The sequence below is a fragment of the Pseudomonas sp. PB101 genome, from assembly GCF_009764265.1.
Classification (GTDB): domain Bacteria; phylum Pseudomonadota; class Gammaproteobacteria; order Pseudomonadales; family Pseudomonadaceae; genus Aquipseudomonas.
In genome coordinates this window covers 1-57,262 of record NZ_RWIR01000070.1, presented here as the reverse complement: position 1 = coordinate 57,262, position 57,262 = coordinate 1, and the positions used below count along the sequence as shown (strand labels likewise).

The window sequence follows — 57,262 nt, the reverse complement described above, 5'->3', positions numbered from 1 at the left end:
CGGTGGGTGCGTTGGGTGGCAACTCCTGGGACCACGGGTGAGCGATCTCCAGTGCGCCGACCTTGTATTCGTGGGCATTGGCAAAGCAGGCAGGCAGCAACAAGGCGGCCAGAACGATGAGTTTGTTCAACATGGCAGTTCTCCGGAACGATTTAAACGCAGGTCAATTGCGAGAAAAAATCACACCAGAGGGGACGCGCGGGGGTTGAGACTCGGCCATTGCTGGCGCGGTGAGGGGCTTTCAAGCGAGGTTGCAGGCAGGCTTCGGTTGGACTCGAAGTGCGCGAAATACAGCTGTGGCGCATGCCCAGGCAACGCCACCAATGGCGCAGAACCCGAGCAGCACCAGCAATGCTGCATGTTGGAATGATCGTCGTTTTGCGGGGCTTTCTGTTCAAGGTCGCCGATGGAAATTGCCACCATCCTGGTGCCGCCGGAGCTGCAGAAGCTGCCCCACAACAACTGTTCGGCGGGTGACTTCGCCGTCTGCGCCATCGCTCCGGACATCGGCATGGCGAGCATGTTGAACAGCACTGCGAAGCAGGCTATCCAGGCAATTGCGAGCCGTTGTCGGGACATGGGGCAAAATCCGTTTGGGTGGGCGATCAGGCGCGGGCTATTTAGCCTGATCAGGGCCGATAAGTAAAAAGGCGGCGTGCGGTTTGGTGTCGCAGCACCTGAATCAACAGGTCCAACATGGGTTGAGCAATTTCTGGCTCGCCGTTATGAAAGAGTGTAGCGACTTCGATTCGGAATGCTTGGGCAAATGTCGGATCACTTTGGATACGTGCACAGATGGTGTGGTTGACGTCGCTGAACGTCGCCAGACAGGACGCCTTCGCGGGCAAGCCCGCTCCCACAAGTTTCTCCGTCTGAATCTGATTTGGTGGCCGACCAGGATCACTGTGGGAGCGGGCTTGCCCGCGAAGGCGTCCTTGGGGTGTTCGCAAAAGTCAGGTTTATAACCGCTCTGCAATTGCGCGTAGCACTTCGGCCACTGCCGGAAACTCCCGATCTACCTCAGGCAACATCGGCCGTTTCAACACCAGCACCGGCACCCTGCGCTCACGCGCCACTTCCAGCTTCGGCTCGGTCGCCGTGCTGCCGCTGTTTTTACTGATCAGCACATCGATGTTTCGCCGTTCGAACAGCTCACGTTCATCGTCAATCAGGAAAGGTCCCCGTGCGCCGATCACTTCGCAGCGCTCGTTGCCCGGATACACGTCCAGCGCGCGCAGGGTCCAGAATTGTTCCTCAGGAATTTCATCGAGATGTTGCAGGGGCTCGCGACCGAGGGTGAACAGCGGCTGGCGGAAAGGCTTCAGGGCTTCGATCAGTTCGCCCCAATCGGCAACTTCCCGCCAGTCATCCCCCGCCTGGGCTTGCCAGGCCGGACGCCGTAGCGCCCAGCAGGGAACGCCGCTCGAGTGCGCGGCCATCGCGGCGTTCTGGCTGATCTGGGCGGCGTAGGGGTGAGTGGCGTCGAGCAGCAGATCGATCCCTTCATCGCGAATGAATTGCGCCAGGCCCTCGGCACCGCCGTAGCCGCCGACGCGAACCTGGCATTGCAGATCCGTCGGAACCCGACCGACACCGGCCAGGCTGTAGATATGCTGCGGTCCCAGTGTGCGGGCGATGGCCAGAGCTTCGGTCACGCCGCCGAGCAACAGGATGCGTTTCATTGAAAGGCTCCCGCATGGCCAACGATCCCGCCCTGGCGATCGATGGCAAAGACTTCCACCTGGACCTGCGCCGGCACCACGCTGCGGGCAAAGTCCAGGGCGTGCTGGCAGACCGCGTCACCCAGGGCGACCCCGGCGGCGGCGGCCATGGCCAGTGCCTGCTGGCTGGTGTTGGCCTCGCGGATGTTTTGCTGCAACGCCGCATCGGCGCCGACCTGCGCTGCCCATGACGCCAGTTGCGGCAGGTCGATGCTCGAATGACGGCTGTGCAGATCCATATGCCCGGCCGCCAGTTTGCTGATCTTGCCGAAACCGCCGCACAGGCTGAGTTTATCCACAGGGACTTTGCGCAGGTGTTTGAGCACGGCGCCGACGAAGTCACCCATTTCGATCAAAGCGATTTCCGGCAGGTTGTAGACCCGGCGCATGGTGTCTTCGCTGGCATTGCCGGTGCAGGCGGCGATGTGCAGGTAACCGTTGGTTTTTGCCACGTCGATGCCCTGGTGGATCGAGGCGATGTAGGCCGCGCAGGAAAACGGCCGGACGATGCCGCTGGTGCCGAGGATCGACAGGCCACCCAGAATGCCCAGGCGCGGGTTCATGGTTTTGAGTGCCAGCGCCTCGCCGTTCTCGACATTGACCGTGACCTCGAAACCGCCGCTGTAGCCGAGTTCGTCGGCCAACCGGGCCAGGTGTTCGCCGATCATTTTGCGCGGCACCGGGTTGATCGCCGGTTCGCCGACAGCCAGCACCAGCCCGGGCCGGGTCACGGTGCCGACGCCGCGACCGGCATGAAAGCGAACCCCGGGTTCGGTGCTCAAGCGCACCTGGGAGTAGAGCAGGGCGCCATGGGTCACGTCCGGATCGTCACCGGCGTCCTTGAGGGTTCCCGCTTCGGCACCGTCCCCGCTGAGGCGGCAGAACTCCAGGCGCATCTGCACCTGCTTGCCTTTGGGCAGGACGATTTCCACGGCATCGGCCGCTGTGCCATCCAGCAGCAGGCGCGCGGCAGCGAGGCTGGTGGCCGTGGCGCAACTGCCGGTGGTCAGGCCACTGCGCAGGGGGGCGGGTTGTTCGGCGGTTTCGTCACGCATCGAAGGGTTTCGTCACGTCCAGCAAGGTAATCGGCAAGGCCTGGCGCCAGGTGTCGAAGTCGCCCAACGGTTGTGCTTGCGCGATATGAATGCGCGTCAGCTCTCCGCCATGTTGCTCGCGCCAGGCCATCAGGGTCATTTCACTTTGCAGGGTGACGGCGTTGGCGATCAGCCGGCCACCGGGTTTGAGTGCGGCCCAGCAGGTATCGAGGACGCCTTCGCGGGTGACGCCGCCGCCAATGAAAATCGCATCCGGTCGCTCCAGCCCGGCCAAGGCCTGTGGCGCGTTGCCGCGAACCAGTTGCAGGCCGGGAACGCCGAGGGCATCGCGGTTGTGTTCGATCAACGCTTGTCGGCCCACATCTGCCTCGATGGCCAACGCGCGGCAAGCGGGGTGGGCGCGCATCCATTCGATGCCGATCGAGCCACTGCCGGCGCCGACATCCCACAGCAATTCGCCGGGGACAGGCGCCAGGCGCGCAAGGGTGATGGCGCGCACGTCGCGTTTGGTCAATTGGCCGTCGTGCTTGAAGGCCGAGTCGGGCAGCCCGGCCAATCGCGACAGGCGAGGTGTATCGCGTTCAGCCACGCACTCGATGGCGATCAGGTTCAAGTCGGCGATCGGTGGATCGCCCCAGTCGCTGGCGATACCTTCGACACGCCGCTCGGCTGCGCCGCCCAGATGTTCCAGCACGGTGAGGCGGCTAGGGCCGAAGCCACGTTCGTGCAACAGTGCAGCGATGGCGGCAGGACTGCGACCGTCGTTGCTCAATATCAGCAAGCGTACGCCGCTGGACAGGTGGGCATTGAGTGCGGCGACAGGCCGGGCCACCACCGAAAGGGTGGCCACATCCTGCAAAGGCCACCCCATACGGGCTGCGGCCAGTGAGCAGGAGGACGGCGCGGGGAGCGTCAGCATTTCGCTGACCGGGAGCTGCCTGGCGAGGCTGGCGCCGACGCCGTAGAACATCGGATCGCCACTGGCCAGGACGCAAACGGGTTCGCCACGGTTCGAAAGCAGCGACTCAAGGCAGAAGGGGCTCGGCCACGGCTGGCGCTCGCCGCGAATGCACGGCGGGAGCAAATCCAGATGCCGCTGGCCGCCGAAGATTTTCGAGGCGCGCAACAGCGCATGCCGGGCGTTTTTGCCCAGGCCCTTGAAACCGTCTTCGCCGATGCCTACTACCGTCAGCCAGGGTGTCATGCCATTCCTCAATCACGCGTTCAACGTTGTTGGGCGGCATGATAGCGCGGGTTCCTTGAGCTGACTGCCTTGTCTTCCCGACCGGAGTCTTTTCATGCAGCGAAGTAAAGCAGGCATAATACCGCGCACTTTCGCCGTGAACTGCCTCGCCACCTGAACGGGTCCGCCTTGAACGAACGTACACTGTCCGCTGCCTTACGCCCCTCGGCCTGTCCGGGGTTGCTGCGTATTGTCCCGGCGCTGGATGGCGGCATCTGCCGGATCAAGTTGGACGGCGGTTCGATCAGCAGCGGCCAGGCCGAGGTCATAGCGTCTGCGGCCGAGCGATATGCCAGCGGAGCGATCGAGGCGACCAACCGGGCCAATCTGCAGATCCGTGGCATTGGTGATGAGCAAGCGGCGCTGATCGATAGCCTGCTGGCCGCCGATCTGGGGCCGCGTACGGCGGCTGGCGACGATGTGCGCAACCTGATGCTCAGCCCCGGCGCCGGGATCGATCGACGCATGCTGTTTGACACTCGCCCGCTGGCCGGGCAGATCCTCGCGACACTGCAAAGCCAGGAAGCTTTCCACGATCTCAGTGCCAAATTCGCCGTGCAGCTCGATGGCGCTGAAGACCTGGCGATGCTCGACCATCCCCATGACCTGTGGCTCTCTGCGTTTGCGCAAAACGGCGAGCAGCGGCTGGCGTTCGGTCTGGCGGGGTGCCCGACGGACAGACCTGCCGCTTCGATAGCTCTCGCTGACGGGCACGCGCTGGTGGTGGCGGTCCTGGAATTGTTCCTTGAACTGGCGCGTCCCGAGCAAACGCGAATGCGTCATTTGCTGGCCGAATACTCGGTCGAGGACGTGCTGCTTCGACTGGCTGAACGTGTATCGCTGCAAGCGGTCGTCGATTGGCAGCGGATTCCGGGTGGCAGTGATTTGCACATCGGCGCACATCCCCAGGCCGAGCCCGGTGTCGTCTATGTAGGGGCCGTCCCGCCATTGGGGCGGCTCGATCCGACGATGCTGCGCGGTGTGGCACACCTGGCACGCGAGTTCGGTGATTCGAGCTTGCGCTTCACACCCTGGCAAAGTCTGCTGGTGCCCAATGTCCGCGCGGAAAATGCCGCCGAGGTCATTCGGCAATTGCAGTCTCTTGGCTTGCAGTGCGAAGCCGATCAGCCCTTGTCCCGGTTGATCGCCTGCACCGGCTCAAACGGCTGCGGTAAAGGCCTGGCCGAAACCAAGGGCGATGCCCTGAAACTGGCCGCGCTGCTGCACCGCCATGGACCGGCGCTGAACATACACCTGAGCGGTTGCCCGCGTTCCTGCGCCGCCGCACATATCGCACCTGTCACGTTGCTGGCCGTCGCCCCCGGCCACTACGATCTCTATTTTCGCGATGCAGCGCAGCCGGGTTTCGGCGCGCTGCACGCACACAACCTTACTATTGAAGCGGTCGCGACCTTGCTCGACGCCCGCTCACGGAGCCCCCTTGATGCTTGATTACATCCGCGACGGTCAGGAGATCTATCGCAACTCCTTCGCGATCATTCGCGCCGAGGCCAACCTCGAGCGCATTCCGGCCGATCTGGAGAAACTCGCCGTTCGCGTGATTCACGCCTGCGGCATGGTCGAGGCCATCGACGGGTTGCAGTTTTCCGAGGGGGCAGGCAAGGCCGGGCGTGATGCGCTGGCGGCCGGTGCACCGATCTTGTGCGATGCGCGGATGGTCTCCGAAGGCGTGACCCGCGCGCGCCTGCCGGCGAACAATGCAGTGATCTGCACCTTGCGCGACGAGAGCGTTCCGCAGCTTGCCCGTGAATTGGGCAATACCCGCTCAGCCGCTGCGCTGGAGCTGTGGCGGCCGCATCTGGAAGGCAGCGTGGTGGTGATCGGCAACGCACCGACGGCGCTGTTCTATCTGCTTGAAATGCTCGACGCCGGCGCGCCGAAACCGGCGTTGATCCTCGGTTTTCCAGTAGGTTTCGTCGGCGCCGCCGAATCCAAGGCGGCGCTGGCGGCCGACAGCCGTGGTGTCCCTTTTGTCATCATGCAAGGCCGTCTGGGCGGTAGCGCCATGGCCGCGGCCGCCGTCAATGCCCTCGCCACGGAGATCGAATGATGCAGCAACCTGGACGATTGATCGGCCTCGGTGTCGGCCCCGGTGATCCGGAACTGATTACCGTCAAGGCGCTGCGGTTGCTGCGCGAGTCGCCTGTCGTTGCGTACTTCGTCGCCAAGGGCAAGAAGGGCAACGCCTTCGGCATCATCGAAGCCCATCTGCAAGACGCACAGAATCTGTTGCCACTGGTGTACCCGGTGACCACCGAAGCCTTGCCGGCGCCGTTGTCCTATGAGCAAGTGATCAGCGACTTCTACGATGACGCGGCCACCGAACTGGCCGCGCATCTCGATGCGGGCCGTGACGTGGCGGTGATCTGCGAGGGTGACCCGTTCTTCTACGGCTCCTACATGTACCTGCACGACCGGCTCGCCGAGCGTTATCAGGCCGAAGTCGTGCCGGGCGTTTGCTCGATGCTCGGCGGCGCCTCGGTGCTCGGTGCGCCGCTGGTGTATCGCAATCAGAGCCTGTCGGTGTTGTCCGGCGTGTTGCCGCACGATGAACTCAAGCGGCGTCTGGCCGATGCCGATGCAGCGGTGATCATGAAGCTGGGACGCAACTTTCCCAAGGTTCGCCAGGTGCTGGAAGAACTCGGCCTGGCCGAGCGTGCGCTGTACGTCGAGCGCGCGACCATGGCCAATCAGAAGATCGTGCCGCTGGATCAGGTCGAGCCGATGTCCTCGCCGTATTTCTCGTTGATCATCGTTCCCGGTGAAAGGTGGCAAGGCTGATGACCCGTCCAGTTCCGGCGATTGTCATTCTCGGCAATGGCAGCCTCGCGATCGCGCGCAGCATTCAGCAGGTGTACCCCGAAGCCCTGATCCACGGGCTGGCCGCACGAGTCGATGGTGCGGATCGGGTCTATCACGAATTTGGTGCGACCCTGCGCGAACTCTATCAGCAGGGCACCCCGATCATTGCCCTGTGCGCGGCCGGGATCGTGATCCGTACGTTGGCGCCCTTGTTGCTGGAAAAGGGCGCCGAACCACCGGTATTGGCGGTGGCCGAAGACGGCAGCGCCGTGGTTCCACTGCTGGGCGGTCTCGGCGGGGTGAATGTGATGGCGCGGGAGATTGCCGCTGCGCTTGAAGTCGCTGCGGCGATCACCACCAGCGGCGAGTTGCGTTTCGGCACGTGCCTGCTCAATCCGCCCAGCGGCTATGCCCTTGGTGATCTGGAACTGGGCAAACGCTTCGTTTCCGATTTGCTCGCCGGGGAAACGGTGCGCATTGAGGGGGAGGCTCCGTGGCTGGCGCAGGCGCAGTTGCCCGAAGATGCGCAGGCCCGGCTAGCGGTGCATGTCAGTCATGCCGAACGGGCACCCGCAGCCAATGAACTGTTGATCTACCCGCGCAATGTGGTGGTCGCTGTGGATGCTGGCTTGGTGAACGTCGCCGGGGCAATCCGCGAGGCGTTGCATCAGGCAAAAATCGCCGTGCAGTCGTTGGCCTGCCTGTTGGCCGCCGACAGCGAAATGGCCAGTTCGGCGTTGCGCGAGGCGGCGCTCGAACTGGGTGTGGCGCTGCGTTTTGTTGGCGCTGAGAAGGCGCTTGGCGAACGTTTACGTACTGCAATCGGCCAGCCCGTTTCCATGCTTGATAGCGACACCGTTGCCATTGCGGTGGCAGGGCAGCCGTTGGACCCGTTGCAGATCGGCCGCCCGCGTGGACGGCTGGCGGTGATCGGCCTCGGGCCAGGTGCTGCTGAACTGATGGTGCCGGCAGTGAAGGCTGAACTGGCCCGCGCCAACGATGTATTGGGCTACGAAACCTACGTGCGCATGGCCGGGCCATTTCGCGCCGACCAGGTGCTGCATTGCACCGACAACCGTGAAGAGATGCAGCGCGCCCGCCACGCTTTCGAACTGGCGGCCCAAGGGCGTTCGGTGGTGGTGGTTTCTTCGGGCGATCCGGGAGTTTTCGCCATGGCTGCGGCGGTGCTGGAAGCGCTGCACGAATCCACTGACGCCAATTGGCACAACGTCGATCTCGAGATTTTGCCGGGGGTTTCCGCCTCGCTGGCGACGGCTGCCCAGGCCGGCGCACCGCTGGGGCATGACTTCTGTGTGCTGTCGCTCTCGGATAACCTCAAGCCTTGGTCGATTATCGAGAAGCGCCTGGACCTGGCCGCTCAAGCCGATCTGGCCCTTGCTTTCTACAACCCGATCTCGCGCGCCCGGCCATGGCAATTGGGCCAGGCTCTGGACACAGTCGCCCGGCACCGTGTGCCTGAGACTCCCGTGGTGCTGGGGCGGGATATCGGGCGTCCGGGGCAGACGCTACGGGTCACCACCCTTGGTCAGTTGACCCCGGATCAGGTCGACATGCGCACCATGGTGTTGATCGGTTCATCCCTGACTTGCGTATTTCCGCGGGTCGGCGGCGGTGATTGGGTTTACACGCCGCGTTGGTACCCCAGCAAGCCAGCGACCTGAGTGAAAGCGGCTTTATTCTAAGGTCGCTGATGTTCAATGCAACAACTAACGATGGGGCCTGCGATTGACGAAAGTTGTCGCGGGCCCTTTTGTTTTTTTCAGGGGTCGTGAAATAAGTTCTCAGTGTTTTTACTTTGACTGGTTCAATCCTGCGCTTTAGTTTCCATGTGGTCGCATGAGGCGACTTGTTAATTAAAGGGAGATTTAAATGACCGATATAGATGTTCGCTCGGTGGCTCAAATCGCATTTGATGATGCCATGCAGGATAGTTATTTCGAAGGCGTTGCCGCAGAACTGAAAAACGTCGCGCCACGGACGCGGACCAAGCGTTCCATCTCGACACTGAGCGCAGAGTCGAGTGATTCGTCGGAACAAGGTGTAGGGGCTTCGGTAGTAGGGCCTTCGCTCGTGGTGTTCGACCAGGCGCTTTCGGAGGATGACATGCAGGATGCGCTGGACTGCCAGCAGTTTGCCGAAGCAGTGGTCCGGCGCCTGCCCAAGGAAACCAGCAACGAACAGCGTTACCATAAATACAACGAGGCATTGTTGGCGGTGGGCTGGGTGACGGAAAGCTTCACCTACAAGAAATACGTCAGCAAACAGCTCACCATTACGATGAATGAGGCTGTGTTGCAGGTACTGGAGACCGTCATTTCCGGTGGCACGGGCAGTGTCTTGAGCCTTGTCGCGTCGGGTTTCAGCAAGCTTAAGGGCGATAAGGACGCACTGAAGATTGTCGATGCCGGCAGCAAGAAAAACGAAGTCGTCAGCTTCAAGGCTGTGCCTTGCATTGCGACGCCAGGCGGCATGTCCATGTTGATGGGAGGTCTTGACTTGGTGGACAAGGAATACAACGGCAACTTTCTATTCGTGACTTACAAGACCCAAGGCTTGCAGATTTTTCAGGGTGCCGGTGTGCGCAAGTTTAATCGACGTGCATTCGAACGAAAGAAAACCATGATATATGCCTATAACGATGAGTTTGCTGATGGTCTTTTCAAACAATTGACAGGTCAATAAGGCGGGCAGGCTTTGATCAATGTAGTCGATCAAGGTACTGACTGTATGGGTTGAATATGTCTACGTCTGTTAATGCTGTCGTAGTGGGTGGTTGCCTTGTGTCCTTTACCCCGCAGGTAAGTTCGCAAGACCAGGAGGATATACAAGCCTGCCTGTTGTACGCGGAACTGGCAGCCAATGAAAAATACCCGGACCGGTTGTCGAGGAAGGTCTGGTTCGATTATTTTCAAGGGCGACTGCTCAAGGCGGGATTCACGCTCAAGACCCTCGTTCCCTCCGATCCGATCCTGGTCGCAAGTGTCCGTCAATTGCTCAGTGAAAGTTATACTATTATGGGCAAATTGGGCGTGGAGCGCTTGGGCCAGCTCTTCCAGGACACCTTCAAGGCATTGCGGCTGGATGAGTTTGCCTGGGACTTCTTTCGCGGGAATGTTGCCAAAGGCGGCTCGGGTATCCTCAAGTGCGCGCCTTGCGAGCGGCTCACCTCGGGCGAAGTGGTCGTCTGCCTGCTTGGCTTGCGCTACAGCGCGACCGTGATTGAAAACGACTTTTTCCTGTGGAGCGAGTTCGATCGAGAACTGGCGATCATTCCCGGTGGCGGAGTGTTCGTGTTCAACCGAGGGGAGTTTGAAAACTACCGTAAACGGGTCCACGAGAAAATCGACGCTTATTCGAGCAAGGTGTTCATGCGCAAACTCCAGTCATGACTGAAAGGTCTGGTACGCAATAAAAGACAAGGCCCCGTGATTGATGCACGGGGCCTTGTTTTTCGGGTTTGGACAAGCGGCCGCTTCAAGGCACCAGATAGCCCTTCACCCCGGTGAAGATGATCTGCGCCGCCAGCGCACACACGAACAACCCCATCAAGCGGCTGACGATCTGTAGCCCCTGGTCGCCAAGAAGGCGCTCGATGCGACCGGATAAAAACAGCACCACGCCCACGGTGAAACTGGCCAGGGCAATGCTGACAATGGCCGTGAGCTTGTCGTCCCAATGCGGCTGGCTCACACCCATCACCAGCAGGGCGCCGATGGTGCCGGGGCCGACGGTCAGCGGAATGGTCAGCGGGACGATGGTCACATCTTGCTGCACATTGTCGGTCTGTACCGCCGACTTGCCTTGTGCCATCCCCAGTGCCGAGATGAACAGGACGCTGCCTGCACCGATGCGGAACGCGTCCACGGTAATGCCGAAAACACTGAAAATCACCCGGCCGAACAAATACAACAGCACGCTGGAGACCAGTGTGGCGACCGCTACTTTCCAGGCCAGCCGACGCTGTTCCTTGCGCGAGTAACCACGGGTCAGGCTGATGAAGCACGACAACACGAAGAATGGGCTGTAGAGCACCAGCATCTTCAGGTAAACGCTGAACAACACATGGAGCATGGTGCCGGGCTCACTGGCGAGGGAAGTCGAGGGGGAGTCTATCAGGGGTTGCGCAGTCTGTCGGCTCAGGACGTTTGGGTCGTTGCGCGATTCTGCTGGTCACGCTGGGCGACCCAGTGTTCGATCAATTCACGCAGCTGCGACAATTCGACCGGCTTGGCCATGTGGCCGTCCATGCCGGCCTGGCGTGCACGCTCCTTGTGTTCGGCCAGGATATGGGCGGTCAATGCCACCACCGGTGTACGGACCCGCTGATTGCCGACTTCCCAGGCACGCAATTGCTGGGTGGCCGAGAAGCCGTCGAGGATCGGCATTTCACAGTCCATCAGCACCAGGTCGTAACGTTGGGCCTTCATTGCCTGCAGGGCTTCTTCGCCGTTGCAGGCGGTATCCGGTTGCAGGTTGAGCTTGCTCAGCATGCCGCGGATCACCTTGGTGGAGATGCTGTTGTCTTCGGCCACCAGAATGCGGAAGTCGCTGGGGACCTTGACCGGCAGTGCCGGGCCGTTTGGCAGTGGGTGCGTGACGACTTGGCCTTTGTTGCGTTGGGTCAGTTCGTCGGCCAGGGTGGTCTTGAGGGTGTAGCCGGCCACCGGTTTGGCGAGAATGCGCTTGATCCCGGAGTTGCGCGCGATGATCTTGCTCGGCGCATTGCTGATGCCGGTGAGCATGATCAGCAGGATGTCATGGTTCAGGCTCGGGTCTTCCTTGATCTTGGCCGCCAGTTGCATGCCGGTCATGCCGGGCATGTTCTGGTCCAGCAGGACCACGTCGAAGTAGTCGCGCAAATGCGCCTTGGTGCGCAGCAGTGCCAGCGCTTCCTTGCCCGAAGGCGCAGCGCTGACGTTCAGGCCCCAGGCGCTGCATTGCTGCACCAGCACCTTGCGACAAGTGTCGTTGTCGTCCACCACCAACACCCGCGCACCTTGCAGCGGGCCGTCGAGGTCGGAGGTCGGGTGTTCGAGGCGATCCGGGTCCAGCGGCAGGGTCAGCCACAGGGTGCTGCCCTGGTTGCTGCCACTCTTGATTCCGAATTCCCCTTGCATCAAGCGAATCAACTGCCGGGCAATCACCAGCCCCAGGTTGCCGCCCAGGTGGGTGGCCGAAAGGAAATGCCGGCTGTGCAGTTCGGCGTGCATCAGGGCGTCGCGTTCTTCGGCGTCCATCGGCTCGCCGCTGTCCTGCACGGCGATGCGCAGGCGTGGTTTGCTGTTGCGCTCGTCGAGCGCCACGACGATCAGGATTTCGCCTTCATCGGTTTTTTTCAGGGCGTTTTCAAGCAGGCTCAACAGGGTCTGGCGCAGGCGCGTCGGGTCACCGCTGATCACCCGCGGCACTTGCGGCTGGATGAAACTGATCAACTCGACGTTTTGCTGCTCGGCCTTGGCGCGGAAGATGCTCAGGCAGTCTTCGATCAGCGCATTGAGGTCGAACTGCACATCGTCCAGTTCGATCTGTCCGGACTCGAGTTTGGAAATGTCGAGAATTTCGTTGATCAGGGTCAGCAGCTCGTTGCCGGCGCTGTGGATCGTCTGCACATAGTCGCGTTGCTTGACCGAAAGTGGTGTGCCCAGCAGCAGCTCGGTCATGCCGAGGACGCCGTTCATGGGGGTGCGGATCTCATGGCTGATCTTCGCCAGGAACTCGGCCTTGGCGTTGATCTCGGCGTTGCTGGCCGCCAAGTCACGGCTGATGCTGAAACGGTCTTCGGTGATGCGGCGCTGACGCTCGCTCAACGCAATGCTCATCAACAGGCCGCTGATGCAGATGAACAACAGCAAAGTGGTGATCAGGCCATGGGGTTCGATCAGGGTCAGCCCCAACAGTGCGGGCAGGATGACCAGGGTCCCGAGGTTGAACACCACCATGGCCGCCACGAAGAGACGAGCCGGGCGATAACCCTTTTGCCAGTGATAGGCGCTGATGAACAGCATGGTCAGGCCGGCCAGGGCTACCAGGCCATAGGTAATGAAGTTCAGCGGCAAGGTATTGACGAACAGCAGCATCAATCCGCAGGCCGTGATGAGCAGGACCTCGCCGAGCAGCAACCGGTTCAGCGGGTGCGGCCCGAGCGGGGAGAAGAAGCGATAGGCAAGCATCAGGCCGCAGGGCGCGGTCAGCAGCAGTGCCAGGTAAGCCCCCGGTGTTTGCAGTGCGTGCCAGTCCGGGAGCCAGGGGCCGGCGAGGTTCAGCAACAGCAGCAGGCTGAGCATCAGCAGCCCCTCGCACGCCGCCAGCCAGAGGGCGCTGTGCGAACGGGTGTAGGCGTAGCGGATGAGGTTGTGCAGGATCAGCATGGCGATGCAACCGAACAACAGGCCATAGATCAGCGTCTGATTGTGGTTGGCCGCTGCGATGACCGCCGATTGCAGGGTGATGTAGGGCCGTAACTGGTGGTCGGAGGCCAGCCGCAGGTATACGTCCAGGGGGCCGTCGCTTTGCGGCAGGGCCAGCATGAAGTCGCTGCTGGGCAATGGCCGCTCGGATTGCGGCTGTTCGTTGCCGGTGCTGGATTGATCGATCAGCCTGTCGCCGTCCAGCACATACATGTTGAACTGGCGCAGGTCCGGCGCGAACACCCGCAGCACCTGCTCATGTTTGCCCGGTGCAAGCTTGAATCGCAACCATAACGCGCCCTCGGGTTCGGCCGCGGTAATGCGGTCGAGTTCGATGGGGCTGAATTGATTGGTGTAGCGGGCGGAACGGATGTCGCTCAGTTGCAGGTCGCCTTGTTCGTCGAGCAATACCGCCCAGCCACTGCCTTGCGCGGCTTGGGCCGGTAGCATGCAGAGCAGGGTCAGCAATGTGACGGTTAAGCTTATGGCAATCCTGAGCCAGCGCACGGCGAAATCCCTTCGTTAGGTTGATGCCAGAATATAACGATGCGCGGCGCCGGAATAGCCAGGCAATGAACGGCGTTCATTGCCTGGCGCGGTGTCTGCCTTATTCCTGATTTTCGCCACGCTCGCGGGCAATGGCGCGGTAGCCAATGTCCTTGCGATAGAAGCAGCCTTCCCAGTCAATCGCTGCCGCCAGCTTGTAGGCCTGCTGCTGTGCAGCGTCGACACTGGCACCCATGGCTGTGGCGCACAATACGCGACCACCGGCGGTCACTACCTGACCATCCTTGAGCGCAGTGCCAGCGTGGAAAACCTTGCCTTCCAGTGTAGCCGCTGCATCCAGCCCATTGATGGCTGCGCCTTTGGCGTAATCACCAGGATAGCCGCCCGCGGCCAGCACGATGCCGACGCTCGGACGTGGATCCCATTGCGCTTCCACTTTATCCAGTGCCTGCGCCAGGGCAGCTTCGACCAGCAAAACCAGGCTCGACTGCAGGCGCAGCATCACCGGTTGGGTCTCAGGGTCGCCGAAACGGCAGTTGAATTCGATGACTTTTGGGTTACCAGCCTTGTCGATCATCAGGCCGGCATACAGGAAGCCAGTGTAGACGTTGCCTTCCTCGGCCATGCCGCGCACGGTCGGCCAGATCACCAGGTCCATGACGCGCTTGTGCACGTCGGCGGTGACCACTGGTGCCGGGGAGTAAGCACCCATGCCGCCGGTGTTTGGACCGCTGTCGCCGTCGCCGACGCGTTTGTGGTCCTGGCTGGTGGCCATCGGCAGCACGTTCTTGCCGTCGACCATGACGATGAAGCTGGCTTCTTCGCCGTCCAGGAACTCTTCGATGACCACGCGCGAACCTGCATCGCCAAAGGCATTGCCCGCCAGCATGTCGCGCACGGCGTCTTCGGCTTCGGTCAGGGTCATGGCGACGATCACGCCTTTACCCGCGGCCAGGCCGTCGGCCTTGATCACGATCGGCGCGCCTTTTTCTCGCAGGTAAGCGAGGGCCGGCTCGATTTCGGTGAAGTTCTGGTAGTCGGCAGTCGGGATCTTGTGGCGAGCCAGGAAGTCCTTGGTGAACGCTTTCGAACCTTCCAGCTGCGCAGCGCCAGCGGTCGGACCGAAGCAATCCAGACCGCGGCTGCGGAACAGATCCACGACACCGGCGACCAGCGGCACTTCAGGGCCGACGATGGTCAGGGAAACGTTTTTCTCGGCAAAGTCTGCCAGTTGCTCAAGGGCCAGTACGTCGATGGCGACGTTCTCGCACTTGGCTTCGATGGCGGTGCCGGCGTTGCCCGGAGCCACGAATACCTTCTGCACACGCGGATCCTGAGCCACTTTCCAGGCCAGGGCGTGTTCACGGCCACCGCTGCCAATGATCAAAACATTCATTTCAAAAACCTCGGATGACGCTAATTCGGGGATGCATCCTGCTGGATGCTGACCGTAGGAGCCGGCTTGCTGGCGTTCGGGTCATCGCCGTTTACCTGGCAGGCCGCTATCGCCGGCAAGCCGGCTCCTACAGTGGACGTGTTATCAGTGACGGAAGTGGCGCATGCCGGTGAAGACCATGGCGATGCCGGCTTCGTCGGCAGCAGCAATCACTTCGTTGTCACGCATCGAGCCGCCTGGCTGGATCACCGCAGTGATACCGGCCTTGGCCGCGTTGTCGATGCCGTCGCGGAACGGGAAGAACGCGTCGGATGCCATGACAGCACCTTGAACCTGCAGGCCAGCATGTTCTGCCTTGATCGCAGCAATACGCGCGGAGTTCACGCGGCTCATCTGGCCGGCGCCGACACCGATGGTCTGGCGGTTCTTGGCGTAGACGATGGCGTTGGACTTGACGTACTTGGCGACTTTCCAGGCGAAGATCAGGTCGTGGATTTCCTGTTCGGTCGGAGCGCGTTTGGTCACGACTTTCAGGTCGTCGGCGCCGATCATGCCGATGTCGCGGCTCTGTACCAGCAGGCCACCGTTGACGCGCTTGTAGTCCCAGGCAGCGGCGCGGTCGGCCGACCACTCGCCGCAGGCCAGCAGGCGTACGTTGGCTTTGGCGGCGACGATGGCGCGGGCTTCTTCGCTGACGCTTGGGGCAATGATCACTTCGACGAACTGACGCTCGACGATGGCCTTGGCGGTCTCGGCGTCCAGCTCGCGGTTGAAGGCGATGATGCCGCCGAAAGCGGATTCGGTGTCGGTGGCGTAGGCCAGGTCGTAGGCCTTGCGGATGCCGCCTTCGGCATCAGGGCTGACAGCCACGCCGCACGGGTTGGCGTGCTTGACGATCACGCAGGCCGGCTTGACGAAGCTCTTCACGCATTCCAGCGCGGCGTCGGTGTCGGCCACGTTGTTGTACGACAGTTCCTTGCCTTGCAGTTGGGTCGCGGTGGCGATGCCGACCTCGCTTGGCTTGGCTTCCACGTAGAACGCCGCGCTCTGGTGCGGGTTCTCGCCGTAGCGCATTTCCTGGGCCTTGATGAACTGGCTGTTGAAGGTGCGCGGGAATTCGCTGCGGCCTTCTGTGCTCAGTGTCTCGGCAGCCTGGTTCACGGTGCCCATGTAGTTGGCGATCATGCCGTCATAAGCAGCGGTGTGTTCGAAGGCCTTGAGCATCAGGTCGAAGCGCTGGGCGTAGGTCAGGCCGCCGGCCTTGAGGTTTTCCAGGACGTTGGCGTAATCGCTGGCGTTAACCACGATGGCCACGTCCTTGTGGTTCTTGGCAGCCGAACGGACCATGGTCGGGCCGCCGATGTCGATGTTCTCGATGGCGGTCGGCAGGTCGCAGCCTGGCTTGTTGATGGTGGCTTCGAACGGGTACAGGTTGACCGCTACCAGGTCGATCGGCTTGATACCGTGCTCGTTCATGATGGCGTCGTCGATACCGCGACGACCGAGGATCCCGCCGTGGATTTTCGGGTGCAGGGTCTTCACCCGGCCGTCCATCATTTCCGCGAAACCGGTGTAATCCGCGACTTCCACTGCGGCAACGCCGTTGTCCTGCAGCAGCTTGAACGTCCCGCCGGTGGAGAGGATCTCGACGCCCAGGGCTTCAAGCTCCTTGGCGAATTCGAGGATCCCGGTCTTGTCGGAAACGCTGATCAAGGCGCGGCGGATCGGCAGGCGGGTAGTCTGGTCGGTCATCTCAATTTCCATCAAAAGCAAAGGAAGTCAGCAAAAAAGGCGACCGGTTTTACGCGGGCGCCTTTCTGGTTTGAATGAATGCTTACAGCAAATCGTACTGCTTGAGTTTCTTGCGCAGCGTGCCCCGGTTCAGTCCGAGCATCTCGCTGGCCTTGGTCTGGTTGCCCTTGACGTAGTTCATCACGCACTCGAGCAGGGGAGCCTCGACTTCGGAGAGCACCAGGTTGTACACATCCGTGACGGCAGCGCCCTCAAGGTGGGCGAAATAATTGTGCAGCGCCTTCTCGACACTCCCGCGAAGGGTCTGGCCCTCTTCGCTCGGTGTATTGAGGTGCTGTTTCAAATTCACGTTGTCGCTCACGGGTGTTGTTCCACTCACTAAAGTCTCGGTCATCATCGTCATGCGGCCACCCACTCTCCGTCCCCTGTCAGGCTCTTGTAACGCTCGGCGAAAAACGCGCGAACGTTGGCGCATTGTGTATCCGTACCATCCAAACGATTGAAGTGGGCGCGAAACTCCCTGGCGCCCGGCAGGGTTGCGAGATACCAGCCCACATGCTTTCGAGCAATGCGCACACCCATGACATCGCCATAGAAGGCGTGCAGGGCAGCCAGATGCTCTAGCAGAATGCGTTCCACCTCGATCAGTTCCAGCGCCGGGAGTTTCTCGCCGGTACGCAGGAAATGGTCGATCTCGCGAAAAATCCATGGCCGCCCCTGGGCAGCCCGGCCAATCAACAAACCATCGGCACCGGTCGCGTCGAGCACGTACCGGGCCTTTTCCGGCGAATCGATATCGCCATTGGCAAAGACCGGAATCGACACCGCCTGCTTGATCGCGGCAATGGTGTCGTACTCGGCTTCACCGGTGTACAGGTCGGCACGGGTGCGGCCATGCACCGCCAGCGCCGTAATGCCTGCCTGCTCGGCGATCTTCGCCACCGTCAGGCCGTTCTTGTTGTCCCGGTCCCAACCGGTCCGGATCTTCAGGGTAACCGGCACATCGACCGCAGCCACGACGGCCTGCAGGATCTCGGTTACCAGGGGTTCATCCTTCAACAGTGCGGAACCGGCAGCCTTGTTGCAGACTTTTTTCGCCGGACAGCCCATGTTGATATCGATGATCTGCGCGCCCATTTCAACGTTGGCACGGGCAGCATCCGCCAGCATCTGCGCGTCCCCGCCGGCGATCTGTACCGAGCGCGGCTCGGGATCACCTTCGTGGATCATGCGCATGCGCGACTTGCGGGTGTTCCACAAACTCATGTCGCTGGTGACCATTTCCGAGACGACCAGTCCGGCGCCCAAGCGCTTGCACAGCTGACGAAAGGGCTGGTCGGTGACGCCCGCCATGGGGGCGAGAATCAAGCTGTTATGTAATGTGTATGGACCGATGCGTACCGCCGACATAGGACTTCCCTGTTGTGGGGCCGGATCATGAGAGTTCGAAAAAGGGTTGGCATGATACCCGCTCTCGATGACTGGATAAAGGCTGAATTGAACAAAATCTGAACAGTTATTCTGTTATACCCCGTGGTTTGGTTTGCCACGGGGAGTCAGGAAGCCGACGTCAATCGGTGAGCGATGGGGCGTTTCACTCCGGAGAGTGAAAGCTCAGACTGTAGTTCACGGCCTTGGCGCCGGGGTCGAGAATGTCGAGGGCGATGTGGATCGGCGTTTGGGGAGGCATTTCCGCCATGCCTTCGAGATCCCCGTTGAGGTACTCGCCGGGTTTGAAGCGACGACTGGCGATCAGGTGGCCATTGAGGTCGGCGAAGCGCAGTTCCAGCAGCGGGAAGGGCTGGGAGAAGGGCGCACGGTTGTAGATGATCGCATCGACCACCAGCGCGCCATTGAACTCGGGATGGCTGCGCACCACCAGGTTGCTGCTCTTGATTTTCGCGATGTCGACTTTGGACGGCACGGTGCAGCCGATTTGCGGGCACAGCTGCTGGAACCACGGGCGATATTGATCCTGTCGCGCCAGTTCGTCGAAATGATAGGCAATGTATTGGCCGGCGAGGGCGCCCGCGGCAATCAGCACCAGCAGCAACCACAACAGGCGCCGGCCCCAGGGCGAACGGCGTTTTTGCCAGTCCAGTTGCAGCGGGTCGTCGGTCAGGTCTTGCAGTACTTCGGCGCGCACACCCGGCTCACTGCGCTCGCGGCGTTTACGCAGCGGCTCGATCGAGGGCAGGTTGTCGTCGATTTCGTTCTCGTCGGCGGCTGACAGACGTTCGCGGTGCAGCGGCGCATCGAGAGGGTCGTGCAGGCGCAACTGGGGTGGCTGCGGCTCTTCGTCGAGGTCAACCGGTTCCAGAGACAGCGAAGGTTCGGTGCGCGAGGTTGTGCCCGGTTCGATCGTCGGCTCTGGCGTTTCAGGGTCGTCGAGCGGTTCGCCGGCTTGCGCACGATCGGCTGCCGACTCACTGAACAGGCTGTCGGGCCACTGTTCCTCGTCATCCTGGCCGGCGCTGTCGCGACGGGCACTCAGCGAGTCGTCGCGATGGCGGCCGAGTTCGGTGGTCGGCTGGATTTCCCGCTGCTCGAGCCGGGCGAGTTCTTCGTCGAGGTCGAGAGTGTCCAGGTCCAGTTCGGTCGCGCTCCATTGCTTTTGGCTGATGGCGCGCGGTTCTGCGGGTTCCGGTGTTTCGGCGATGACCGCAGCGATCGGCGCAACGGGCTCTTTGCCGGCCTGTTCAAGCAACTGCTTGGCGGCATTGAACACCTGCAGGCAGGAGCCGCAACGAACTACCCCGCGAGCCACGCTCAATTGGGCATGGCTGACGCGGAAGCTGGTTTGGCAATGCGGGCACTGGGTGACGAAGCTATCGGTCATGCGGCGATCCGGATTATGCAGATGCTCATTCTAGCGCCGACGGCCAGTGATGCGCACCCAGCCATCGCGATTGGCGATCGGGTCCAGATCGAAGTCCTTGGCGTAGGCGGCAGCGACGTCATCACCCTGTTCGGCGAGGATGCCCGACAGCGCCAGGCGACCGCCCGACTTGACCAGGCCGGACAACTGCGGCGCCAGCGAGACCAGCGGGCCGGCGAGAATGTTGGCCACCAGCACGTCGGCCTGCACTTGCGGCAAGTCTTCGGGCAGGTACAGCGGGAACAGGTGTTCGGCAATGTTGTTGCGCCCGGCGTTGTCGCGGGAGGCTTCCAGCGCCTGCACGTCGATGTCGGTGCCCACGGCTTCCTTGGCGCCGAGCAACAGTGCGGCAATCGCCAGGATCCCCGAGCCGCAGCCGAAGTCCAGCACGTTGCAGCCCTTCAGGTCCTGACCGTCGAGCCATTCCAGGCACAGTGCGGTGGTCGGGTGGGTGCCTGTGCCGAATGCCAGGCCCGGGTCCAGCAGCAGGTTCACCGCGTCAGGTTGCGGTGCGGCGTGCCAGCTCGGCACGATCCACAGGCGCTGGCCGAATTGCATGGGCTGGAAACCGTCCATCCAGCTGCGTTCCCAGTCCTGGTCTTCGATCACTTCGCTGTGGTGTTCAGGCAGCGGGCTGCCGGTCAGCAGTTCCAGGTGGGCCAGTACCGGGCCGGGCTCGGTGCCCCCCTCGAACAGGGCCAGCAGGTGCGTGTGCGACCACAGCGGGGTGGTGTTGAGTTCCGGCTCGAAGATCGGCTGATCTTCGGCGTCCATGAAGGTCACCGACACGGCGCCCACTTCAAGGAAAGCGTCTTCATAGGTTTCGGCTTGTTCCGGGCTGATGGCGAGACGTACTTGCAGCCAAGGCATGGCAGGCACCTTTGAAAAATGTTGATAGCAGCCTAGCGGGCTGCGAGAAGCGCGCAAGTTTACGCGAGAGCGGGGGTTTTGTGGGAGTGGGATGAGCTTGGGGCTGGTGCTTGTCTTGAGCCGTTCGCAATCCTGTGGGAGCGAGCCTGCTCGCGAAGACGGTGTGTCAGTCGACATCTAGGTTGAATGTAGTGGCCTCTTCGCGAGCAAGCTCGCTCCCACAGGGGGATTTTTGAAACCTTCAGAAACAACAAAGCCGCCCGAAGGCGGCCTTGTTGATCGGGTCGAAGCTTAGTGCTTCTCGCCAGCCAGCTTGTGCTCGAGGTAGTGAATGTTCACGCCCCCTTTGCAGAAGCCTTCATCGCGGGTCAGGTCGCGGTGCAGCGGGATGTTGGTCTTGATCCCGTCGACAACGATCTCGTCCAGCGCATTGCGCATGCGCGCCATGGCTTCGTCACGGGTTGCCCCGTAAGTGATCAGCTTGCCGATCAACGAGTCGTAGTTCGGCGGAACGGCATAACCACTGTACAGGTGCGAATCGACGCGAACGCCGTTGCCGCCTGGGGCGTGGAAATGCTTGACCGTGCCCGGGCTCGGCATGAAGGTTTTCGGGTCTTCGGCGTTGATCCGGCATTCCAGCGCGTGACCGCGGATGACCACGTCATCCTGGGTGAACGACAGCTTGTTGCCGGCGGCGATGCTGAGCATCTCCTTGACGATGTCGATACCGGTGACCATTTCCGAAACCGGGTGCTCTACCTGGACACGAGTGTTCATCTCGATGAAGTAGAAACGACCGTTTTCGTACAGGAACTCGAAAGTGCCCGCGCCACGGTAACCGATGTCGATGCACGCCTTGACGCAACGAGCCAGAACTTCCTCGCGGGCCTGTTCGTCGATGCCCGGTGCGGGCGCTTCTTCGAGAACCTTCTGGTGACGGCGTTGCAGCGAGCAGTCGCGGTCGCCCAGATGGATAGCCTGGCCCTGGCCATCGGAAAGTACCTGGACTTCCACGTGACGTGGGTTGGTCAGGAATTTTTCCAGATAGACCATCGGGTTGCCGAACGCCGCGCCAGCTTCGGTGCGGGTCAGTTTGGCGAAGGAGATCAGGTCTTCTTCTTTATGCACAACGCGCATGCCGCGACCACCGCCGCCGCCAGCGGCCTTGATGATCACCGGGTAACCGACTTCGCGACCAATGCGCAGAGCGGTTTCTTCGTCTTCCGGCAGCGGGCCGTCAGAGCCCGGAACGGTCGGTACGCCGGCGGCGATCATGGCGTGCTTGGCCGATACCTTGTCGCCCATCAGGCGAATGGTGTCGGCTTTCGGGCCAATGAACGCGAAGCCGGAGTTCTCGACCTGTTCGGCGAAGTCGGCGTTTTCCGCAAGGAAGCCGTAGCCAGGGTGAATGGCGGTGGCGCCAGTCACTTCGGCCGCGGCAATGATTGCCGGAATGTGCAGGTAGGAGTGGGCGGCCGATGCCGGACCGATGCAGACGGATTCGTCTGCCAGGCCCAGGTGCATCAGTTCCTTGTCAGCCTTGGAGTAAACGGCGACGGTCTTGATGCCCATTTCTTTGCAGGCGCGCAGGATCCGCAGGGCGATCTCACCGCGGTTGGCGATCAGAACTTTTTCCAACTTCGCAGTCATCAAAGGCTCTCCGCGGTTCAAACGATGGTGAACAGCGGTTGGTCGTACTCAACCGGCTGGCCGTCTTCGACGAGGATGGATTCGATCACACCGCTGGTTTCAGCTTCGATGTGGTTCATCATCTTCATGGCTTCAACGATGCACAGGGTGTCGCCTTTCTTCACGGTCTGGCCGACTTCAACGAAGGACGGCGAGGTTGGCGAAGACTTGCGATAGAACGTACCAACCATCGGCGAACGGGCAACGGTGCCGTTCAGTGCCGGAGCGGCCGCGGCAACAGGTGCGGCAGCGGCAGCCGGAGCGGCGGCAGGCGCGGCAACCGGAGCAGGCATCGGAGCCGGCGCGTAGTACTGCTGAGCCGGGGTCTTGCTATGACGGCTGATGCGTACGGACTCTTCGCCTTCCTTGATCTCGAGCTCGTCGATGCCGGACTCTTCCAGCAATTCGATCAGTTTCTTAACTTTACGGATATCCATGAATCATCAACTCCCAAGGGTCGGTCAGGGGCGGTTAACTTGTTGTTCAAGCTGTTCCAGGGCGGCCTCCAGGGCCAGTCGATAACCGCTGGCGCCAAGGCCGCAGATCACTCCCACCGCTACGTCGGAGAAGTAAGAGTGATGGCGGAAAGGTTCGCGTTTGTGCACGTTAGACAAATGCACTTCGATGAATGGGATGCTCACCGCCAGCAGCGCGTCACGTAATGCGACACTTGTATGTGTAAAAGCTGCTGGATTGATCAGAATGAAATCGACGCCTTCGCCGCGCGCGGCGTGGATGCGGTCGATCAATTCGTACTCGGCGTTGCTCTGCAGGTACAGCAAATGGTGACCGGCTTCACGGGCGCGGCGTTCCAGGTCCTGGTTGATCTGCGCCAGCGTCGTGGCGCCATAGGTGCCCGGTTCACGGGTGCCGAGCAAGTTCAGGTTGGGGCCATGCAGAACGAGTAGCGTCGCCATCGGCGGTTCCTTTGTTATCTGTGTGCAGTTGTCAGAACCCGGCGACTATGCCGCAAAGCCTTTGTGACTGTCCAGTTCTCTGCAATAGCCAGCACGATGACCGATGTTTGCGCAAAATATATGACTGCTTGATTAAATGTGGTCATTCGCCCGGGTAACACGTTCGGCGAAGTCTTTGGCGTTGATCTCGCCAATCACCCGCACATCGGCGCGTTCGACGCCGTCCTTGCCGAAAAACATCAAGGCCGGTGGACCGAACAACTGATAACGGTCGAGCAAGGTGCGTTGCTCGGCATTATTGGCGGTGATGTCGACGCGGATCAGCCGGTAGCCCTTCAGGCGTTCGACGACGATCGGGTCCTTCAGCACCTCATGCTCGATGACTTTGCAGCTGATGCACCAGTCGGCGTACCAGTCGAGCAGCAGCGGAGTGCCGGACGACCGGGCCTCGGCGAGTACGCGGTCGAGATCGGCGGAAGTGCTGACGGTTTGCCAGGCACCGATGCCTTGTACAGGCTGGTTGCTTTCGACGACGCGCGGCTGGCCAATGGGATTGAACGGATCGGTCTGGCCGCTGAACGCGCCGTACCAGCAGGCCAGGGCGTAAAACACCAGGAATATTCCGAGCAACTGCCCGAGGCGCTTGCGCGGCGGCTTGTAGACGAACTCCAGCGCACCCATGAACAAGCCTGCGCCACCGGCCAGCAGCCCGATCAACAGCAAGGTGACCTGGCCGGGCAAGACACGGCTGAGCAGGGCGATCGCCAGTCCGAGCAACAACACACCAATCGCGTTTTTCACGTAGACCAGCCATGGACCGCTTTTCGGCAGCCAGGCAGCACCGCCGGTGGCCACCAGCAACAGCGGCGCACCCATGCCGAGGCCGAGCATGAACAGCTTCAGACCGCCGCCCAGCGCATCGCCACTGGCGCTGATGTACAGCAACGCACCGGCCAACGGCGCCGAAACACAGGGTGAAACCAGCAAACTGGAGACCACGCCGAGCACCGCGGCGCCCCACAGCGAACCGCCTTCGGTGCGACCGGCGATGCGGTCCAGGCGACTGCTGATGGCATGTGGCAGTTTCAGTTCGAAGACGCCGAACATCGCCAGCGCGAACAGCGCAAAAAACATCGCGAAAGGCACCAGCACCCAGGCCGACTGCAATCGCGCCTGCAGATTGAGCTGGGCACCGAACAGGCCCATCAACGCGCCGAGCAGGGCAAAACACGCGGCCATCGGCAGCACATAGGCCAGTGACAGATTGAAGCCGCGCCAGCCACCGACCTGGCCGCGCAGCACTACACCGGACAGGATCGGCAGCATGGGCAGCACGCAGGGCGTGAAGGTCAGGCCCAGGCCGGCGAGGAAAAACAACGCCAGTTCGCGCCAGCTCCATGAGTAAGCCGTTGTCGCGGCACCACTGCCGTCGATGCTCAAACGCTCGGTTTCCGGCGGATAACACAGGCCTTTGTCGGCGCATCCCTGATAGGTCACGGCCAGGGTGAAGGCGCGTTGGTCGGTGCGCGGCAACTCGACGTCGAGAATGCCGTGATAGACCTCGACGTCGCCGAAGTATTCATCGTGCTTTTTCTGGCCATCGGGCAGTTTTGCCGCGCCGAGAACGACTTCGGCCGGATCGGCGCGGAACTGAAAACGGTGACGGTAGAGGTAATAACCTTCGGTGGCGACGAAACGCAGTTTGATCGATTGCGGTGTGCTCTCTACCAGGCTCAACTGGAAGGCTTCACGCACGGGCAGGAAGTCGGCGCTGTTGTTGATCGAGCCCAGGGTCGAACTGGGGCGATCCTCCAGCAAGCCAGTGGCGCTGGCCGGCAGGGCGAACACTAGAAACAGCAGGCAGAGCAAACGGCGCATGACGATCTCGCGTATCGGAATTGGGGGGATGATAGCGGACAGTCGTTCGGTGTGCAGAGCCAAGGATGTGTGGTGAGTGCACTGACGCCATCGCGGGCAAGCCCGCTCCCACAGTGATCTTCAGTGAGCACGAACATTGTGTACTACCGAGAACCCTGTGGGAGCGGGCTTGCCCGCGATAGCTATCTGTCAGACGCGAAAAGCCTGAACGGCTGTATGCAATCGACCACCCAGCACCAGAAGATTTTCTCCCTGCTCACGGCCTTCGCCAATGCGCAGCAGGTTATCCCCGCCCAACTGGTGAATCCGCTCACTGTGGTCACGAATCTCGCTGACAGCGCCGCTCTGCTGGGCCGTGACATCGGCGATGCGCACGGCCGTGTCGGAAATGGTCTGGATCGCCCCGACGATTTTATCCAGCGCACCATCGGCGGCCTGGGCCTGGTTGGCCGTGGCTTCGGCGTGTTCGACCTGGGCGCGCATGCCTTCCACCGATTGCCGCGCGGCGGTTTGCAGCCCCGCGATCAGTGTCTGGATTTCTGCCGTGGCCCCGGCGGTCCGCTGCGCCAGTGAGCGCACCTCTTCGGCCACCACGGCAAAGCCGCGGCCCATCTCCCCGGCCCGGGCCGCTTCGATGGCTGCGTTCAGGGCCAGCAGGTTGGTCTGGTCGGCAATCGAGCGGATCACCGTCAACACGCCACCGATGGTCGCCGACTCTTCGGCCAGGTGTTCGATCATTTGTGCGTTGCCTTGCACTTCATCCACCAGCGCATGCAGGCCGGTGAGGCTCAGGCCGATGACTTTCTGCCCATGCTCCACGGCCAGGCCCGCGTGGCGGCTGGCGTCGGCGGCCTGGCTGGCATCCCCGGCGACTTGTTGAATGGTCGCTTCCAGTTCGCTGAGGGAATCGCGGATCAGTGCCGTGTCGCCGGCCTGATGCTCGGCTCCGCTGTGCAAGTCGTTGCTCAGGTCGGCCAAGGTGCGGCTACTGCCGGCCACTTGTTCGGCGTTGCGGCGAATGGTCCCCACCAGGTCCACCAGATAGGCGCGCAAGCGATTGAGCGAGGCTTCAATGTCATGCAGTTCGCGGTTGGTGTTGCCCAGTTGAATGTCGCGGCTGAAGTCGCCTTCGGCCCAGGTCGACAGGGCCGGGGCGAGGTTGGTCAGGGTCCGGGCGAGTTTGCGCTGCAAGGTGTCGATCAGCAGGGCGATCAACAGAATCAAGCCGATCATCACGCCTTGCATCAGCCGCACTTCACCCTGGATCTGCCCGTGCTGGGCGCGCACCACCGGTTCCAGCCCGGCAATGGCTTGCTGAACCTCGGCGATTTTCAAGTGCGTCGCGCTACTGAGGTCGGCACGCTTCTGGATTTGATCGCGGGTACGCGAGAGCTCGGCCGGGTAGCGGCTGAGCAGGCTGTTGAGCTCGCGCTTGAGACCGATGCCGGCATCTTCTGCGACGGTTTTTTCCTTGTTCTCAAGGCCCATCATCGAGGCGAAATCGTCGGTATTCGACTCGCTGCTGGTGGTCACGCCCAGCAATGGCAGGGCGTCCAGTTTTTCAGCCTGGGTGCGGATGTTGGCTACTTCACGTTCGACATCGGCGGCCAGTTCACTGCGGCCGCTGCTGACCAGTTTGTCCCGCGCCAGGGACAATCTACCCAAGTGTTGCGAGGCGCTGAGCAGCGGCGTCAGGTAGGCCGCATTGCCTCCGGCGTACTGGCTGAGCTGATCGAGACTGGCCCCCAGTTCGCGCTCGGCCTGCAGCAGCAGGGCCTGCGGATCGCCTGCCAGTTTGCCGGCCGCCAGCAGGTCGGCCTTGCTGAATTCTTCAAGGGTCGACAGGCTGGGGCGCACTGTCTCGGCCAGGGCGGGTGGCAATTCGTCGAGTTGTTTTTGCAGGCTGGCGATACCTTGGGCGGCACTGCTCAGGCGCAGGGCATCGCCGCTGCCAAGGTAATCCTCGACGCTGCGGGCGACCTCATTCTGAAACTGCTGCGACAGGCCCAGGTAGCGCTCCATTAATAGATACGGACGCTCAAGGGCTTTTTGCGACCACCACAGCGTAGCGCCGAGGGCCACGCACACGGCCACCAGAAGGAGGGTATTGAGATTGGTCAGCAGCTTCAGGCGCATTTACGGACTACCAACGGCAGAAATGGTAAGTGCCTGAAGTTATTGCGTTTCTGTTACAGGGTTATGACTGTATCGGTCGATTCCGATAAAAAAGTGGCACTTTGCTTTGACGCACGAGCGGCCTGTACGCGATTGCGTCCACCATGTTTGGCGCGATACAGCGCCTCATCGGCCTGACTGGCCATCAACAGGCTGTCGGACTCATCACACAGCTCGACCACCCCGGCACTGAAGGTGCACCACAAATCCTGGGGTTGAGCGGGGTAGTGAATTTCGGCAAAGCGCTGCCTGATTTCATCGAGCACGTTGTGCGCTGCTTCGAGGTCGGTGTCCGGCATGACAATGGCAAACTCTTCGCCACCGTAGCGCCCGATGAAGTCGGTTTTGCGCAGGCGTTGCTTGAGAAACAGCGCCAGGCTCTTGATCACCCGGTCGCCCATGGGGTGGCCGTGGCTGTCGTTGACCCGCTTGAAATGGTCGATGTCGAGCATGGCAAAGCTCAGCGGCTTGTCCTCGCGGCGGGCGCGGAACGAGCAGTCTTCGAGCAATTGCAGGATGTGCGTGTGGTTGTACAGGCCCGTGAGGCTGTCGCGGACCATCCGCGCCTTGAGGTTGCGCGCTCTGGCTGCGCGGTTGCGCACGGTGGTGATCAGGTGCCGGGGCTTGATCGGCTTGGTCAGGAAGTCGTCGCCGCCCTCGCTCATGGCGTCGAGCTGTTTGTCCAGGTCGTCTTCGGCCGACAGGTAGATGATCGGCACGCTGACGTAGCGGTCGTTGTGGCGGATCACCTTGGCCAGTTCCGTACCGGTGCAGGCCGGCATGTACATGTCGAGGATGATCAGGTCCGGCTGGAAATCCGCCAGTTCGGCCATGGCCTGGATCGGCTCGATGAGCGTGCGGGTGACGATCCCGGCGCTGTTGAGCAGGCGTTCGGTGTGCAGGGCCTGGGCCCGAGAGTCGTCGATGATCAGCACTTTATAAGGCTCGTACTGGGCGACGCAGGTCAGGACCTCGATTTTCTCCAGCAGGCTCGACGCTTCGAGGGTGCCGGTGAGGAACTCCTGGCCACCGGCGCGCACGGCGGCCAGGCGGGTCGGGGTATCGGTTTCGTGCAGGCTGAAGAACAACAGCGGCAGCTGATGATCGAGGCCTTCCTGGGCTTCGGCGGCCAGTTTCAGGCCGACGCCGGCGCCACTGAAATCCACGTCCATGACAATCGCCGCCGGCAAGCGCTCGATCATCGAGGAGCGAAACGCGTCTACGCTGTCCAGGGACTGGGCGCTGAGGCCGAAGAACTCCAGTTGCTTGGCCAGGCGCTCGGCACGGTCGTGATCCTGCAGCATTACATAGATGGGCTTGCGCAACGGCGGCAGGAAGGTCTGATCGAGTTGGTCGCCATGCCGCAAACCGGTGCGCGACAGGCGCTGCATCAGGCGATTGAGGTCGGTGATCAGACCGCTGCTCAGGCGTCCGCGGTTGGCGTCCACCGCCTCCAGGGACAGGCCGATGTGGCGCGCCAGTTGCGTGTGTTCCGGTTGCTCGAAGCGCTCGGCGAAACGCAGCAGGCGCAGATTGGCCTCGCTCAGTTCCGAAAGGTCGGCGGTGGACCACTCGCTGCGTTGCAGGCGCTGCCATATCTCAAGAATCTGACGAGCCTGATGAATTACCCGCTGGGCAAAGTGGTGCTTGAGGCGCTCGCGGCTGGGGTCTTCTGGCTCGGTCATATCCTGACTACTAGTTAGGGTGCACACTGAGGTCGACTGGTGGCTCTATGCTAGCACCACTTTTCGGTAACATGAGTGCTGTACGTCAATAATCTGTAATGCGAGCTCATTCAGTTTGTGACCGGTCGGTCTTGTTCTGGCCTTGAAAGTCGCGGTGTGCGGGGGCGAAGTGCTTTAATCAAGGCACTTGACCGACTTGGGTTGGCAGTTGGAGCGTGGCTGACATCGCAGGGCTGGCCAGTGTTGATCAGTCCGGCTTTCCGGGTCTCGGGGGCTAAGGGATTCCCTTAGACGCCAGCCCGGTAATTTTCCACATTGGTGCAATGGCGGGTGCCGGGCCAAGGCACGTTGTTGTATGGTTGTTGTCGAACCGTTGAACCCAAAAGCTTGAAAGGAAATCGCCATGCTGGACTGGAAGAACCGCACAGGCAGTGCGCCTGAACGTGCCGCTGAACCCAAGTCGGAGACCCGCAGTTATTTGGGCGGCCTGCTGTTCAGCCGGGCGCTGGCCACTCTGCTGGGCATCTACCTGTTGGTGGCGAGTGTCCTGGGCTGGTACTGGAGCCAGGAGCCGGCGCTGTTCCCGGTCCAGCAAACCGCACAACTGGCGGCCGAGAAAGAAGGCAGGCAGATGGTCGTCGGCTACACCACGGTGGAAACCCTCAAGACTGTCGCCGGCACTTTGCTGACCAAGCCGGGCGGCTATATTTCCAACGACCGGTTCCCGCCAGGCCTGTGGATGGACAACATGCCGAGCTGGGAATACGGCGTGCTGGTGCAGGTCCGCGACCTGAGCCGGGCATTGCGTAAAGACTTCGCCCGTTCGCAGTCGCAGTCCGCCGAAGACGCCGACCTGGCCAAGGCCGAGCCGCGTTTCAACTTCGACAACAAAAGCTGGGTGCTGCCATCCAGCGAGTCCGAGTACCAGGAAGGCATCAATTCCCTGAGCCGCTATCAGGCGCGCCTGTCCGATCCGAACCAGAAAAGCGCGCTGTTCTATGCCCGCGCCGACAACCTGAACAACTGGCTGGGGGATGTCGGCACCCGTCTGGGTTCGCTGTCGCAACGGCTGTCGGCCAGTGTGGGCCGGGTCAAGCTCAACACTGCGCTGAAGACCGAGGTGGTGACGCCGGGTGTGGCACCGCAGGTTGATGAGGAAATCGTCGAGACCCCGTGGATGCAGATCGACAACGTGTTCTACGAAGCTCGTGGCCAGGCCTGGGCCTTGTCGCATTTGCTGCGCGCCATCGAAGTCGACTTCGCCGACGTGCTGGCCAAGAAGAACGCCACGGTCAGCGTGCGCCAGATCATTCGTGAACTGGAAGCGTCGCAGGAGCCGGTGTGGAGCCCGATGATCCTCAACGGCAGCGGCTTCGGCGTGCTGGCCAACCACTCGCTGGTCATGGCCAACTACATTTCCCGGGCCAACGCGGCGGTGATCGATTTGCGTCAACTGCTCAATCAGGGCTGAGTCATGGTCGATAACACCAGGGAAGCCGCGCACCGCGCAGCTTCCGATGCCGAACAGATCGCCTGGGTCGACGAGCACGACAACCTGCTCGGTGCCCTGGTCCGTTCCGACTTGCGCGAGCGCGGGCTGATCGGGCGCGGCACCTACATCATGTTGTTCAATTCCGCTGGCGAGTTGTGCGTGCATCGCCGCACCCTGAGCAAGGCAATCTATCCCGGCTACTGGGACGTGGCGGCGGGCGGCATGGTGCTCGCCACTGAAACCTATGCCGAATCGGCAGCCCGGGAGCTGGAGGAAGAGCTGGGTGTGAGCGGCGTGGAACTGACCGCCCATGACCACTTTTTCTTCGAGGACACCGGCAATCGCCTGTGGTGCTCGGCGTTCTCGGCGGTGTGGGACGGCCCGTTGATCCTGCAACCGGAAGAGGTGCTTGAAGCGCGCTTTATCCCCATCGATCAGGTCATGCTGGAAATCGGGCAAAAGCCTTATTGCCCGGACTCGCTGGCGGCGTTGAAGCGCTATCTGAAGGCTCAACAAGGCAACGTCGCAAAACAGCTATAAATTGGCGCTGATTGGCTCTTAGCAATCAGCGTTTTTGCCGTTACACTGCGCGACCTTTTCAAACTGAACCGGTATTGCTTCATCTGTAGGAGCGAGCTTGCTCGCGATGGACGTCAACGATAACGCGGGCATCCAGAATGAACGCGTCGCCTTTGAGCTCATCGCGAGCAAGCTCGCTCCTACAGTGAAGTGAATGTTGTACCGTTTCAGTAGCGCTGCCCCTGCCTGAGTGGGGCTTCGCGGTCGATAGCCTTGTCAAGTGCTGCGACCAGTCTTTGTCCTCCGAAGAGGATTGCCGGTGGCCAAAAAAGCCGCATCCTTCGCCGCCCTGGGCGGCCTGGTATTTTCCACCGACGCAGGTCGTCATTGCCCGGAATGCAGTAAACCGGTGGACGCCTGCATCTGCAAACAGACCGTTATCCCGGCTGGCGACGGCATCGCGCGCGTGCGTCGTGAAAGCAAGGGCCGTGGCGGCAAGACGGTGACCACCATCACCGGCGTGCCATTGGCTGAAGACGCGCTCAGGGAACTGGCCACGACGTTGAAAAAACGTTGCGGTACCGGTGGGGCGCTGAAAGACGGTGTCATCGAGATCCAGGGCGATCATGTCGAGCTACTCTTGGCAGAACTGATCAAGTCCGGTTTCAAAGCGAAGAAGTCCGGCGGCTAGCAGCCTCTGTGAAAACCACCCTCGGCTTGATCCGGTCCTGATGGCATTCAGGCCTGGCGTCGCCCACATGGTTTTCACAGAGCCTGTTCATGACCGGTTTCTAAACTCGTTGCGGTCGACGGGGTCTATTGCCTCGTTGACGAACCGTCATTTTCATTCTTTAGACTGCGCCGGCCTGAACCCAGGCGACGCACTATGACTTCTTTATAGGGGACTTCGATGTCCGTACGACGCACACGCAAAGACGATGGCAGCCAATGGACAGTTGCGGACAGCCGCAGTGTTTACGGGATTCGCCATTGGGGGGCCGGGTATTTCGCGATCAATGATGCCGGTCGCGTCGAAGTTCGTCCGAACGGTCCGAGCAGTTCGCCTATCGACCTGTTCGAGCAAGTCGACCAGCTGCGCAAAAGCGGCCTGTCCTTGCCGTTGCTGGTCCGCTTCCCGGACATTCTGCAAGACCGCGTGCGTCAGCTGACCGGCGCGTTCGACGCCAACATCGAGCGTCTGGAATACCAGAGCAAGTACACCGCGCTGTACCCGATCAAGGTGAACCAGCAGGAAGCGGTGATCGAGAACATCATCGCCACCCAGAACGTCTCCATCGGTCTGGAAGCCGGCTCCAAGCCAGAGCTGCTGGCGGTGCTGGCACTGGCGCCGAAGGGCGGCACCATCGTCTGCAACGGTTACAAGGACCGCGAGTTCATCCGCCTGGCGTTGATGGGCCAGAAGCTCGGCCACAACGTGTTTATCGTGATCGAGAAAGAATCCGAAGTCGGCCTGGTGATCGAAGAAGCCAACTCGCTGAAGGTCAAGCCCCAGGTCGGCCTGCGCGTGCGCCTGTCGTCCCTGGCGTCGAGCAAGTGGGCAGACACCGGCGGCGAGAAATCCAAGTTCGGCCTGTCGGCGGCGCAACTGCTGTCGGTGGTCGAGCGTTTCCGCGCGGCCGGCCTGGACCAGGGCATTCGCCTGCTGCACTTCCATATGGGCTCGCAGATCGCCAACCTGGCGGACTACCAGCACGGGTTCAAGGAAGCGATCCGTTACTACGGCGAGTTGCGCAACCTCGGCCTGCCGGTGGACCACATCGACGTCGGCGGCGGCCTGGGCGTGGACTACGACGGTACGCACTCGCGTAACGCCAGTTCGATCAACTACGACATGGACGACTACGCCGGCGTCGTGGTCGGGATGCTCAAGGAATTCTGCGATGCGCAGAGTCTGCCGCACCCGAACATCTTCTCCGAAAGCGGCCGCTCCCTGACCGCGCACCACGCCATGCTGGTGATCCAGGTGACCGACGTCGAGAAACACAACGACGACGTGCCACAGATCGAAAACAAGGAAGCGCTGCCGGAAACCGTGCAGTGGCTGGTAGACCTGTTGGGCCCGACCGACATCGAGATGGTCACCGAAACCTACTGGCGCGCCACGCACTACATGAGCGACGTGGCAGCGCAGTACGCCGACGGCAAGATGACCCTGGCCGAGAAAGCCCTGGCCGAGCAATGCTACTTCGCCGTGTGCCGTCGTCTGCACAACTCGCTGAAGGCGCGCCAGCGTTCCCACCGTCAGGTGCTGGACGAACTCAACGACAAGCTGGCGGACAAATACATCTGCAACTTCTCGGTGTTCCAGAGCCTGCCGGACACCTGGGCCATCGACCAGGTTCTGCCGATCATCCCGCTGCATCGCCTCGACGAAGAGCCGCTGCGTCGTGCGGTGCTGCAAGACCTGACCTGTGACTCCGACGGCAAGATCAACCAGTACGTCGACGAGCAGAGCATCGAAACCAGTTTGCCGGTGCACGCGCTGAACGAAGGTGAAGACTACTTGCTGGGTGTGTTCCTGGTCGGCGCCTATCAGGAAATCCTTGGCGACATGCACAACCTGTTCGGTGACACCGACTCGGTGAACATCTACCAGAACGCCGACGGCAGCGTGTACCACGCCGGTATCGAAACCCACGACACCATCGAAGACATGCTGCGCTACGTGCACTTGTCGCCGGAGGAACTGATGACTCACTACCGCGACAAGTGCGCCAGTGCCCGCATCAGCGCAACCGAGCGCACGCAGTTCCTCGATGCCTTGCGCCTGGGGCTGACCCGTTCGTCTTACCTGTCTTCCTGAGGTAAGCGTCACGCTCATCAGGTTGTCTGAAAATTTACCGTTTGCCGCGGAATTTTCAGATGACCTGGTGCGGCGATTCTCCTACTCCAAGCGAAATTTCCCGCGTTCTCGACTAACCACAGTATTTGGTCTTCTTTTCGCGTAGGTCATTTCCTAATTTGTCTTTCGGCACTCTACTCGGTCATGTCTCTCGGCGAGAATCCCCGGCCGCCCCTCCTGTAGAGAAACGCCGATGTTCAATCCAGTCAGCGAACCGTCATTTCGTCTGGATGTTGCAGGTTTGCCCGACTCCTTCGAGGTCCTGGCCTTTACCGGTAGAGAAGCCATCAGCGAGCCCTTCGTGTTCGATCTGGAACTGCTGATCGATGACCCGGTGCTTGACCTTGCCAGCTTGTTGTACCGCCCGGCCTCATTGCATTTCGGGCCAGCCGCAAGCTCGGTGCATGGACAATTGCAGGAACTCGTCCAGCGTGATCATGCCTCGGGACCCCGACTCTGCCAGGTGCGCCTGGGGCCAAGACTGGCGTGCCTGGACCAGCGCTTCAGCCAGCGAATCTTCAGCGCCCGTTCAGTGCCGCAAATTATCGACCAGGTGCTCAAGGAGCACGGCATTGTCGGCAAGGATCGACGCCTGGAGCTGAGCGGTGACTACCCGCCCCAGGATTTCTGCACGCAATATCGAGAGTCAGACCTGCAATTTCTCCAGCGACTGTGCGCCCAGGAACGCCTTCACTACTACTTCGAACACCGGGCCCGCGGGCACTGTGTGGTGTTTGGGGATGATCAGCAGCGCTTTCCAGCCGGCGAACCGGCAGTTTTCCGCAGCGAGGGCGGTCGGCCGGCGGTACGGCAGTTCGAACGACAGCGCAGTGCTGTGACAGCGGCGCAGTGTGCCGATTGCCGGACAGACCTTGGGTCATTGCGCAGCGGCCGGCTGATGCCGTTGTCCGGGCATCCGGTGAGCGATTGCAATCGCCTCTGGCTGTTGACCCGCGTTGAGCATTGGGGCAGCCAGGATACGTACCACAATCAGGCCCGTGCCCTGCAATGGCCGGCAACTTTCGAGCCGCCCCGTGCGACGGTCAAGCCACAGATGCACAGCCTGCAACGGGCGTGGGTGGTCGAAGTCGCGGAACCAGGCCCCGACCCGACACGACCGGTACCCGTGCAGTTCGACTGGCTTTATCAGGGCGAAGGGGCGGCACCCAGCCACTGTTGGTTGCCATTGGCCGGGCCGTTGCAGGCCGAGACGTTCTCGCCATTGCTTGCAGGAACCGAGCTGGTCGTGAGTTTTGTCGAAGGCGACCCCGACCGGCCGCAGATAACCGGGGTGCTGCATGCGCCAGCAACGATCGAGGTGACGGATACCGATGCACCCACGGATTTGTGCAGCCATGATGAAGGCCTCGAGCAATGGTTGCGCTCGGCAGAGCCATTGCTGATGTTGTGCCTGTTGCCCGGCGGCGGCAGCTTCAACCATTGCGCACAGGCGTTGTGCACCTGTCGTCTGGCGACGCAGCTCGGCCAGAGCGCTGGAGCATGATCGTCACACGCACGCCCGAGGCACCCCCGCAGTGGCTGTTGCTGGATGTGCCGGGCACGCCGCAGGCGGGTGTCGCATTTCGGCAGATGTTTACCCAGGCCCGTTGCACCGGATTGTTCGAGGGTACGGAGTGGCATGCGCTGCATGAGCAGGGACCGCTCCTGGTCGACCTGCGCACTTGCCCGGCACTGCTCGATTTATGCCGCGTCGACGGACAACGCTGGCCCGGATTGCTGATGGTCGGCGAGGTCGGCGTTGCGTCGTTGCTGGCGCATTTGCGGCGCATGCTCACGGTCACGCTGGGTCTGCACCGGGCCCTTTTGAGCTACTACAACCCGATCACGGCGAGCTATTTTTTCGATGCTTGCGATGCCGCTGAACTGAGTCGCTGGCTGGGGCCTATCCATCAGTTGCGCTGGTTCGGCGGCAGTTGGGCGGATCGCGCAACGGGAAGCGAGGGCTGGCAACGCTTGTCCAACCCTCGGCTGGCGGTCAGGCCGCTGGCGGTCGAGGAGAGCCTCAGCGCCGGGCAACGGGAAAAACTGCAAACCTGTCTGCTCGAACAGCATGCCTGGCGCTGGAACCGATCCACCGGTGCCGATTTCTCCCGCCTGTGGGCCCATGTGCAGGAAGGACTGGCGTTGGGGTTCAGCGAACGGCCGGTGCTAGATGGCTGGATATGGTTGCGCTTGCAGTACCCCGATGCCGTGCCCATGCAGCCATTGCCGGGCAGGACTCAACAGGAACGCCTCGAGAATTTGCGTCACCTGTGGCAAAACAACCGACCCTGGTCATGAGGTCGATCCGATCAGTGAGTGCTGCCGGCAAACCAGCCATCGTTACGGCGCAGGCGCCAGGCGATCACGCCGAGGGTCAGACTGCGTAGCAGCATGAACAACAGAAAGGTTGTCCACAGGCCATGGTTGCCCAGGCCTTGCAATGCCCAGCCGAAAGGCAGCACCAGCGCCACGGTCAGCAGCATGCCGTTGCGCATTTCCCTGGCGCGGGTGGCGCCGATGAACAGGCCGTCGAGCAGGTAACTCCAGACGGCAATCAGCGGCAGTACGGCGAGGTAGGGCAGGTAGATGAACGCGGTGTCGCGCACACTTTGAATGTCGGTCTGCATCTCGATGAACAGATGCCCGGCGAACAGGAACAGCACGGCAAAGCCCAGGCTCGCCAGCAACGACCAGCCACCCGCCACCACCAATGAACGGCGCAGCGCATCGCGGTCGCGGGCGCCGAGGGCATGCCCGCACAGCGCTTCGACGGCGTGGGCCAGGCCATCGAGGGCGTGGGCGGTCAGCAGCAAACCATTGAGCAACAGGGCATTGGCCGCGACCGTGGCATCGCCCAGCCGTGCGCCTTGCACCGTGATCAGGAAAAACACCGATTGCAGCGCCAGGCTGCGGATGAAAATGTCGCGGTTGACCGCCAGCAATGGTCGCCAACTCTGCCACAGCGCCAATGCCGCCCAGGCGATATGCCCGGGGTAGGCGCGCAGGGCTTTGCGGGTCATCAGCAAACCGATCAGCGCACCGGTCCATTCGGCAATCACCGAGGCCCGGGCAGCCCCCGCCACGCCCCATTCCAGGCCGAGGACGAACCACAGGTTGAGGGCAATGTTGACCAGGTTGGTGCTCAGCAGAATCGCCAGCGGCGCCCGGGCATTCTGGGTGCCGAGGAACCAGCCGACCAGTGCATAACTGGCCAGCGCGGCGGGCAGGCCAAACAGGCGGATATGGAAGAACTCGCGGGTCAACTGACCGAGCTCCGCCGAGGGTTGCATGAAGTGCAGCGCCACCCCGCTCAACGGCACGCCCACCGCCCCCAACACCACGGCCAGGCCGAAGGCGAGCAACAGGCCTTGCAACAGAACCTGCCGCAAGGCCGCGCCATCCCCGCGCCCGGCCGCCTGGGCGGCGAACCCGGTGGAGCCCATGCGCAGAAAGCCCATGGCCCAGGCAAGGAAGGTATACAGGCTGGCCCCGACCGCAACGGCGCCGAGTTGATGGGCGTGGGGCAGGTGGCCGATGACGGTGCTGTCGACCAGTGCCACCAGTGGTACGGAAATGTTCGAAAGAATCATCGGCGCGGCGAGTGCCCAGACCCGGCGATGGGTAGGGCGGTCGCGCCAGTCGGCGGTCAGGTTGGACATGCGGGCTCCTTGGGGGAGCGGGCATTGTAGCGGCACATTGCGGATATGCCGCGCTCCAATGTAGGAGCCGGCAAGCCGGCTCCCACAGGAATTGCTGGTGTCAGTGAATGATCCAGCTGAGCAACCAAAGCCCCAGCATCAACCAGATGATCCCCATGATGAACGATGCATTGAGAAAGGCGCGGATCGCCGACCACAGCAGGATCAGCCCGAGGATCAGGGTCACGATGCTGACGACCGAGGTGTCCATGCCCAGTGCCCTGGACAGGCCCTCGACAAAATTGCTGCTGGCGTTGCTCAACAGACTGAACAGCCCACCGAGGCCGTCAACGATGAAGCGGATGACCGAGCCGAGTACCTGGCCGAGCCATTCGAAAAAACCTTCTACCTGCATGAAGTGGGTGTCCTGATTTAAGAGAATCGAGTCTTGGGCTGTCGATCATGCTGCCGAGTTCCCACAAGCATAGAGCCTTGCACTGTACCTGTGGGAGCCTGCTTTCGCTGCCCCTTGCCTTCATCTGTGATCCCCCCGAAGCTATACGCCTTCAGGAGAGCCCGATGAACCTTGTTGAACTGACCGAACGCCTGCACGCCATCCGTGACCGCAATGACTGGCGGCAATTTCACAGCCCGAAAAACCTGGCCATGGCCGCGAGCGTGGAAATGTCCGAGCTGGTGGAGATTTTCCAGTGGCTGAGCGAAGACCAGTCGCGCCAGCTACCGGCCGACAAACTCGCCCACGCCGGACAGGAAGTCGGTGACATCGTCCTTTATCTGTTGCTGTTGTGCAGTGAACTGGGCCTGGACATGGACGCCGTGGTGCGCAGCAAACTGGCGGACAGCGAACGGAGGTTCAGCTGATGAGCGACCGTCATTTCGATCAACTGGCGACCCGTTTCGCCGAAAAAATCTACGGCGGTGCCAAAGGCGCGATCCGTCTCGCAGTGTTGCAGGCCGATCTGGCCGAAACCTTGCCCGACCGTCCGTTGCGCGTGCTGGACATCGGTGCCGGCCTTGGCCATATGTCGCTGTGGCTGGCCCAGCGTGGCCATCAGGTGACCCTCGCCGAGCCGGCCGAACCGATGCTCGAAGGCGCCCGCCAGCGCTTTGCCGAAGCCGGGCAGAGCGCCACGTTCATTCAGGCACCGTGGCAGGAACTGCTCGGGCAGCTCAACGAACCCTACGATCTGGTGCTGTGTCACGCCGTGCTGGAATGGCTGGCCGAACCCCACGCTATCCTGCCGGTGCTGCATCAACTGACCAGGGTGGACGGCTGGTTGTCCCTGGCGTTCTACAACCGCGACGCGCTGATTTATCGCAACTTGCTCAAGGGCCATTTCCGCAAGATGCGCAAGAACGACATGGCCGGCGAAAAACAGAGCCTGACCCCGCAACAGCCGCTTGATCCGCGCGAACTGGCGGCGCAACTTGAGGGTCTGTGGCGGGTCGAAACCCAGAGTGGCGTGCGGGTTTTTCACGACTACATGCCGGTGGAATTCCAGGCCCGCGCCGAACTGGTGGACCTGCTGGAAATGGAGCTGGCCCATCGTCGTCACCCGAGCTTTGCCGGGCTTGGGCGTTACCTGCACTGGATCTGTCGGCCTGTCTGAGCGGAGCACGAAATGAAAAACCATTCGGGTGTACTGCTGTTCTGCCTGGGCCTGGCGGCTTGTCAGGGCAGCAACCCTTATGTCGCCACGTCCAACCCGCTGCCACCGGCGCCACCGCAGGCCGCCAACACCTTTGACCGCAGCGCCTACCCGGCAGCGCCCCGTGACTACGCTCAGTACCGCAGTTGGGCCTGGCTCAACGGCCATCTGCCACCGGGCACCGCCTGGGCGGACTCGGCGCAGGTCGCCGAGGCGGTCAGCAATGCGCTGGACCAGCGCGGCTTGCGGCCGTTGCACGACAATCGCCCGGCGGACCTGTTTGTCAGCGCCGACCTGCGCCTGGAAACCCGCTTGCGCCAGGTCCAGGACGACTATTACGGCGGCGGTTATGGCGGCTACAACGGCTACGGCCCTGGATATGGCGGCTACGCCACCGTGCCGATCATCCGTACCTATCAGGAACAGGTCGTGGTCGTGCAGGTGGACATGTTTGACGCCAAGAGCGGTCAGCCGATATGGAGCTCCAGCGCTGAAACCGGCAACCGTGGCAGCGAAAGCGAACGGGCCGATGCGATACGGGAGGCTGTGGAAAAGGCAATGTCGGCGTATCCTCCTGGTTAGCTTCTTGTAGATAAGAAGCATTCCACAGGATCATGCCTTCAACCGGAGAATCATCATGTTCCGCCGTTTCGTTTTACTGGCAGTGGCCGTGTTGCTCAGTGCCTGCGCCGCCAACCAGGTCAATCATGACTTCGACGCCAGCCGCGATTTTGCGGCCTATCGCAGCTGGGCCTGGAAAGAACCCGCCCTGCAATACCGCCCCGATGATCCACGGATCAAGAGCGACCTGACCGAACAGCGCATCCGTCAGGCGGTTGCCGATCAACTGGATCAGCGCGGCCTGCGTCCGGCCGCCGCAGGCACCAAGGGTGATTTGAATGTGCAGACCTACCTGATTGTCGAAGAGCGCCAACAACAGGTGACCACCAACTACGGCGGCGGCTGGGGCTACCCGTGGTACGGCTATTACGGCGCCCCGATGTACAACGAAACCCGCAATGTCAGCTACAAAGTGGCGACCATCCAGATTGACCTGCTCGATGGCAAGGACGGCAAACTGGTGTGGCGCGGCAGTGATGAACAGATACTCAGCCGCACACCGAACCCGTCGGATCGTCGCGATGCCATCCTGGAAACGGTCACGCGGATATTGGCCAACTATCCACCGCGCGCGTCCTAGAATCAGCCAACCCCTCAACCCCTGCGCCCCCGCAGGGGTTTTTTTGAGGCTTTCACTGGCTTGGAGGTCACTTTATTTCCGCGTGGGTATGGTCCCTGTAGGAGCCGGCTTGCTGGCGAGGGTCGTTAACGATAACGCGTGCGTCCTGATAGAACGCGGCGCACTTGAGTCCATCGCCAGCAAGCCGGCTCCTACAGTTCCTGCGTGATTGCGTGAGGAACCTTTTTTGGTACCGACACTGGCAAGTTGCCAGCAGCCTCTGCCACCCTTGACTACACTGCTTCTCACCAATGGAGGTAGCACCCGGCAGTGTGCCGGCAAAGGAGTGCGCCATGTCTCCCCGCCTGCAGTTTCGCGGCCCGGCCCGGCAACGGGGGGCGATCGGTTTGATGGCCGCGTTGACCCTGACAATGGCCCTGGGGTTCATGTTGCTGGTGGTCGACACCGGCAGGTTGTACCTGGAGCAACGCAAGCTGCAGCGCATCGCCGATGTGGCGGCACTGGAAGCGGTCAGTCGCAACGGCGATTGCCTGGTGCCGGCGACCACCGCGCCGACTTATGCCCAGGCCAGCGCCACTCGCAACGGCTATAACGCCGCCGACAGCATGACCCTGAACACCACCTGCGGCACTTTGCAGACGGGGGCCAATAACCTTCGGGCCTTCGCTGTCGATGCCAGCAAAAAAGACGCGGTTCGGGTGATCGTCACCCACACGGTACCGACCAGCATTGCGGCGGGTATTTATGCGCTGATGGGGCCTGGGCCCGTGGCCCTGACTACTCAGTTGACCGCCACGGCGGTCAGCGCCCCGGCGACTCTGCCGCCGCTGGCGATGTTGACTATCGGCAGCACGGCGCTGGTGGTCGACGCCAACAAATCAGCGGCCTTGAACCTGCTGCTGGGGCAGATGCTGGGCGGCAGCCTGAACCTGAGTGTCGCGGGCTGGCAGGGGCTGGTCGACACCCAGATCAGCCTGCTGGGTTACCTGAACCAATTGGCCCTCGACGTGAATGTCAGCGCAGGCAATTACACTCAATTGTTGAACACCAACATCAGCCTCAACCAATTGCTGAACACGGCCATCACCGTACTTCAGGCAGCGGGCCCGACGACCAGTGTGGCGGTCAGCGGGCTGACGGGTTTGAAGGCGGCCGCGGGCAGTACGTCGATTGTCCTGGGGCAATTGCTGCAACTGCAGACCGGGACGGTTTCATCGGCACTCAATACCAATTTGCAGGTGTTCCAGTTGGTCGAAGCCTTTATCCAGTTGGCCAACAGCCAGAACGCCGCCATCGCCAACATCCCGTTGAACATTCCGGGGCTGGCCAGTGGCGGGGTCAAGGTCAAAGTCATCCAGCCACCGCAGTTGTCTGCCATTGGCAACCCGGCGCTGGTGACTGGCCAGCTCAATGATCCCAACCGGATCTACGTGCGCACGGCGCAGGTGCGCACGGTGCTGTCACTCGAGTTGCCGGTGCTGTCCGGCATCACAGGCCTGGTCAACGAGGTCGCCAGCCCTACACTGCTGGGCGGTCTTGCGGACACCTTGAACAACTTGTTGCACCTCAATATTGCCGGCACGCTCGGCTCTCTGCTTTGCACGTTGACCGGATCCTGCGACAAGACCGACCTGAAGATCCTGCCGACGCCGACGATAGACATCGTGCTGGAGGTCGCCGCCGCCGATAGCCATGTGACCGGCTACACCTGCGCCAGCGCCGCCACCAAGACCCTCACCACCCAGACCAACACGTCGTTGGTCAAACTGAAGGTCGGTAGCATCGATACCGCCAACGCGTTTTCATCGTCAGCCGATGTCAGCGTGAAGCCCTTGGCGTTGATTGACATCGGCAAGGTCAGTTGTGTGTTCTGGAACTGCAACGTGAGCCCTCGCGTACCGTTTTATGGCGGCGGGCTCGGGGTGAAAATCGATACCTCGGTGGCCAGCACCCAAAGCAACCATGTCTATAACCAGCCACCGGAAATCAAACAGCCGCCGCTGTACTACAGCCTCGGTACGCAAGGCATCGTCAACAGTCTGAAGGCCACGCTGAGCGGAGTGCAGGTGCAGGCCTACAAACCCACCGGGTCGAGTCTGCTGGGTGATTTGCTGGTGGTTGCGGCCGGTACCCTCAACGGCATCAACAGTACATTGGGGGCCGCGATACAGACGTTGCTCAGCCCCGTGCTCGACCCCATTCTCGACGGGTTGCTGTCCAGTCTCGGGATTACCCTGAACAAGGTCGATGTCGGCGCCAACCTCAGTTGCAAACCGCCCGGACGCCCGTCGCTGGTGATCTAGTCCGCCAGCACGATCGGCAGTTCGATGCAGAAGCGCGCACCCTCGGTGGAGTTCCTCACGCTCAGTTTGCCGCCCATGTTTTCGACGATGCCGTAACTCACCGAGAGCCCCAGGCCGGTGCCGACGCCCACCGCCTTGGTGGTGAAGAACGGCTCGAATATGCGCTCCAGCAAACGCCGGTCGATACCGCCGCCGTTGTCCTCGACCCACAGGCGTACCGAGTGCGCATCCTGTTCGGCGTACAGCGAAATCCACGGTTTGAACCCGGGCTGGGTCTCGCGCTTGCCCAGCAGTGCGTCCCGGGCGTTGACCATCAGGTTGATCAGCACCTGTTCAAGCTGATCGACGTAGCCGCGCACCTGCACGTCAAAACCGGTCTCGCTGATGCGCAGGTCGATGCCCTTGCCGCGCAGGCCCTCGGACAACAGCGACAGCGTGCCTTCGATGGCCTGGGCCGGATTGAACGGTTGCTGCTCGATTTCCGAGCGGCGGCCGAACACCCGCATGTGGTCCACCACCCGCGCGGCGCGCTGCACTTGCGTGTCGATGCGGGTGAGCTTGTCGATCAGGTAATCGACCTGTACGTCGCCGTTGGCGAGGCGCTTGAGCACATTGACGATGGCCATGCGCATCACGTTCAACGGCTGGTTGATTTCATGGGCCAGGCCGGTGGCCATTTCACCGAGGGTGGCCATTTTCGCACTTTGCGTGAGCTGCTGTTGCGAGCGCCGCACCTCGGTATTGTCACGCCCCACGGCCTGAACCTCGAGCAAGCGGCCCTGTTCGTCGAACACCCCGCGATCGGACCAGACCCACCAGGCGTGCTCGCGGCCGGGCAGTTGCAGGTTGATCTCGGCGGTGCTCACCGGAAACTCGGGGCTCAGCTGGCTCAGTCGTTGGGTGAACGCGTCTCGTTGCTCCGGGGACATCCAGCTGCCCAGGTTCACCCCCGGCAATTGCTCGGGCGACAGTTCCAGATAGGTCGCCAACGGACGGTTGCCGAAGGTCAGGGTCAGGTCCGGCTGGTAGCGGCAGATCATCGCCGGCGAGTCTTCCACCAGAATCCGGTAGCGTTCCTCACTCTGGCGAACCTGCTCGGTGGCCAGGGTCGCTTCGGTGACGTCCAGCCACAGGCCCACGGCTTCCACCGGCAAGCCGAGGTCGTCGCGCAGCAACTTCGCTTCATCGAGCAGCCAGTGATAATCGCCGCGGCTGTCGCGCAAGCGATAGCGCGCACGCACCGAGCCTTCACGCAGCAACTGCCGGGTGCGCTCGAAATACTGCGGGCGGTCGTCGGGGTGCACCCGCTCGACCAGCGTTCCGGGGGCGCAGTCGGCCAGGGTCCAGCCGAGCAATGGCAACAGGCTGTCGCTGAAGAACACCGGTTGCAGCGCGCCTTCGTCATATCGCTGCACATAGATCACTGCCGGAGAGCTGGCGATCAGATTGTCCAGGCGTGCATGGGCGGCGGCGGCGCTCTGCTGCTGATTCTTGATGTCGCTGATGTCGAGCATGAAACCCACCAGCCGACGGTGTTTTCCCACCCCCAAGGCCTGGCCTTGCAGGCGGTACCAGACGGGGTCGGGCACATCGTCGGGGCGGAACAGGCGCACGCACATCAGTAGCGGCACGCCCGACGCTTGCAAGTCTTGCAGGCGCATGCGCAGCTCTTCGCGGTCGGCGGGATACACCTGATCAAGCCAGTTCTGCACGGACAAATGCGATTGAAGGTTCAGGGCTGTGGCCAGCGAAGGCGCCAACTGCACCTCGTCGCTGTCACTGAAGACTTCCCACCAGCCCGTGCCCAACAACGCTTGCAGCGATTCCAGGCGTTCCAGTTGCAGATGATGACGGTGCTCGCGCAGGCGTTCGAGCAAGGGGCTGGCGAGCGCGGCGGTGATTTGCAGCCAGTCGCGTTCCGTGACGTCGGGCGCGCGTTGAGGCGCCGTGTAGAAACCGCACAGCAACCAGGCGACCACCCCATGCGCATCGTGGTAAGGCACGGCGAAGCCATCGGTATTGCCGAAGGTGTCCTGCAGGCGCGGGTGTTCGCGCAGGGTCAGGTGCTGCGGTGCCGAGCCGCTCAGACTGTCCAGCCCGGTGCCCAGGCGCTGGCCGTTTTGCCAGAGCTGCGGTGCATCGAAAGCGCCGTAGTGCTGGTGAATTTGCCAGCCCTGTTCCTGCTCATCGAGCAAGGCCAAGGCAATGCAGGGGATCTGAAAACGCATGGTCAGGCATTGCAGTTGGTCGCCCAGCACGTCGGGCAGGCGCGTCAGGCTGCACAGGCGCAACTGTTCGGCGATCTGCATCGCCAGCACCTGGCATTGCTCGCGGTTGCGCGATTGTCGGCGCTCCATCAGCAAGTCGCCGATGTCGAGCAACTGCAACAACCAGGCCTCGGCCAAGGGCTGCACCCAGCCGCGCAAATGCAGCGGCGGACCGCTGAGGCTGTAAAAATCCAGGTCCAGGGTCTGGCCCTGCCAGTGCGTCGGCGCACCTTCGATGACCAGGCAGCTGTGGGGCAACAGGAAGTCGAGCAGGTGCGGTGCCTGCGCGCGGGGCGGTTGCTGGGCCAGCAAGTGGCGCAGCGGACCGCTCAGTTGAACGACACGGCCCTCTGCGTTGAGCTGCATCTGCAATCCGAAACCCTGCACCCGCAGCGTCTCCGGCAACTCCTGCGGGGGCGGCGGATGGCGGTGGAGCAGGCGCCCGAAAAGTTTATCCCCAGCGCTCAAAACTGCAGGCTCGAACTGGCCGTGAGGGTGGCCGGCAGATTGGGTACCTGACCGATGCCCGGCAAATTCAGGAACGGAATGACGGCGCTGATTTTACTGGTGGGGTAATTGATGCGAACGGTCAGCAACCCGTCCACGAAGTTGACGGTGGCGTCGGTGGCGGCATCGAAGTTCAGGGCCGGTGGAATCCAGGCTGTTTGCGTGGTCAGCTCCGTTGTGGCGCGGGCAATCAGGGCGGCATTGTAGCCGGGGGTAGCCGGGTCCAGCGCCACGCTGCGGCGCACGGCTTCGGCGGTCGACTGGTTGAACGACTGCATCAGCAACAGCGGCAGGCTGTAACTGATGATGCCGTAGAACACGCCAAAGAAAATGATGAACACCAGGGCGAACTCAATCGCTGCGGCACCTTTTTGTTTGTGGGGGAGGCTGGCTTTCATGAGTGCGTCTACCCTGACCATCACTGTGTAATGTCAGCATAGAATCATTCAGCCGAAACGGACGTTTTTTACCGAATGCAGAGCTTTGTCCTACTGATCTGGTTGGCACTGTGCGCCGCACAGGATGCCCGCCAACGGCACATCGCCAATGGCCTGACCCTGGGCGTCGGCGCCCTGGCCCTGGCATGGCTGCTGTGGAGCGGCACGACCTGGCTGGGCGCCGAGGCGCAACAGGGGGGCTGGGCGTTGTTGCTGGCGCTGGGCTTCACGCTGCCGGGTTATTCCATGAGGCGCCTGGGCGGCGGCGACGTGAAACTCATGGCCGCCCTGGGTCTTGCGACGGACGGTATGCACGTGCTCGGTACGTTTATTGGCGCCGGTTTGGCCAGTGTTTTCTGGCTGCTGCTGGCGCCAAGAGTCTGGCTTCATATGAGTCAAGGGCTTAGAACCCATCTTTGTTATATGGCGCCTGGAATGTCAAAGAAGCAGCCATTTGCTCCGTTCGTGCTGGCGGGAATGCTGCTGACATTGGCCTGGCTCCGCTAATCGAGCCTTGTATGTACATAGCCGGAAACTACGTCTACTTTTCAGACTGTACAGCCGCTGGCTGTCGGTGAGGGACGGGTCAACCTTTGGCCTGACAGGGAGTTGCACGTGAGCAAGTTTACTTCGGCAGTAAAAGTCCTTGTGGTCGACGATGCGCCTCTGATCGTTGAAGAGCTTTGCGAGTTTCTGGAGAGCAAAGGTTACCGTTGTGTTCCCTGCGAGTCGGGTCGTCAGGCGATCGAGCGTTTCAACGAAGACCTCGATATTGGCTTGGTGCTGCTGGACTTGCACATGCCCGGCATGGATGGCCTTGAGCTGATGCAGGAGCTGCAGCGGCTGTCGGGCAAGCACCGGGCGTTCGAGGCGATCATGCTCACCGGGCATGCCGACAAGCAGGACGTGATCAAGGCCTTGCGTGCTGGCGTTGCCGACTACTACCAGAAGCCGATCGACCTGAATGAGTTGTTCGAAGGTTTGCAGCGTCAGGAAATTGCCTTGCAGGAGAAGCACAAGAACCTGCAGTTGGGGCATTTGAATCAGAAGCTGCAGTATTTGTCCGAGTCGATCGATGATCTGTACCAGGACCTGGACAAGGTGCGGCGTGGTCCGCAGGCGGTGGACTCAGGTGAGCGGGGTGGCGCTGATGTCGATGCGCTGGAGATTCCGGCGATTTTCCATCAGCTGTCGCCACGGCAACTGGAGGTGGCGCGGTTGGTGGGCAAGGGGCAGACCAATTATCAGATTGCCTGTGAGTTGGGGATTACCGAGAACACGGTGAAGTTGTATGTGTCGCAGGTTTTGCGGTTGACGCATATGCATAATCGGACGCAGTTGGCTCTGGCTTTGTCGCCCAGCAGTTCGGGGGGGCGGCAGCGGATTACGGCGCATTGATTTTTTAGGTTGTGTACATATCCATTTCTTCGGTAACGGCGGCTTACGGTTTCGCCCTTACGGCGAGTCCCTTTTGTCAAACGACACAAAAGGAACCAAAAAGTCTCGCCCCTTGCGTACGGCCCCTCGCTAAGGCTCGGGGTTCCTTCGCTCCGGTATCCATCCGGGGACACTGCCCTCCGGTCGGCTTCGCTTCGACCTACATGCAGCGTGTTCGACTGCGTCGAACGGCGCTGCGCGCCAATCCCCGGATGAACACCTCCACTCAGCCTCCCGAGGGGGCGGGTGGATCAAGATCAAGAGCTGCAGGCGAGCTAACGCTCGGCCTGATGAGTGGTGAAGAGCAGCGGGTGTACGCGGCTTTTGCTTTTGCTTTTCTGTGGGAGCGAGCTTGCTCGCGATGACGGCCTGCCAGCCGACAATCTCTTTGAGATGTACTCAATCCCTGTAGGAGCTGGCTTGCTAGCGATGGCGGCCTGCCAGCCACCCAATCTCTTCCGAATGTACCCAACCCACTGTAGGAGCTGGCTTGCCAGCGATGGCGATCTGTCAGCCCACCAACGTTGTGTAGTTTTCCTCAAACCCCAAGGAAACCTCCGACACGCTTTTCAGGTTGTCCCTCGGAAGTACGATCTCTAGCCTTTGTCCGTCACTGCAAATTCAGTGATCGGGCTGTCGCGGCCTGTTAAGTCTACTTGGTGCATAATCCACCGCCCTAAACTGAAGCACTTCAGTGCTGTCGTTTGATGTAATGGTGGCTGTGCGCGGGATACCTTCGGGTATGCCGGGTTTCCAAGTAGCTCGGTCCGCGACCCCGCGTACAGCTGCCACCCTTGATTGCTGTCGCGGCGATCAGTGGCAACTCCTTCTCATACTTGGAGCTTCACCATGATCAAACCCACCCCCAATCCCCCCAAAAACAAACCCGGCACAATGTTCCTCATCGCCCCTGACATCGACATCGAAACCCTGCTGGCCCATGCCTGTGAATCGCTGGCGTCGGCGAGTGTGATGGCGAGTGATTTTGCGGGGTTTCTGCAGGGCTCCCAGCGCAACACGCTGCTGGGCATTGCGCAGGTGATCATGCTGGGTGAGCTGGCGGTGAATCGGGCGCTGGATAATCTCGATCCGCAGGACTGAACACCGGCTAATCAGGTCAGCCTCCCGACCCGCCGCTATAGACCTTGCCCCCGGCGTCCTGGTCCCAGAACTGTGGGATTTCATGCTGGAAGCTTTTGAGCCAGCGTTGCATGGCCAGTTCGCGTTCGGTGGCGCTGGCGGTTTGGGGTTTGTCGGAGGCGACTTTGTTGCGGGCCTGCAGTTGTAGCCAGCCTTCGGTTTCCTGTTGTTGTGGCGACGCCGGGCCGGCGTCGATGGCGTGGGCGGTGAGGGGCAGGGCCAGCAGGCCGAGGCAGCAGAGGGTGGTCGGTTTCATCCTGGGCGTTCCCTATTGAAGGGCCTGTGGGGATACGGCGGCGACTTGCGCGGCGATGCTCGGGCCCGGCCTGGCCGGGGCCTTGAGTTTTTCGGCGCGGGCCTGGGCTTCGGTGACCTGGGCCGGGGTCAGGCCGATGCGGCTGACCAGTTCGGCAGCGCGGCTCCAGTCGTCTTGATAGATCAGCAGGGTCACCAGATTCACGGCCGCCAGTTGATCGCTTTGCTTGAGTTCGATGGCGGTGAGGAATTCGAATTTGGCGTCTTCGACCCGCAACTGATTGAGGTACACCACGCCCAGGTCGTTGCGGACTTTTGCGTCGGTGGGCGCCAGTCGCGCGGCCCGTTGCAGGTGGGCCTGGGCCTGGCCGTTATCGCCGCTGGCGGCGGCGAGTTGGCCCAGGCCATGTTCGGCTTCGGCCGCCAGGCAAGTGCCGAGCAGGCTGCGGTACAACGGCTCGGCTTCGCTGCGGCCCAATTGCCGATAGACCTTGGCCTTGCGCAGGCGTACGTCGGCGAGGTTGTCCGGCAGGTTTTGCAGGTTGGCCAGGCTGGCGTGCAGTTTGCCGTCCTTGGCCATGTCGTCGGCGAGGTTCATCGACAGCTGTTCCTCGGAGCTCAGCTTGCCGCAACTGGCGGTGCTGGTCAGGGCGCTCCAGGGTGTCTGGCCGTTGCTGGCGCAGCCGCTCAACAGCAGCAGACTCAAACCGGCTATCAATGCTTTCATCAGGTTCCCTCTAGGAAGCAAAGGCCCGGGACAGGGCGGTGAAGCCCGGTCCGGCCAGGACGATCAACAACGCCGGGAAGAGAAACAGCATCATCACGACGGACATTTTCGCGGACATCTTGGAGATGTATTCCTGCAGGCGCGTCAGGCGCCGGTCATCGAGCAATTGTTTGAGCGCCAGCAAGGACTTCATCGCGCCGCCGCCCTGGTGGATCAACTGTTGAAGGATCACGCAGGTGTCGGTGAACTCGTCTACCGCGAGTAATCGGGTGGTCTTGTTCAGCTCTTCGCCCAGCTCCAGCCCGGAATCGACACGGGCCAGAATCAGGCGCAATTCATGGGTCAGGGCGGGCAGCAATTGCTTGCCCTCCTGGCTCAGCACGCGCAGCGACTGCTCCACCGCCATGCCCGATTCGAACAGGACGCGCAGCAGTGAGATAAAGGTCGAGGTCTCGGTTGCCAGTTGCTTTTGCCGACGCTGTGCGGCGGCGGCCAGCATGCGTTTGGGCAACAGATAGCCGATGCCGGCGGCGAATGCCGGGGCGATCCAGTGGCTCTCGACATCGGGGTAGAACAGCCCCTGGATCAGCAGGCACAAGGACAGTGCCAGCAGCGGTACGCCCACCTGCAAGGCGGCGAACATCGAGCGTTGACGTACGCTGCGCCAGCCCAGGCGGTTGAGCAGGGTCTGGGTTTCGTTGTCCATTTTTACCGACTGCTGCCCCAGGCGGCTGGCGCCCAGGGCGTGCAGCAGCAGGCTGAAGCGGCTGTCGCCCGGCGCCTTGCCGTCCAGCCGTTGGGTCACCTGGCGCTTGCGTCGCTGCTGATCCAGCAAGGCGCTGAGCAGCAACAGTGCGGCGCCGAACAGTAGAAGTGCGCTCACCAGCAAGGGCATCTGCATATTCATAGGCTGCGCATCATGCGCCACAGCGCCAGGCAACCGATCACCTGCAAACCGAAGGCACTGGCCAGCATCATTTGCCCCGAGCTGTCGTGCCACATGGAAAGCAGATAGGTTGGATTGGTGAGTAGAAAGTAGCCGGCGACGGTCACCGGCAACAGGGCGAGGACCACCGCCGTGATTCGGGTTTCGCCGGTCATGGCTTTTAATTGGCGAGACGCCTGCTCGCGTTCGCGGATTATCTTGATCAGGTTTTCCAGCAGCTCACTGGCATTGCCGCCGTAGCGGTGGTTGACCTTCAAGCCGAGGGCGAACAGGCGCAGTTCATCTTTCTCGTACAGTTCGGCGAAGTCTGACGTGGCGTCCGCCAGGCTGACCCCCAGTTGCACATTGCGCTGAATCCGGCCCATGGCATTTTTCAGCGGGTCTTCGGCGGCATCGATGGCGCCGAGCACGGCATCGGCCAGGGTCCGTCCGGATTTCAGGCTGCGCACGGCGTGGTCGAGCAGCGTCGGCAGTTGTTCGATCATGCGCGCGAGGCGACGTTGATAACGCCAGCTGATGAACAGCCGTACCACCGCCGGCGGTATCAGCAGCAACAGCAAGGCGCCGATCCAGCCCCCCAGGGCGAAGCCCAGCAGCACCCCGAGTATCCAGAACGCCAACCATTGGCCGAGGCGTTCGGCGGGGCGTCCGAGGCCGGCGCGCAGGAATGCCCGGTCAAGACCTGCCCACGACGATTTCTGCACGATCCGCTGCGGTTGCCCCTGGTTCAGGCGCCCGAGAATCCGTTCGTTGCCGGTCTGGCGCAAACCGTTATAGAGCAAGTGCAGCGACAGCCCGAGAAAGATCAGGCAAACGAGGATGAGCAGCGCCGGTTTGAGCATGCGATGGCCTCAGTACGCCGAAGGAGACAGCGCCGAGTCCCGGCGCAGTTTGTCGCCCGCCGGGTTGACCGCTTCGCGCAGGAAACCGAAACCTGTGCGGCGATCGAGACGGAACAGGGTGTTGGTGACATACACGTCGTCTCGCACGCCGACGACTTCCACCACTTCGCTGACGCAGCGGCGACCGTCGGGCATGCGGGTAAGCTGGATGACCACGTCGAGCGCCGCGCAGATCATCTGCCGCAGGGTGCGTTCGGCGATGCTGCGGCCGGTCAGGCCTACCAGGGTCTCCAGGCGCAGCAGCGCATCCTGGGCGTTGTTGGCGTGTACGGTACTCATGGATCCGTCGTGGCCGGTGTTCATGGCGGTCAGCACATCGACCACTTCGACGCCGCGAATTTCGCCGAGGATGATCCGGTCCGGCCGCATCCGCAGGGCGTTGCGAATCAGGTCGCTGGCTTTGACTTCGCCATGGCCTTCGGCATTCGGTGGCCGGGTTTCCAGGCGCACGACGTGAGGGTGGCCCAGTTGCAGTTCGGCGACGTCTTCGATGGTGACCAGGCGTTCGTGCGGGTTGATCAACTGGCTGAGAATGTTCAGCAGCGTGGTCTTGCCGGTGCCGGTGCCGCCGCTGATCAGGATGTTGCAGCGTTTGCCCACGGCTTCCTGAATGAATTCGAAAATTGCCTGGTCGATGGTTTGCATCGCCATCAGGTCGGTGCTCTTGAGCATGTCCTGGCGGAATTTGCGGATCGACAGGCACGGGCCATCGAGGGCAATCGGCGGAATGATCGCGTTGACCCGGCTGCCGTCCGGCAGGCGCGCGTCGACCATTGGCGAGGACTCGTCGAGGCGTCGGCCCAGCGGCGCGAGAATCCGCTGCATGACGCGTTCGACGTGATGCGCATCGATGAAGCGCAAGTCGCTCAGATGCAGCACGCCGTCGCGTTCGACAAACACCCGGTGCGGGCCGTTGACCAGAATCTCGGTCACCGCCGTGTCGCGCAGCAGCACTTCCAGCGGGCCGAAACCGGTGAGCTCGTCGACGATCTCTTCGGCCAGACGCTCCATTTCGTAGCGGGAAATCGCCAGGTGCAAGCGCGCGATGTACTCGGCCACTTTGTCGATCACGAACTGCGACAGCACCTGCCGCGAACCTTCCAGCAGGTTTTTCCCGGACTCTTCGATGGCGTCGATGATGTAGCGGTGCAACACCAGTTTCAGGCCTTCGTGGTCGGTGTTGCCGACCGCGCCGCGCTGGGGTGAGCCGAAGAGTTTTTCACCGTTCATTGTGCGCCCCTCAAGCGGTTGAACCAGCCGGTCTTGGGTTTGGCCAGGCCTTCGGAACGTTTGGCCAGGCGGTCGCCGAGGGCGCGCAGGCCCTGGGTTAGGCCTTCGCGAGGGGCCAGTTCGAACAAGGTCAGGCCCTGGTTCTTGGCGTTGAGGCGTACTTCCGGGCTGTAGGCGAGGGTGGCGATGATCTCCAGGCCGAACGTCTTGCCCAGGGTGTCAGAGTCCGGGGCGACGTTGCGCAGGTAGCGGTCCACGAGCAATTTGGCGTGATCGAGCTTCATGCCTTTTTCGCGCCACAGATTGAGCACCGCGAGGTTGCGGCGGCAGTCGAGAACGTTCTGGTCGGTGTACCACAGCAGTTTGTCGCAATGGCTGACGAAGGTGCGCAGCGCTTCGCTGTCCGGCTGCCCGGTGAGGTTCACCACGATGTGCTGGAAGTGTTGGCGCAAGGCGCTGAGGAGCATGTACAGCTCGGCGGCGCTGGTGTGTTCCAGCGGTTCATCGCCCGCGGCGTAAGCGAGGATGCGCAGCCCTTCGGCGCAACTGGTGAAGGCGCTGTCGATCAGCGTGGCGTCCAGCCGGCGCAGATGGCGCAAGGCATCGCCGAAATGAAACGAGCTCTCCAGGCCGAGCAACGCCAGGCTGTCACCACGAGGCAAACCCAGGTCCAGCAGCAGCGTATGTTGACCGCTCTTTTGCACCACTTGCGCCATGTGCGTGGCCAGCAACGCGCCGTCGGCGCTGCTTTGCACGCCATACAGCACGGTCAGGCCGCCCAGGTGCGTATTCGGCGTGACGGCGGGCAGGCGTTTGCTCAGGCGCCGCACCAGCCCCGCTACTTCACTGGAGCGTGAACCATAGGCCACGAAGTCCCGGGCTCCGGCGCGCATCGCATTGAGTACCAGTTGGTTGTCCATGCCGTCGCCCAGCGCGACGATCGCCAGCATCGGCTTGGCTTCCAGCGCGCCTTCGATCAACGCGCTCTGCGCCACCACGTGGTCGCGGTCCAGGCCGATGAACACCAGGCTGGCGAAGGTCACGTCGACCAGTGCCAGGAGTTCATCGAGGCTGCCGCCACCGGCGCTGACCACCTGGCCCAGAGGCGCGAGCGCACCTTGCAGCCATTCCAGGTCGGTGCTGTTGCGCGTGATTGCGAGGAAGGTTTGACTGAGGTTCTGGCTCATTGCGATAACCCGCTGCGTTTATCGAAGTTGCCGTTTTCGAGGAAGTACATTCGATACCAGTTCGGGTCGTAGTTGCGCAGTTGTTCACCGGGCAGCGACGGCAGTTGGGCATTGGCGGCCAGCGGCTGCACCAGGTGCGGCGTGACGATCATCAGCAGTTCGCGTTCTTCGCGGTTGATCGAAGAACTGCGAAAAAACGCGCCGAGAATCGGGATATCGCCCAGCCCCGGAAACTTGTCCACCTGCGAGGTGTTTTGCGTGCTGATCAAACCGCTGATGACAAAGCTCTCGCCATCGGCCAGGGAGATGCTGGTGTCAGTGCGGCGGATGGTGAAGGCCGGCACCGTGGTGCCGCCGATGGTCACGGCGTTGTTGTAGTCCAGTTCGCTGACTTCGGGCGCGACCTTGAGGGCGATCTGGTCATTGCTGACCACGGTCGGCGTCAGCGTCAGGCGGATGCCGAATTCCTTGTATTCGATGGAGTAGCTGTTGCTGTTGGCGCTGGGGATCGGAATCGGGATTTCTCCGCCGGCGAGGAAGCTCGCGCTTTGTCCGCTGATCGCCACCAGGCTGGGCCGCGCCAGGGTGTAGGCAAAACCGCTGCTTTCCATGGCATTGATGATGGCGAGGAAGTTACCGCCGCCGGCGACGATGTTGAACATGTCGTTGGCCAGCGGAATGCTCGGCACGGCGATGCGTGGGTCGAGGTTGCGCAGCGGGAATACCCGGGGCGTCACGGCGGTGTTGGGGACGGTGCCGGGCGAGCCGAACAGGAAGTTCGAGTTCTTGCCGTAGATCGAGGTGCTGGCTTCCTTGAGCTTGGTGCGGCTGACTTCGACGAAGCGGATGTCGGTCTGCACCTGGGACGGCAGCAACGGGTTATCGGAGGGCAACTTGCTGGCGCTGGTCATGGCGGCGGTGGCGCGCCCCTGGACGAACACCATGCTCTGGCGCGGCGCGCTGGCGCAGGCCGTCCAGACCATCAGGCTGGTGGCGCCGGGGGCCATGCCGGTGAGCAGCAAGGCCTGACTGCCGTTGACCCGCACGTCGGCAATTTTCGGGTCGCCCACGGCCACGCGGGTGACGGCCACCGGCGATTGCAGTTCCTGTTGCAACCCTTCGCCGACTTCCATTGCCGCCGGCAACGGACCGAGCGCGGCGCAATTGCCCACCGCCGCCGAGACCGCACCGGCTGGCAGGCCGCCGAGCAAAGCGACCCAGATCATGCCGTTGAACAACGGCGTAAAACGTCTGCGCATGGAAAGGCGTCCTTGCTCGATTCAGGGTGCTTGTTGAGTGATTTCGTTGCCGCGAATGACTTCCACGCTCGGCTTGCGCGGCGTGGTTGCAGAGTTTGTCGCGACTGGTTTGGGCGGCGCCGTCATGGCCAGTTGGCTGAACTGCAACAGCTCGCGGTTGGCATTGGCCAGGCTGGCAGCCGAGTTGCTTTCGCCGGCCCAGTAGCGCGCCAGGCGTTTTTCCTCGGCGCTGCGCACGGCCAGGCGCAACACGCCGGCCTGGGTCGCGAGCATCAGGCGGCTCACCAGTTGCTCGGGAACGGCGAGCAACACGGTCCGGGCCGTGACGCGCGATTGATCCAGCCTGAGTTTTTCATCGGCGCTGCGCGCCGGGCTGGCAGGCTGGCCGTCGTTGGTCAGGCCCAGTTGTTCGCCGACCCCGAGTACCCGCAAGGCCGGCACCACCAGTTGTGCCGTTGGCTGAACGTTGAGGCTGTCCATGCGCAGGAACAGCAGCACGTCGACATAGTCGCCGGGTGTCAGTTGCCCGCCGGCATTGACCACTTCGTCCACGGCAACCGCCAGGGCGCGCTCATCGGGGCGGATCATCCGTGACAGCTTGCTGCCGGCTTCGAAGCTGTCATCGTTGAGCCAGTTGCCGGCGGCGAGGGCGCGCCAGGGTGTGCGGCCAATCGCCTGGTCAAGGCTGGTCAGGCTGCCGGCGGGCACGGTGTGCAGTTTTTCCAGGGTGACATCGGCGGCGGTGATCGGCGCAAACGGCGCAACATCGTTGATCAGCACGACCACGGGATGAAGGGTAGGGTCTTCTGCCGGAGCAGGCACCTGGGCGTTGGCGGGCGCTGCGCTGACGGTGGTTTGGGCAACGGGTTCAGGGGCCGGCTGACGACTCAATGCGAGCCCCCAGTACCCGGCAATGATGGCACCGACCAGAAACAATCCGGCGAGGCCCAGAGTGACACGGCTGTTCATGTAGGCTCTCCCTTTCCTGCTGCGCAAAAACTCGTCCTTTCCGACGAGACAACTTCGCAATCAGGCAGCTATGAACATGGAACTATTTCGCTATGTGACGGTAGCTCAGCTAGAGCGAAATGCCATTACCGCGGGGGAAATATCTAACGAAAGTGCGAACTTGCGACGAAATGACCGGTTTTTTGACGTCAACGAAACGGTTAATACTTTAGTGTTAATGCGTATTTACAGTTGTTGGGCCGGGGAATGCCGACAATGCTGGTGCTGGCACTGGGGAATCATGTTGCGTCCGTGCAACACCCGTCGTCGTCCAGGAGAATGTCATGTCTTTTTCCACGCTTGTTCAGAAGGTCAAATCCGAGATCGTTTTCTACAAAAACCTCGCCAAGGACACCGAGGGGGCTTCGGGCATTGAGTACGCCATGATTGCCGGGATGGTGGCGGTTGCGTTGGCTGCCTTCGTGACACCGATCAAGACGGCGGTCAGCGCGATGTTCACCACGATCTCAGGGGCGCTGTGACAAGGAAATCGGTCATTTGCCATTGTTTAAAACGGTTCCTTACGTCAGCGCTTCGTCCAATGCAGGTGTTGCCTCATGAACGCTCTCGCACAGCCACGCCAACAGTTGCTTCTGGTGGATGACGAAGAGGACGCACTGCTTGAGTTGGCGGAGTTGCTGGAGGGCGAGGGGTTCAATTGTTTTACCGCCACTTCGGTCAAGCTCGCGTTGCAGCATCTGACGCGGCATCCTGACATTGCTTTGGTGATAACTGATTTGCGTATGCCGGAGGAGAGTGGCATGTCGTTGATCAGGCGCTTGCGTGAGCATACGGCTCGTGAGCATTTGCCGGTGATTGTGATGTCGGGGCATGCGGATATGGACGATGTCAGTGATATGTTGCGGTTGCAGGTGTTGGATCTTTTTCGCAAGCCTATCTATCACGTGCGGTTGTTGGAGACGCTCAATAATCTTTTTCCGTTGCCTCAGGTTTACTTGGTTAGGAGGTGATGGGGGCATATCCGTTTTTTCGGTAACGGCGGCTGGCGGTTTCGCCCTTACGGCGAGTCACTTTTTTTACAAGCGCCTAAAAAAAGTAACCAAAAAAACGCTCGCCCCTTGCGTCCGGCCCCTCGCCTAGGCTCGGCGTTCCTTCGCTCCGGTATCCATCCGGGGGCATCGCCCTCCGGTTGGCTTCGCTGGCACCTACATGCGATGAGTTCGACTGCGTCGAACGGCGCTGCGCGCCAATCCCCGGATGAACACCTCCACTCAGCCTTCCGAGGGGGCGGGT

53 protein-coding genes (1 of these 53 cut by a window edge) are annotated in these 57,262 nt (G+C 61.8%); 22 read left to right on the top strand and 31 right to left on the bottom strand.

Annotated elements, in window-relative coordinates:
• The 5 genes from EI969_RS21750 to cbiE form a co-directional block, all read right to left on the bottom strand.
• A protein-coding gene (locus EI969_RS21750; protein ID WP_160389585.1) for a copper chaperone PCu(A)C crosses the window boundary here: on the bottom strand, positions 1-133 show its 5' portion. The gene continues 347 nt to the left of window position 1, outside the view; 133 of the gene's 480 nt are visible here — the first part of the coding sequence; it begins with the start codon at positions 131-133; its stop codon lies beyond the left edge, outside the window.
• A gap of 47 nt (positions 134-180) precedes the next feature.
• A complete protein-coding gene (locus EI969_RS21745; RefSeq protein WP_160389584.1) occupies positions 181-579 on the bottom strand; it encodes a DUF2946 domain-containing protein in 399 nt (132 codons plus the stop codon).
• 380 nt (positions 580-959) lie between these two features.
• The gene (locus EI969_RS21740) at positions 960-1,682 is read right to left on the bottom strand and encodes a cobalt-precorrin-6A reductase (RefSeq protein WP_160389583.1); all 723 of its coding nucleotides are present in this window, start codon (positions 1,680-1,682) and stop codon (positions 960-962) included.
• A complete protein-coding gene (locus EI969_RS21735) occupies positions 1,679-2,776 on the bottom strand; it encodes a cobalt-precorrin-5B (C(1))-methyltransferase (protein ID WP_160389582.1) in 1,098 nt (365 codons plus the stop codon). The genes EI969_RS21740 and EI969_RS21735 overlap by 4 nt, the downstream gene beginning before the upstream one ends.
• Positions 2,769-3,980, bottom strand: coding sequence for a precorrin-6y C5,15-methyltransferase (decarboxylating) subunit CbiE (cbiE, locus tag EI969_RS21730; protein ID WP_160389581.1), 1,212 nt, complete (start codon positions 3,978-3,980; stop codon positions 2,769-2,771). Before cbiE ends, EI969_RS21735 begins: the two co-directional genes overlap by 8 nt.
• Before the next feature lie 183 nt (positions 3,981-4,163).
• Here cbiE and cobG point away from each other — a divergent pair, with 183 nt between their 5' ends.
• From cobG to EI969_RS21700, 6 genes are all read left to right on the top strand, one after another.
• Positions 4,164-5,471, top strand: a complete 1,308-nt coding sequence (gene cobG, locus EI969_RS21725; protein WP_305989811.1) for a precorrin-3B synthase — start codon at positions 4,164-4,166, stop codon at positions 5,469-5,471.
• Complete coding sequence (locus EI969_RS21720; RefSeq protein WP_160389579.1) at positions 5,464-6,090, top strand: precorrin-8X methylmutase; 627 nt, start codon at positions 5,464-5,466, stop codon at positions 6,088-6,090. The genes cobG and EI969_RS21720 overlap by 8 nt, the downstream gene beginning before the upstream one ends.
• A complete protein-coding gene (locus EI969_RS21715; protein ID WP_160389603.1) occupies positions 6,090-6,821 on the top strand; it encodes a precorrin-2 C(20)-methyltransferase in 732 nt (243 codons plus the stop codon). The genes EI969_RS21720 and EI969_RS21715 overlap by 1 nt, the downstream gene beginning before the upstream one ends.
• Positions 6,821-8,524, top strand: a complete 1,704-nt coding sequence (cobJ, locus tag EI969_RS21710; protein WP_160389578.1) for a precorrin-3B C(17)-methyltransferase — start codon at positions 6,821-6,823, stop codon at positions 8,522-8,524. The genes EI969_RS21715 and cobJ overlap by 1 nt, the downstream gene beginning before the upstream one ends.
• A gap of 208 nt (positions 8,525-8,732) precedes the next feature.
• Positions 8,733-9,545, top strand: coding sequence for a hypothetical protein (locus EI969_RS21705; protein ID WP_160389577.1), 813 nt, complete (start codon positions 8,733-8,735; stop codon positions 9,543-9,545).
• A 98-nt stretch (positions 9,546-9,643) separates the two neighbouring features.
• Positions 9,644-10,252: a hypothetical protein gene (locus EI969_RS21700; protein WP_371926009.1), complete on the top strand. Its 609-nt coding sequence runs from the start codon at positions 9,644-9,646 to the stop codon at positions 10,250-10,252.
• Positions 10,253-10,337: 85 nt separating this feature from the next.
• Here the strand turns inward: EI969_RS21700 and EI969_RS21695 are convergent, their stop codons facing one another.
• From EI969_RS21695 to gcbA, 14 genes are all read right to left on the bottom strand, one after another.
• Positions 10,338-10,934: a MarC family protein gene (locus EI969_RS21695; RefSeq protein WP_160389575.1), complete on the bottom strand. Its 597-nt coding sequence runs from the start codon at positions 10,932-10,934 to the stop codon at positions 10,338-10,340.
• A 65-nt stretch (positions 10,935-10,999) separates the two neighbouring features.
• Positions 11,000-13,777 carry a hybrid sensor histidine kinase/response regulator gene (locus EI969_RS21690; protein WP_160389574.1) on the bottom strand — a complete coding sequence of 926 codons (2,778 nt, stop codon included), beginning with the start codon at positions 13,775-13,777 and terminating at the stop codon, positions 11,000-11,002.
• Between the two features lie 100 nt (positions 13,778-13,877).
• On the bottom strand, positions 13,878-15,173 hold the full coding sequence (gene purD / locus EI969_RS21685) for a phosphoribosylamine--glycine ligase (protein ID WP_160389573.1): 1,296 nt from the start codon (positions 15,171-15,173) through the stop codon (positions 13,878-13,880).
• A gap of 144 nt (positions 15,174-15,317) precedes the next feature.
• Positions 15,318-16,925: a bifunctional phosphoribosylaminoimidazolecarboxamide formyltransferase/IMP cyclohydrolase gene (gene purH / locus EI969_RS21680; protein WP_160389572.1), complete on the bottom strand. Its 1,608-nt coding sequence runs from the start codon at positions 16,923-16,925 to the stop codon at positions 15,318-15,320.
• 82 nt (positions 16,926-17,007) lie between these two features.
• The gene (fis, locus tag EI969_RS21675) at positions 17,008-17,328 is read right to left on the bottom strand and encodes a DNA-binding transcriptional regulator Fis (RefSeq protein ID WP_015093301.1); all 321 of its coding nucleotides are present in this window, start codon (positions 17,326-17,328) and stop codon (positions 17,008-17,010) included.
• Positions 17,325-18,335 (bottom strand): tRNA dihydrouridine synthase DusB, encoded by a 1,011-nt coding sequence (dusB, locus tag EI969_RS21670; RefSeq protein WP_008016791.1) that lies wholly within the window; start codon positions 18,333-18,335, stop codon positions 17,325-17,327. Before dusB ends, fis begins: the two co-directional genes overlap by 4 nt.
• 184 nt (positions 18,336-18,519) lie before the next feature.
• A complete protein-coding gene (locus EI969_RS21665) occupies positions 18,520-19,764 on the bottom strand; it encodes a DUF3426 domain-containing protein (RefSeq protein ID WP_160389571.1) in 1,245 nt (414 codons plus the stop codon).
• A gap of 30 nt (positions 19,765-19,794) precedes the next feature.
• A complete protein-coding gene (gene prmA, locus EI969_RS21660) occupies positions 19,795-20,673 on the bottom strand; it encodes a 50S ribosomal protein L11 methyltransferase (protein WP_160389570.1) in 879 nt (292 codons plus the stop codon).
• A gap of 291 nt (positions 20,674-20,964) precedes the next feature.
• A complete protein-coding gene (accC, locus tag EI969_RS21655) occupies positions 20,965-22,323 on the bottom strand; it encodes an acetyl-CoA carboxylase biotin carboxylase subunit (RefSeq protein ID WP_160389569.1) in 1,359 nt (452 codons plus the stop codon).
• A 17-nt stretch (positions 22,324-22,340) separates the two neighbouring features.
• Entirely contained in the window at positions 22,341-22,799 is a 459-nt protein-coding gene (accB, locus tag EI969_RS21650; protein WP_160389568.1) for an acetyl-CoA carboxylase biotin carboxyl carrier protein, read from the bottom strand.
• Positions 22,800-22,823: 24 nt separating this feature from the next.
• The gene (gene aroQ / locus EI969_RS21645; protein WP_150714527.1) at positions 22,824-23,279 is read right to left on the bottom strand and encodes a type II 3-dehydroquinate dehydratase; all 456 of its coding nucleotides are present in this window, start codon (positions 23,277-23,279) and stop codon (positions 22,824-22,826) included.
• 132 nt (positions 23,280-23,411) lie between these two features.
• On the bottom strand, positions 23,412-25,157 hold the full coding sequence (locus EI969_RS21640) for a protein-disulfide reductase DsbD (protein WP_160389567.1): 1,746 nt from the start codon (positions 25,155-25,157) through the stop codon (positions 23,412-23,414).
• 189 nt (positions 25,158-25,346) lie between these two features.
• On the bottom strand, positions 25,347-25,895 hold the full coding sequence (locus EI969_RS31060; RefSeq protein ID WP_371919025.1) for a methyl-accepting chemotaxis protein: 549 nt from the start codon (positions 25,893-25,895) through the stop codon (positions 25,347-25,349).
• Between the two features lie 1,451 nt (positions 25,896-27,346).
• Positions 27,347-29,017 (bottom strand): diguanylate cyclase GcbA, encoded by a 1,671-nt coding sequence (gcbA, locus tag EI969_RS21630; RefSeq protein ID WP_160389565.1) that lies wholly within the window; start codon positions 29,015-29,017, stop codon positions 27,347-27,349.
• Positions 29,018-29,420: 403 nt separating this feature from the next.
• On the opposite strand from gcbA, the gene EI969_RS21625 reads away from it, so the two are divergent.
• The 6 genes from EI969_RS21625 (at position 29,421) to EI969_RS21600 (ending at position 36,192) form a co-directional block, all read left to right on the top strand.
• Positions 29,421-30,488 carry a DUF2333 family protein gene (locus EI969_RS21625; protein ID WP_160389564.1) on the top strand — a complete coding sequence of 356 codons (1,068 nt, stop codon included), beginning with the start codon at positions 29,421-29,423 and terminating at the stop codon, positions 30,486-30,488.
• Positions 30,489-30,491: 3 nt separating this feature from the next.
• Positions 30,492-31,049 (top strand): NUDIX hydrolase, encoded by a 558-nt coding sequence (locus tag EI969_RS21620; protein ID WP_160389563.1) that lies wholly within the window; start codon positions 30,492-30,494, stop codon positions 31,047-31,049.
• A 298-nt stretch (positions 31,050-31,347) separates the two neighbouring features.
• Positions 31,348-31,719, top strand: coding sequence for a translation initiation factor Sui1 (locus EI969_RS21615; protein WP_160389562.1), 372 nt, complete (start codon positions 31,348-31,350; stop codon positions 31,717-31,719).
• Between the two features lie 219 nt (positions 31,720-31,938).
• Positions 31,939-33,852, top strand: coding sequence for an arginine decarboxylase (gene speA / locus EI969_RS21610; RefSeq protein WP_160389561.1), 1,914 nt, complete (start codon positions 31,939-31,941; stop codon positions 33,850-33,852).
• A gap of 232 nt (positions 33,853-34,084) precedes the next feature.
• A complete protein-coding gene (locus EI969_RS21605; RefSeq protein ID WP_160389560.1) occupies positions 34,085-35,395 on the top strand; it encodes a type VI secretion system Vgr family protein in 1,311 nt (436 codons plus the stop codon).
• Positions 35,392-36,192: a DUF4123 domain-containing protein gene (locus EI969_RS21600; protein ID WP_160389559.1), complete on the top strand. Its 801-nt coding sequence runs from the start codon at positions 35,392-35,394 to the stop codon at positions 36,190-36,192. Before EI969_RS21605 ends, EI969_RS21600 begins: the two co-directional genes overlap by 4 nt.
• A gap of 11 nt (positions 36,193-36,203) precedes the next feature.
• Here EI969_RS21600 and EI969_RS21595 read toward each other — a convergent pair whose 3' ends face one another.
• A complete protein-coding gene (locus EI969_RS21595; protein ID WP_160389558.1) occupies positions 36,204-37,553 on the bottom strand; it encodes an MATE family efflux transporter in 1,350 nt (449 codons plus the stop codon).
• A 100-nt stretch (positions 37,554-37,653) separates the two neighbouring features.
• Positions 37,654-37,947, bottom strand: coding sequence for a hypothetical protein (locus tag EI969_RS21590; protein ID WP_160389557.1), 294 nt, complete (start codon positions 37,945-37,947; stop codon positions 37,654-37,656).
• 164 nt (positions 37,948-38,111) lie between these two features.
• Between EI969_RS21590 and EI969_RS21585 the strand changes: the two genes are divergently transcribed.
• The 5 genes from EI969_RS21585 (at position 38,112) to EI969_RS21565 (ending at position 42,706) form a co-directional block, all read left to right on the top strand.
• Positions 38,112-38,414: a MazG-like family protein gene (locus EI969_RS21585; protein ID WP_160389556.1), complete on the top strand. Its 303-nt coding sequence runs from the start codon at positions 38,112-38,114 to the stop codon at positions 38,412-38,414.
• Complete coding sequence (locus EI969_RS21580; protein WP_160389555.1) at positions 38,414-39,163, top strand: methyltransferase domain-containing protein; 750 nt, start codon at positions 38,414-38,416, stop codon at positions 39,161-39,163. The genes EI969_RS21585 and EI969_RS21580 overlap by 1 nt, the downstream gene beginning before the upstream one ends.
• A 12-nt stretch (positions 39,164-39,175) precedes the next feature.
• Positions 39,176-39,784: a DUF4136 domain-containing protein gene (locus tag EI969_RS21575; RefSeq protein WP_160389554.1), complete on the top strand. Its 609-nt coding sequence runs from the start codon at positions 39,176-39,178 to the stop codon at positions 39,782-39,784.
• A gap of 55 nt (positions 39,785-39,839) precedes the next feature.
• Entirely contained in the window at positions 39,840-40,403 is a 564-nt protein-coding gene (locus EI969_RS21570; RefSeq protein ID WP_160389553.1) for a DUF4136 domain-containing protein, read from the top strand.
• 332 nt (positions 40,404-40,735) lie between these two features.
• The gene (locus EI969_RS21565) at positions 40,736-42,706 is read left to right on the top strand and encodes a pilus assembly protein TadG-related protein (protein WP_160389552.1); all 1,971 of its coding nucleotides are present in this window, start codon (positions 40,736-40,738) and stop codon (positions 42,704-42,706) included.
• Here EI969_RS21565 and EI969_RS21560 read toward each other — a convergent pair.
• Both EI969_RS21560 and EI969_RS21555 read right to left on the bottom strand, forming a co-directional pair.
• Positions 42,703-45,441: a PAS domain-containing sensor histidine kinase gene (locus EI969_RS21560; RefSeq protein WP_160389551.1), complete on the bottom strand. Its 2,739-nt coding sequence runs from the start codon at positions 45,439-45,441 to the stop codon at positions 42,703-42,705. The two genes, EI969_RS21565 and EI969_RS21560, sit on opposite strands and share 4 nt — an antisense overlap.
• The gene (locus EI969_RS21555) at positions 45,438-45,878 is read right to left on the bottom strand and encodes a TadE/TadG family type IV pilus assembly protein (RefSeq protein WP_160389550.1); all 441 of its coding nucleotides are present in this window, start codon (positions 45,876-45,878) and stop codon (positions 45,438-45,440) included. The genes EI969_RS21560 and EI969_RS21555 overlap by 4 nt, the downstream gene beginning before the upstream one ends.
• A 75-nt stretch (positions 45,879-45,953) precedes the next feature.
• On the opposite strand from EI969_RS21555, the gene EI969_RS21550 reads away from it, so the two are divergent.
• The 3 genes from EI969_RS21550 to EI969_RS21540 all read left to right on the top strand — a co-directional run bounded on the left by EI969_RS21550 (position 45,954) and on the right by EI969_RS21540 (position 48,455).
• Positions 45,954-46,424, top strand: a complete 471-nt coding sequence (locus EI969_RS21550; RefSeq protein ID WP_160389549.1) for a prepilin peptidase — start codon at positions 45,954-45,956, stop codon at positions 46,422-46,424.
• A 108-nt stretch (positions 46,425-46,532) separates the two neighbouring features.
• Complete coding sequence (locus EI969_RS21545; protein WP_160389548.1) at positions 46,533-47,315, top strand: response regulator transcription factor; 783 nt, start codon at positions 46,533-46,535, stop codon at positions 47,313-47,315.
• A gap of 888 nt (positions 47,316-48,203) precedes the next feature.
• Positions 48,204-48,455, top strand: a complete 252-nt coding sequence (locus EI969_RS21540) for a DUF6124 family protein (RefSeq protein WP_160389547.1) — start codon at positions 48,204-48,206, stop codon at positions 48,453-48,455.
• Between the two features lie 16 nt (positions 48,456-48,471).
• Here the strand turns inward: EI969_RS21540 and EI969_RS21535 are convergent, their stop codons facing one another.
• The 8 genes from EI969_RS21535 to cpaB are packed head-to-tail and all read right to left on the bottom strand — an operon-like array spanning position 48,472 to position 55,969.
• Positions 48,472-48,750 (bottom strand): DUF3613 domain-containing protein, encoded by a 279-nt coding sequence (locus EI969_RS21535; protein ID WP_160389546.1) that lies wholly within the window; start codon positions 48,748-48,750, stop codon positions 48,472-48,474.
• Positions 48,751-48,762: 12 nt separating this feature from the next.
• Positions 48,763-49,476, bottom strand: coding sequence for a tetratricopeptide repeat protein (locus tag EI969_RS21530; protein ID WP_160389545.1), 714 nt, complete (start codon positions 49,474-49,476; stop codon positions 48,763-48,765).
• Between the two features lie 10 nt (positions 49,477-49,486).
• Positions 49,487-50,377 carry a type II secretion system F family protein gene (locus EI969_RS21525; protein ID WP_160389602.1) on the bottom strand — a complete coding sequence of 297 codons (891 nt, stop codon included), beginning with the start codon at positions 50,375-50,377 and terminating at the stop codon, positions 49,487-49,489.
• 2 nt (positions 50,378-50,379) lie between these two features.
• Positions 50,380-51,264 (bottom strand): type II secretion system F family protein, encoded by an 885-nt coding sequence (locus EI969_RS21520; protein ID WP_160389544.1) that lies wholly within the window; start codon positions 51,262-51,264, stop codon positions 50,380-50,382.
• A 9-nt stretch (positions 51,265-51,273) separates the two neighbouring features.
• Positions 51,274-52,554, bottom strand: coding sequence for a CpaF family protein (locus EI969_RS21515; protein ID WP_160389543.1), 1,281 nt, complete (start codon positions 52,552-52,554; stop codon positions 51,274-51,276).
• Positions 52,551-53,741, bottom strand: coding sequence for a pilus assembly protein (locus tag EI969_RS21510; protein WP_160389542.1), 1,191 nt, complete (start codon positions 53,739-53,741; stop codon positions 52,551-52,553). Before EI969_RS21510 ends, EI969_RS21515 begins: the two co-directional genes overlap by 4 nt.
• Entirely contained in the window at positions 53,738-55,000 is a 1,263-nt protein-coding gene (locus tag EI969_RS21505; protein ID WP_160389541.1) for a type II and III secretion system protein family protein, read from the bottom strand. The genes EI969_RS21510 and EI969_RS21505 overlap by 4 nt, the downstream gene beginning before the upstream one ends.
• A 21-nt stretch (positions 55,001-55,021) precedes the next feature.
• A complete protein-coding gene (gene cpaB, locus EI969_RS21500) occupies positions 55,022-55,969 on the bottom strand; it encodes a Flp pilus assembly protein CpaB (RefSeq protein ID WP_160389540.1) in 948 nt (315 codons plus the stop codon).
• A gap of 323 nt (positions 55,970-56,292) precedes the next feature.
• On the opposite strand from cpaB, the gene EI969_RS21495 reads away from it, so the two are divergent.
• Positions 56,293-56,490 carry a Flp family type IVb pilin gene (locus EI969_RS21495; RefSeq protein WP_160389539.1) on the top strand — a complete coding sequence of 66 codons (198 nt, stop codon included), beginning with the start codon at positions 56,293-56,295 and terminating at the stop codon, positions 56,488-56,490.
• A 75-nt stretch (positions 56,491-56,565) separates the two neighbouring features.
• On the top strand, positions 56,566-56,979 hold the full coding sequence (locus EI969_RS21490) for a response regulator (protein WP_160389538.1): 414 nt from the start codon (positions 56,566-56,568) through the stop codon (positions 56,977-56,979).
• Positions 56,980-57,262 lie beyond the last annotated feature (283 nt).

Coding starts and splice junctions, on each gene's coding strand:
- EI969_RS21745 (WP_160389584.1), bottom strand. CDS start 579: ATGTCCCGACAACGGCTCGCAATTGCCTGGATAGCCTGCTTCGCAGTG.
- EI969_RS21740 (WP_160389583.1), bottom strand. CDS start 1,682: ATGAAACGCATCCTGTTGCTCGGCGGCGTGACCGAAGCTCTGGCCATC.
- EI969_RS21735 (WP_160389582.1), bottom strand. CDS start 2,776: ATGCGTGACGAAACCGCCGAACAACCCGCCCCCCTGCGCAGTGGCCTG.
- cbiE (WP_160389581.1), bottom strand. CDS start 3,980: ATGACACCCTGGCTGACGGTAGTAGGCATCGGCGAAGACGGTTTCAAG.
- EI969_RS21720 (WP_160389579.1), top strand. CDS start 5,464: ATGCTTGATTACATCCGCGACGGTCAGGAGATCTATCGCAACTCCTTC.
- EI969_RS21715 (WP_160389603.1), top strand. CDS start 6,090: ATGCAGCAACCTGGACGATTGATCGGCCTCGGTGTCGGCCCCGGTGAT.
- cobJ (WP_160389578.1), top strand. CDS start 6,821: ATGACCCGTCCAGTTCCGGCGATTGTCATTCTCGGCAATGGCAGCCTC.
- EI969_RS21705 (WP_160389577.1), top strand. CDS start 8,733: ATGACCGATATAGATGTTCGCTCGGTGGCTCAAATCGCATTTGATGAT.
- EI969_RS21695 (WP_160389575.1), bottom strand. CDS start 10,934: ATGCTCCATGTGTTGTTCAGCGTTTACCTGAAGATGCTGGTGCTCTAC.
- purD (WP_160389573.1), bottom strand. CDS start 15,173: ATGAATGTTTTGATCATTGGCAGCGGTGGCCGTGAACACGCCCTGGCC.
- purH (WP_160389572.1), bottom strand. CDS start 16,925: ATGACCGACCAGACTACCCGCCTGCCGATCCGCCGCGCCTTGATCAGC.
- fis (WP_015093301.1), bottom strand. CDS start 17,328: ATGACGATGATGACCGAGACTTTAGTGAGTGGAACAACACCCGTGAGC.
- dusB (WP_008016791.1), bottom strand. CDS start 18,335: ATGTCGGCGGTACGCATCGGTCCATACACATTACATAACAGCTTGATT.
- EI969_RS21665 (WP_160389571.1), bottom strand. CDS start 19,764: ATGACCGATAGCTTCGTCACCCAGTGCCCGCATTGCCAAACCAGCTTC.
- prmA (WP_160389570.1), bottom strand. CDS start 20,673: ATGCCTTGGCTGCAAGTACGTCTCGCCATCAGCCCGGAACAAGCCGAA.
- accC (WP_160389569.1), bottom strand. CDS start 22,323: ATGACTGCGAAGTTGGAAAAAGTTCTGATCGCCAACCGCGGTGAGATC.
- accB (WP_160389568.1), bottom strand. CDS start 22,799: ATGGATATCCGTAAAGTTAAGAAACTGATCGAATTGCTGGAAGAGTCC.
- aroQ (WP_150714527.1), bottom strand. CDS start 23,279: ATGGCGACGCTACTCGTTCTGCATGGCCCCAACCTGAACTTGCTCGGC.
- EI969_RS21640 (WP_160389567.1), bottom strand. CDS start 25,157: ATGCGCCGTTTGCTCTGCCTGCTGTTTCTAGTGTTCGCCCTGCCGGCC.
- EI969_RS31060 (WP_371919025.1), bottom strand. CDS start 25,895: ATGATCGAACACCTGGCCGAAGAGTCGGCGACCATCGGTGGCGTGTTG.
- gcbA (WP_160389565.1), bottom strand. CDS start 29,017: ATGACCGAGCCAGAAGACCCCAGCCGCGAGCGCCTCAAGCACCACTTT.
- EI969_RS21625 (WP_160389564.1), top strand. CDS start 29,421: ATGCTGGACTGGAAGAACCGCACAGGCAGTGCGCCTGAACGTGCCGCT.
- EI969_RS21620 (WP_160389563.1), top strand. CDS start 30,492: ATGGTCGATAACACCAGGGAAGCCGCGCACCGCGCAGCTTCCGATGCC.
- speA (WP_160389561.1), top strand. CDS start 31,939: ATGTCCGTACGACGCACACGCAAAGACGATGGCAGCCAATGGACAGTT.
- EI969_RS21605 (WP_160389560.1), top strand. CDS start 34,085: ATGTTCAATCCAGTCAGCGAACCGTCATTTCGTCTGGATGTTGCAGGT.
- EI969_RS21600 (WP_160389559.1), top strand. CDS start 35,392: ATGATCGTCACACGCACGCCCGAGGCACCCCCGCAGTGGCTGTTGCTG.
- EI969_RS21595 (WP_160389558.1), bottom strand. CDS start 37,553: ATGTCCAACCTGACCGCCGACTGGCGCGACCGCCCTACCCATCGCCGG.
- EI969_RS21590 (WP_160389557.1), bottom strand. CDS start 37,947: ATGCAGGTAGAAGGTTTTTTCGAATGGCTCGGCCAGGTACTCGGCTCG.
- EI969_RS21585 (WP_160389556.1), top strand. CDS start 38,112: ATGAACCTTGTTGAACTGACCGAACGCCTGCACGCCATCCGTGACCGC.
- EI969_RS21580 (WP_160389555.1), top strand. CDS start 38,414: ATGAGCGACCGTCATTTCGATCAACTGGCGACCCGTTTCGCCGAAAAA.
- EI969_RS21575 (WP_160389554.1), top strand. CDS start 39,176: ATGAAAAACCATTCGGGTGTACTGCTGTTCTGCCTGGGCCTGGCGGCT.
- EI969_RS21570 (WP_160389553.1), top strand. CDS start 39,840: ATGTTCCGCCGTTTCGTTTTACTGGCAGTGGCCGTGTTGCTCAGTGCC.
- EI969_RS21565 (WP_160389552.1), top strand. CDS start 40,736: ATGTCTCCCCGCCTGCAGTTTCGCGGCCCGGCCCGGCAACGGGGGGCG.
- EI969_RS21555 (WP_160389550.1), bottom strand. CDS start 45,878: ATGAAAGCCAGCCTCCCCCACAAACAAAAAGGTGCCGCAGCGATTGAG.
- EI969_RS21550 (WP_160389549.1), top strand. CDS start 45,954: ATGCAGAGCTTTGTCCTACTGATCTGGTTGGCACTGTGCGCCGCACAG.
- EI969_RS21540 (WP_160389547.1), top strand. CDS start 48,204: ATGATCAAACCCACCCCCAATCCCCCCAAAAACAAACCCGGCACAATG.
- EI969_RS21535 (WP_160389546.1), bottom strand. CDS start 48,750: ATGAAACCGACCACCCTCTGCTGCCTCGGCCTGCTGGCCCTGCCCCTC.
- EI969_RS21530 (WP_160389545.1), bottom strand. CDS start 49,476: ATGAAAGCATTGATAGCCGGTTTGAGTCTGCTGCTGTTGAGCGGCTGC.
- EI969_RS21525 (WP_160389602.1), bottom strand. CDS start 50,377: ATGCAGATGCCCTTGCTGGTGAGCGCACTTCTACTGTTCGGCGCCGCA.
- EI969_RS21520 (WP_160389544.1), bottom strand. CDS start 51,264: ATGCTCAAACCGGCGCTGCTCATCCTCGTTTGCCTGATCTTTCTCGGG.
- EI969_RS21515 (WP_160389543.1), bottom strand. CDS start 52,554: ATGAACGGTGAAAAACTCTTCGGCTCACCCCAGCGCGGCGCGGTCGGC.
- EI969_RS21510 (WP_160389542.1), bottom strand. CDS start 53,741: ATGAGCCAGAACCTCAGTCAAACCTTCCTCGCAATCACGCGCAACAGC.
- EI969_RS21505 (WP_160389541.1), bottom strand. CDS start 55,000: ATGCGCAGACGTTTTACGCCGTTGTTCAACGGCATGATCTGGGTCGCT.
- cpaB (WP_160389540.1), bottom strand. CDS start 55,969: ATGAACAGCCGTGTCACTCTGGGCCTCGCCGGATTGTTTCTGGTCGGT.
- EI969_RS21495 (WP_160389539.1), top strand. CDS start 56,293: ATGTCTTTTTCCACGCTTGTTCAGAAGGTCAAATCCGAGATCGTTTTC.
- EI969_RS21490 (WP_160389538.1), top strand. CDS start 56,566: ATGAACGCTCTCGCACAGCCACGCCAACAGTTGCTTCTGGTGGATGAC.